52 protein-coding genes, 1 tRNA gene and 1 riboswitch (2 of these 54 running past the window's edge) are annotated in these 57671 nt (G+C 71.7%); of the genes, 49 read left to right on the top strand and 4 right to left on the bottom strand.

The window, feature by feature from the left end; all coding sequences use genetic code 11:
- The 8 genes in view from alaS to aroB are tightly spaced (at most 19 nt apart) and all read left to right on the top strand, a layout consistent with a single transcriptional unit that may run on beyond the window.
- Window positions 1–862, top strand: partial view of an alanine--tRNA ligase gene (gene alaS / locus DA085_RS03350; protein WP_109471503.1) — the 3' portion only. It extends 1805 nt beyond the left edge of the window; the window shows 862 of its 2667 coding nt (coding positions 1806–2667); its start codon lies beyond the left edge, outside the window; the stop codon is at window positions 860–862.
- Window positions 849–1559, top strand: coding sequence for a Holliday junction resolvase RuvX (ruvX, locus tag DA085_RS03345; protein ID WP_337189758.1), 711 nt, complete (start codon window positions 849–851; stop codon window positions 1557–1559). Before alaS ends, ruvX begins: the two co-directional genes overlap by 14 nt.
- Window positions 1556–2902 carry an endolytic transglycosylase MltG gene (gene mltG, locus DA085_RS03340; protein ID WP_109471502.1) on the top strand — a complete coding sequence of 449 codons (1347 nt, stop codon included), beginning with the start codon at window positions 1556–1558 and terminating at the stop codon, window positions 2900–2902. Before ruvX ends, mltG begins: the two co-directional genes overlap by 4 nt.
- A gap of 3 nt (window positions 2903–2905) precedes the next feature.
- Window positions 2906–3736 (top strand): shikimate dehydrogenase, encoded by an 831-nt coding sequence (locus tag DA085_RS03335; RefSeq protein ID WP_109471501.1) that lies wholly within the window; start codon window positions 2906–2908, stop codon window positions 3734–3736.
- The gene (locus tag DA085_RS03330; protein WP_109471500.1) at window positions 3733–4482 is read left to right on the top strand and encodes a prepilin peptidase; all 750 of its coding nucleotides are present in this window, start codon (window positions 3733–3735) and stop codon (window positions 4480–4482) included. Before DA085_RS03335 ends, DA085_RS03330 begins: the two co-directional genes overlap by 4 nt.
- A 19-nt stretch (window positions 4483–4501) precedes the next feature.
- Window positions 4502–5791 (top strand): chorismate synthase, encoded by a 1290-nt coding sequence (aroC, locus tag DA085_RS03325; protein WP_109471499.1) that lies wholly within the window; start codon window positions 4502–4504, stop codon window positions 5789–5791.
- Window positions 5788–6303 carry a shikimate kinase gene (locus tag DA085_RS03320; RefSeq protein WP_419866492.1) on the top strand — a complete coding sequence of 172 codons (516 nt, stop codon included), beginning with the start codon at window positions 5788–5790 and terminating at the stop codon, window positions 6301–6303. Before aroC ends, DA085_RS03320 begins: the two co-directional genes overlap by 4 nt.
- Complete coding sequence (gene aroB / locus DA085_RS03315) at window positions 6300–7406, top strand: 3-dehydroquinate synthase (protein ID WP_237565275.1); 1107 nt, start codon at window positions 6300–6302, stop codon at window positions 7404–7406. The genes DA085_RS03320 and aroB overlap by 4 nt, the downstream gene beginning before the upstream one ends.
- Before the next feature lie 179 nt (window positions 7407–7585).
- Here the strand turns inward: aroB and DA085_RS03310 are convergent, their stop codons facing one another.
- A complete protein-coding gene (locus DA085_RS03310; RefSeq protein ID WP_109471498.1) occupies window positions 7586–8809 on the bottom strand; it encodes a phosphotransferase in 1224 nt (407 codons plus the stop codon).
- Window positions 8806–10371, bottom strand: coding sequence for an FMN-binding glutamate synthase family protein (locus DA085_RS03305; RefSeq protein ID WP_109471540.1), 1566 nt, complete (start codon window positions 10369–10371; stop codon window positions 8806–8808). The genes DA085_RS03310 and DA085_RS03305 overlap by 4 nt, the downstream gene beginning before the upstream one ends.
- Window positions 10372–10401: 30 nt before the next feature.
- Between DA085_RS03305 and DA085_RS03300 the strand changes: the two genes are divergently transcribed.
- From DA085_RS03300 to DA085_RS03110, 39 genes are all read left to right on the top strand, one after another.
- Window positions 10402–10848, top strand: a complete 447-nt coding sequence (locus DA085_RS03300) for a type II 3-dehydroquinate dehydratase (RefSeq protein WP_109471497.1) — start codon at window positions 10402–10404, stop codon at window positions 10846–10848.
- Window positions 10849–10965: 117 nt separating this feature from the next.
- Window positions 10966–11529 (top strand): elongation factor P, encoded by a 564-nt coding sequence (gene efp / locus DA085_RS03295; RefSeq protein WP_109471496.1) that lies wholly within the window; start codon window positions 10966–10968, stop codon window positions 11527–11529.
- 4 nt (window positions 11530–11533) lie between these two features.
- Window positions 11534–11947, top strand: a complete 414-nt coding sequence (nusB, locus tag DA085_RS03290; protein WP_109471495.1) for a transcription antitermination factor NusB — start codon at window positions 11534–11536, stop codon at window positions 11945–11947.
- A 373-nt stretch (window positions 11948–12320) separates the two neighbouring features.
- A complete protein-coding gene (locus DA085_RS03285; RefSeq protein ID WP_109471494.1) occupies window positions 12321–13046 on the top strand; it encodes a MerR family transcriptional regulator in 726 nt (241 codons plus the stop codon).
- Window positions 13047–13250: 204 nt separating this feature from the next.
- Complete coding sequence (gene pyrR, locus DA085_RS03280) at window positions 13251–13844, top strand: bifunctional pyr operon transcriptional regulator/uracil phosphoribosyltransferase PyrR (protein ID WP_109471493.1); 594 nt, start codon at window positions 13251–13253, stop codon at window positions 13842–13844.
- Window positions 13841–14773: an aspartate carbamoyltransferase catalytic subunit gene (locus tag DA085_RS03275; protein ID WP_109471492.1), complete on the top strand. Its 933-nt coding sequence runs from the start codon at window positions 13841–13843 to the stop codon at window positions 14771–14773. Before pyrR ends, DA085_RS03275 begins: the two co-directional genes overlap by 4 nt.
- Complete coding sequence (locus DA085_RS03270) at window positions 14770–16122, top strand: dihydroorotase (protein ID WP_109471491.1); 1353 nt, start codon at window positions 14770–14772, stop codon at window positions 16120–16122. Before DA085_RS03275 ends, DA085_RS03270 begins: the two co-directional genes overlap by 4 nt.
- Window positions 16119–17261, top strand: a complete 1143-nt coding sequence (gene carA, locus DA085_RS03265) for a glutamine-hydrolyzing carbamoyl-phosphate synthase small subunit (protein WP_109471490.1) — start codon at window positions 16119–16121, stop codon at window positions 17259–17261. Before DA085_RS03270 ends, carA begins: the two co-directional genes overlap by 4 nt.
- A complete protein-coding gene (carB, locus tag DA085_RS03260) occupies window positions 17254–20595 on the top strand; it encodes a carbamoyl-phosphate synthase large subunit (protein WP_109471489.1) in 3342 nt (1113 codons plus the stop codon). The genes carA and carB overlap by 8 nt, the downstream gene beginning before the upstream one ends.
- Window positions 20596–20625: 30 nt before the next feature.
- Entirely contained in the window at window positions 20626–21411 is a 786-nt protein-coding gene (locus DA085_RS03255; RefSeq protein ID WP_109471488.1) for an iron-sulfur cluster-binding protein, read from the top strand.
- A 77-nt stretch (window positions 21412–21488) separates the two neighbouring features.
- Window positions 21489–22421 carry a hypothetical protein gene (locus DA085_RS03250; protein ID WP_109471487.1) on the top strand — a complete coding sequence of 311 codons (933 nt, stop codon included), beginning with the start codon at window positions 21489–21491 and terminating at the stop codon, window positions 22419–22421.
- Complete coding sequence (pyrF, locus tag DA085_RS03245; RefSeq protein ID WP_109471486.1) at window positions 22411–23310, top strand: orotidine-5'-phosphate decarboxylase; 900 nt, start codon at window positions 22411–22413, stop codon at window positions 23308–23310. Before DA085_RS03250 ends, pyrF begins: the two co-directional genes overlap by 11 nt.
- Window positions 23311–23486: 176 nt before the next feature.
- On the top strand, window positions 23487–23804 hold the full coding sequence (mihF, locus tag DA085_RS03240) for an integration host factor, actinobacterial type (RefSeq protein WP_109471485.1): 318 nt from the start codon (window positions 23487–23489) through the stop codon (window positions 23802–23804).
- Between the two features lie 7 nt (window positions 23805–23811).
- Entirely contained in the window at window positions 23812–24501 is a 690-nt protein-coding gene (gene gmk, locus DA085_RS03235) for a guanylate kinase (RefSeq protein ID WP_109471484.1), read from the top strand.
- 1 nt (window position 24502) lies between these two features.
- On the top strand, window positions 24503–24766 hold the full coding sequence (rpoZ, locus tag DA085_RS03230; protein WP_109471483.1) for a DNA-directed RNA polymerase subunit omega: 264 nt from the start codon (window positions 24503–24505) through the stop codon (window positions 24764–24766).
- A gap of 59 nt (window positions 24767–24825) precedes the next feature.
- Entirely contained in the window at window positions 24826–26154 is a 1329-nt protein-coding gene (locus tag DA085_RS03225) for a bifunctional phosphopantothenoylcysteine decarboxylase/phosphopantothenate synthase (protein WP_109471482.1), read from the top strand.
- 45 nt (window positions 26155–26199) lie between these two features.
- Window positions 26200–27414 (top strand): methionine adenosyltransferase, encoded by a 1215-nt coding sequence (gene metK, locus DA085_RS03220; RefSeq protein WP_109471481.1) that lies wholly within the window; start codon window positions 26200–26202, stop codon window positions 27412–27414.
- Window positions 27415–27428: 14 nt separating this feature from the next.
- Complete coding sequence (locus tag DA085_RS20860) at window positions 27429–29591, top strand: primosomal protein N' family DNA-binding protein (protein WP_154402081.1); 2163 nt, start codon at window positions 27429–27431, stop codon at window positions 29589–29591.
- A gap of 291 nt (window positions 29592–29882) precedes the next feature.
- Window positions 29883–31775 carry an ABC transporter substrate-binding protein gene (locus DA085_RS03210; RefSeq protein WP_237565274.1) on the top strand — a complete coding sequence of 631 codons (1893 nt, stop codon included), beginning with the start codon at window positions 29883–29885 and terminating at the stop codon, window positions 31773–31775.
- Window positions 31776–31971: 196 nt separating this feature from the next.
- Window positions 31972–33489: an ABC transporter permease gene (locus tag DA085_RS03205; RefSeq protein WP_109471479.1), complete on the top strand. Its 1518-nt coding sequence runs from the start codon at window positions 31972–31974 to the stop codon at window positions 33487–33489.
- Window positions 33490–33543: 54 nt separating this feature from the next.
- Entirely contained in the window at window positions 33544–34587 is a 1044-nt protein-coding gene (locus DA085_RS03200; protein WP_109471478.1) for an ABC transporter permease, read from the top strand.
- The gene (locus DA085_RS03195; RefSeq protein ID WP_109471477.1) at window positions 34587–36353 is read left to right on the top strand and encodes an ABC transporter ATP-binding protein; all 1767 of its coding nucleotides are present in this window, start codon (window positions 34587–34589) and stop codon (window positions 36351–36353) included. Before DA085_RS03200 ends, DA085_RS03195 begins: the two co-directional genes overlap by 1 nt.
- Before the next feature lie 20 nt (window positions 36354–36373).
- Window positions 36374–37324, top strand: coding sequence for a methionyl-tRNA formyltransferase (gene fmt, locus DA085_RS03190; RefSeq protein WP_109471476.1), 951 nt, complete (start codon window positions 36374–36376; stop codon window positions 37322–37324).
- Window positions 37317–38915: an RsmB/NOP family class I SAM-dependent RNA methyltransferase gene (locus DA085_RS03185; protein ID WP_109471475.1), complete on the top strand. Its 1599-nt coding sequence runs from the start codon at window positions 37317–37319 to the stop codon at window positions 38913–38915. Before fmt ends, DA085_RS03185 begins: the two co-directional genes overlap by 8 nt.
- Before the next feature lie 41 nt (window positions 38916–38956).
- The gene (gene rpe / locus DA085_RS03180; RefSeq protein WP_109471474.1) at window positions 38957–39616 is read left to right on the top strand and encodes a ribulose-phosphate 3-epimerase; all 660 of its coding nucleotides are present in this window, start codon (window positions 38957–38959) and stop codon (window positions 39614–39616) included.
- Window positions 39617–39685: 69 nt separating this feature from the next.
- Window positions 39686–39814: riboswitch (FMN riboswitch) on the top strand.
- 150 nt (window positions 39815–39964) lie between these two features.
- On the top strand, window positions 39965–40672 hold the full coding sequence (locus DA085_RS03175; protein ID WP_109471473.1) for a nicotinamide mononucleotide transporter family protein: 708 nt from the start codon (window positions 39965–39967) through the stop codon (window positions 40670–40672).
- 53 nt (window positions 40673–40725) lie between these two features.
- Window positions 40726–41157: a PH domain-containing protein gene (locus DA085_RS21485; RefSeq protein WP_237565273.1), complete on the top strand. Its 432-nt coding sequence runs from the start codon at window positions 40726–40728 to the stop codon at window positions 41155–41157.
- Between the two features lie 120 nt (window positions 41158–41277).
- Window positions 41278–43173, top strand: a complete 1896-nt coding sequence (locus DA085_RS03165; protein WP_237565272.1) for an ABC transporter ATP-binding protein — start codon at window positions 41278–41280, stop codon at window positions 43171–43173.
- Entirely contained in the window at window positions 43170–45008 is a 1839-nt protein-coding gene (locus tag DA085_RS03160; protein ID WP_109471472.1) for an ABC transporter ATP-binding protein, read from the top strand. The genes DA085_RS03165 and DA085_RS03160 overlap by 4 nt, the downstream gene beginning before the upstream one ends.
- 96 nt (window positions 45009–45104) lie before the next feature.
- Window positions 45105–45668 carry a Trp biosynthesis-associated membrane protein gene (locus DA085_RS03155; RefSeq protein WP_109471471.1) on the top strand — a complete coding sequence of 188 codons (564 nt, stop codon included), beginning with the start codon at window positions 45105–45107 and terminating at the stop codon, window positions 45666–45668.
- A gap of 46 nt (window positions 45669–45714) precedes the next feature.
- Window positions 45715–45921: an HGxxPAAW family protein gene (locus DA085_RS03150; protein ID WP_109471470.1), complete on the top strand. Its 207-nt coding sequence runs from the start codon at window positions 45715–45717 to the stop codon at window positions 45919–45921.
- A gap of 108 nt (window positions 45922–46029) precedes the next feature.
- Complete coding sequence (gene trpC, locus DA085_RS03145; protein ID WP_109471469.1) at window positions 46030–46845, top strand: indole-3-glycerol phosphate synthase TrpC; 816 nt, start codon at window positions 46030–46032, stop codon at window positions 46843–46845.
- Window positions 46842–48113, top strand: coding sequence for a tryptophan synthase subunit beta (gene trpB / locus DA085_RS03140; protein WP_109471468.1), 1272 nt, complete (start codon window positions 46842–46844; stop codon window positions 48111–48113). Before trpC ends, trpB begins: the two co-directional genes overlap by 4 nt.
- Window positions 48110–48907: a tryptophan synthase subunit alpha gene (gene trpA, locus DA085_RS03135; protein WP_109471467.1), complete on the top strand. Its 798-nt coding sequence runs from the start codon at window positions 48110–48112 to the stop codon at window positions 48905–48907. The genes trpB and trpA overlap by 4 nt, the downstream gene beginning before the upstream one ends.
- Before the next feature lie 50 nt (window positions 48908–48957).
- Window positions 48958–49494, top strand: a complete 537-nt coding sequence (locus tag DA085_RS03130) for a MauE/DoxX family redox-associated membrane protein (RefSeq protein WP_109471466.1) — start codon at window positions 48958–48960, stop codon at window positions 49492–49494.
- The gene (locus tag DA085_RS03125; protein ID WP_109471465.1) at window positions 49494–50234 is read left to right on the top strand and encodes a DsbA family protein; all 741 of its coding nucleotides are present in this window, start codon (window positions 49494–49496) and stop codon (window positions 50232–50234) included. The genes DA085_RS03130 and DA085_RS03125 overlap by 1 nt, the downstream gene beginning before the upstream one ends.
- A 156-nt stretch (window positions 50235–50390) precedes the next feature.
- Complete coding sequence (gene pyk / locus DA085_RS03120; RefSeq protein ID WP_109471464.1) at window positions 50391–51848, top strand: pyruvate kinase; 1458 nt, start codon at window positions 50391–50393, stop codon at window positions 51846–51848.
- A 391-nt stretch (window positions 51849–52239) separates the two neighbouring features.
- Window positions 52240–52325 (top strand) — tRNA-Leu (locus DA085_RS03115).
- Window positions 52326–52520: 195 nt separating this feature from the next.
- Entirely contained in the window at window positions 52521–53084 is a 564-nt protein-coding gene (locus DA085_RS03110) for an ANTAR domain-containing response regulator (RefSeq protein WP_237565288.1), read from the top strand.
- Window positions 53085–53250: 166 nt separating this feature from the next.
- Here DA085_RS03110 and DA085_RS03105 read toward each other — a convergent pair whose 3' ends face one another.
- Both DA085_RS03105 and DA085_RS03100 read right to left on the bottom strand, forming a co-directional pair.
- Entirely contained in the window at window positions 53251–54072 is an 822-nt protein-coding gene (locus DA085_RS03105) for a DUF554 domain-containing protein (protein WP_109471462.1), read from the bottom strand.
- A 71-nt stretch (window positions 54073–54143) separates the two neighbouring features.
- On the bottom strand, window positions 54144–54557 hold the full coding sequence (locus DA085_RS03100) for a PaaI family thioesterase (RefSeq protein ID WP_109471461.1): 414 nt from the start codon (window positions 54555–54557) through the stop codon (window positions 54144–54146).
- Window positions 54558–54576: 19 nt separating this feature from the next.
- Between DA085_RS03100 and polA the strand changes: the two genes are divergently transcribed.
- Both polA and DA085_RS03090 read left to right on the top strand, forming a co-directional pair.
- Complete coding sequence (gene polA, locus DA085_RS03095; RefSeq protein WP_109471460.1) at window positions 54577–57249, top strand: DNA polymerase I; 2673 nt, start codon at window positions 54577–54579, stop codon at window positions 57247–57249.
- Between the two features lie 102 nt (window positions 57250–57351).
- Window positions 57352–57671 carry the beginning of a branched-chain amino acid ABC transporter permease gene (locus DA085_RS03090; protein WP_237565271.1) on the top strand. It continues 1060 nt past the right edge of the window, so only the first 320 of its 1380 coding nucleotides appear in the window; its start codon is at window positions 57352–57354; its stop codon lies beyond the right edge, outside the window.

Here is a 57671-nt window from a genome sequence, read left to right as displayed (position 1 = left end):
GCGCCTCGACTTCGCCTGGAACTCCTCGCTCTCGCCGGAGACGCGCTCGGAGATCGAGGAGGTCGCCAACCTGGCGCTGCGCCAGGACCTGCCGGTGGCCGCGGCCTACATGACGCTGCCGGAGGCGCGGGCCGCCGGTGCGCTGGCACTGTTCGGCGAGACCTACGACGAGCAGGTGCGGGTCGTCGAGATCGGCGGGCCGTGGTCCCGCGAGCTCTGTGGCGGCACGCACGTGCGCCACTCCAGCCAGATCGGTGCCCTCACCCTGACCGGTGAGTCCTCGGTCGGCTCCGGCTCACGGCGGATCGAGGCGCTGGTGGGCATGGACGCCCTGCGCTTCCTCGGCCGTGAGCGTGCCCTGGTCAGCGAGCTCTCCGGGCTCGTCGGCGTGCGTCCCGAGCAGCTGACCGACCGGATCGCCCAGGTGCTGGCGCGCCTGAAGGAGGCGGAGAAGGAGATCGCGACCATGCGGCAGGCGGCCGTGATGTCGGACGCGGCCGGGCTGGTCGCCTCCGCCAAGGACGTCAACGGCATCACCTGGCTGGGCCACGACGCCGGTGTCGGCGTGTCCGGAGACGACCTGCGCCGGCTGGTGACCGACCTGCGGGCGCGCCTCGGCGAGGAGCGCCCCGCGGTGGTGGCCGCCGCGTCCGCGGTCAACGACCGTCCGGTCATCGTCATCGCCACGAACGAGGCGGCGCGGGGCCGTGGTCTCAAGGCCGGGCAGCTGGTCAAGGTCGCCGCGCAGACCCTCGGCGGTGGCGGTGGGGGCAAGGACGACCTGGCCCAGGGTGGGGGACAGGACGCGTCTCGGATCGCGGAGGCCCTCACCCAGATCGAGCAGGCCCTTGGTAGCGCCTGAGACGTCGTTCTCCGCGGACCCCGGGCGGGACTCCTCCGGGGACGCGGGGCGTGACTCCACCCCGCGCGGGCTCCTGGGTGACGGTGCCGCCCGCCGGGCGGGGGAGACCGGCCCCGAGGGTCCGCGGCGCGACTCCTCTGCGGACGCGCCGCAGGACCCGCCCGCGGCCCCGTCGGTGCCGCCCGTTCGACCCGGCGTGCGCCTCGGTGTGGACGTCGGTGACGCCCGGGTCGGCCTGGCGGCGAGCGACCCTGCGGGGATCCTGGCCACGCCCGTGGCGACGCTGCGGCGCGACCGCGCGGGGCTGAGTGACCTCGACGAGATCGTCACCGAGGCTCGCGAGCGTGAGGTCCTGGAGGTCGTCGTCGGCCTGCCACGCACGCTGGCCGGCACGGAAGGTGTGGCCGCACAAGCGATCCGGGACTACGCTTCTGCGTTGCACCGTCGCCTCGGCGGTATCCCGGTGCGACTGGTCGATGAAAGGCTGTCCACGGTGGACGCGCACCGCGCCCTGCACGCCAGCGGTGTGCCAGGGCGACAGCACCGGGCGCGTGTCGACCAGGCTGCAGCGGTCGTCATACTGCAGGCTGCACTAGACAGCGAACGAAACACCGGACGCCCCGCCGGTGAGACACTCGGGGGCCGCAAGCCCAGGGCGAGGCGGTCTCGGACGAAGAGCGAAGGAACCCAACCATGAGCCGACCCCAGGCGGACGATTGGGCTGGTGAGGACAAGCAGGGCGAGGTGCACGCCGAGGACCTGCTCGGCGAGCCCGGCCCCGGCGAGGTGCGTTCCGACGCCGCTCACGACGAGGTGGACCCCGCCGAGTATGACGTGGCACGGGGTGACACCTACCACCACGACGAGCGCTACCCGGAGGACGAGCACGACGCCTCCCTGGCCGACCACGTGCTGTCCGAGGGCGTCCACGACGAGCACGACGAGAGCTACCGCCCGCGCCGCGCGGTGCGGCACCACAACCCGCTGCTGCGGATCGGCGCGATCGTCGTGGCGGCGGCGGTCGTCCTCGTCGGCGGGATCGTCGGCTTCAACGCCGTCCGGGGCATGATCCCGGACCTGTCCTTCGGCAGCTCGGCCCCGGAGGACTTCGAGGGCACCGGCACCGGTGAGGTGACGGTCGAGATCCCGCAGGGTGCGGCCGGCGGGCAGATCGGCCAGATCCTCTTCGACGCCGGTGTCGTGGCGTCCGCGGAGGCGTTCGCGAACACGGCCGCCGCCGACCCGCGGTCCACCGGCATCCAGCCGGGCACCTACCTCCTGGCCAAGGAGATGAGCGCGGCCGCGGCGCTGGACCGGCTGGTCGACCCGGCGTCCCGACAGGTCGCGGGCGTCACGATCCGCGAGGGACTGTGGAAGGCCGAGGTGTTCGCGACACTCGCCGACGCCACCGGCAACGAGGTGGCGGACTACGAGGCCGTCGAGCCCGAGTCCCTGGACCTGCCCGAGGCCGCCAACGGCGAGCTGGAGGGCTTCCTGTTCCCCGACACCTACGAGTTCAGCCCGAACGCGACACCCGCGGAGCAGCTGCAGGCCATGATCGACCTCGGGACGCGGCGCTACGAGGAGCTCGGCCTGGCCGAGGAGGAGATGCGCGAGACCATCATCAAGGCGAGCATCGTGCAGGCCGAGGGGTTGTTCGCCGAGGACCTGCCCAAGATCGCCCGGGTCGTGGAGAACCGCCTCCAGGAGGGCTCGGAGACCGACGGCCGCCTGCAGATGGACTCCACGATCCACTACATCCACCAGGAGCGCGGGCGCGCCGGCACCACCGAGGAGCAGCGCGCCGACGAGAGTCCCTACAACACCTACCTGCACGGTGGCCTGCCGCCGGGTCCGATCAACAGCCCCGGCGCCGCAGCGATCGAGGCCGCGATGAACCCGGCCGAGGGCGACTGGGAGTACTTCGTCACGGTCAACCCCGACACGGGTGAGACGGTCTTCACCGAGACCTACGAGGAGCACCAGCAGTACGAGGCCGAGTTCCAGCAGTGGTGCCGTGACAACCCGGATCGCTGCTGACCGATGACCTGGCGCGCTGGCGTGGTCGGCTCCCCGATCACGCACTCGATGTCACCGGTCCTGCACCGGGCCGCCTACGACGCCCTGGGACTGGAGGGGTGGTCCTTCCACCGGGACCAGGTCGCGGCCGGTGAGCTCGCGGCATACGTGGAACGGCTGCCCGGAGACTGGGTCGGTCTGGCCGTCACCATGCCGCTGAAGGAGGAGGCGCTAGCGCTCGGGGCGGAGGTGGGCGAGGAGGCCCGGCTCGTCGGTGGCGCCAACACCCTCCTGCGCACGGACGGGGGCTGGCGGGCCGAGAACACCGATGTCTACGGGCTGGAGCAGGCCCTGCGCGGGGCCGGGCTCGGCAACGCGTCCGCGGCCGCCGTCGTGGGGTCGGGTGCCACGGCCCGCTCGACGCTCCTCACGCTGAGCCGGTTCGGCGTGCGTGAGGTGACGCTGCTGGTGCGCGACCAGGTCCGTCCGGGTGCGCTCGACCTCGCCGAACGGCTCGGCATGGCGGCCAGGACCTGTCGGTATGCCGAGGGGCCGGGCCGGTGGGGCACACCCGAGGTCGTCGTCAGCACGGTGCCGTCGGGCGCCACTCCCGACGTGGCGGGGTGGGTGCTGCCGTCCGGTGCGGTGGTGTGTGATGTGGTGTATGCCGGGTGGCCCACCCCGTGGGCGACCGACTGGGAGAGCCAGGGGGTGAGCGTGACCAGGGGTGATGCGATGCTGCTGCACCAGGCTGTGCGCCAGGTGCGGCTGATGACCGGGCTCGAGGCGCCGGTCGAGGCGATGGCCGCTGCCCTGCGTGCCGCCCTGGCCGCGGCGGGGGAGTCCCGCCAGTGACCGTCGAGGTGGTGCCCTGGCTCCTGGCCGGGGCGGGGGTGCTGGTCGGTCTGCCGGTGGCCCGCTGGCTGCGCTGGGTGACCTATCGCAAGCCGGACGAGGAGGAGCTGCCGATCCCGGGGTCACGCTGGTGGGTCGTGCCGTCGCTGGCGATCGCCTGGGGGGTGCTGGCGTGGCGCGTGCTGCTGACGGGGCCGGCCCAGTCCGGTGGTGACGACCCGGGCGTCGACTCGCCGTACGCCTGGGCGGTCCGCGGCATCGTGCTCCTGACGCTGCTGGTCGTCGCCCTGTCCTGCGTCTGTCTGGCGGCGATGGACTTCGACGTGCACCGCCTGCCGGACCGGCTGATGTGGCCCTCGATGGGGACCCTGCTCACCGGCCTGCTGGTCGCCGGCCTCATCGGCGCCGAGTGGGGCGCGATGGGGCGTGTCGTCCTGGCCGGGCTCGCGTGCGGCCTGGCCTACCTCGCGCTCGCGCTGCTCTCGCTCGCGCGGGGGTCCCTGGCGGTCGGGCTGGGCGACGTCAAGCTCGCGGCGCTGCTCGGGATGGGCCTGGGCTGGTTCGGTTGGCAGACCGTGCTCGTCGGGATGTACGCGGGCTTCCTGGTCGGTGGGCTCTTCGCGGTGTTCCTCCTGGTGACGCGCCGCGTCGGCCGCACCGGCGATCTGGCCTACGGCCCGCCGATGATGGTCGGGGCGATGCTCGGGGTGCTGACCGCGCCGGGCGCGTTGTCGGCGCTCTTCTGAGGCGTGACAAGATGCCGCCATGCTGCGCTGGTTGACTGCAGGTGAGTCGCACGGTCCCGCTCTCACCGCGATTCTCGAGGGACTCCCCGCCGGGGTGCGGGTCGAGAGGGCTGCGGTGGAGGGGGCGCTGGCCCGGCGCAGGCTGGGCTACGGCCGGGGCGCGCGGATGTCGTTCGAGGCCGACCAGCTGTCCTTCCAGGGCGGGATGCGGCACGGCCTGACGCTGGGGAGCCCCGTCGCGCTGCAGATCGGCAACTCCGAGTGGGCCAAGTGGACCGCCGTCATGAACCCCGAGCCGGTGGACCGCAGCGACCTCGAGCGCGCCAGCGACGTCGGCGCCCCCCAGGAGATCGCCCGCAACAAGGCGCTCACCCGGCCCCGACCGGGTCACGCCGACCTGGTGGGGATGCAGAAGTACGGCTTTGAGGAGGCGCGTCCGGTGCTGGAGCGGGCCAGCGCCCGCGAGACCGCCGCACGTGTGGCGCTCGGTGCGGTGGCCGCCGCCTTCCTCGAGCAGGCCGTCGGTATCCGACTGGTCAGCCACACCGTCGCGATCGGCTCGGTGCCGGGCGTCCACAGCGACCGGGACGCCCCGGAGGCCGTGAGCCTGCCACGCCCCGAGGACGTGGACCGTCTCGACGCCGACCCGGTCCGCACGCTCGACGCGGACCTGTCGGCGGCCATGGTGGCCGAGATCGACGCCGCCAAGAAGGACGGCGACACCTTGGGCGGCGTCGTCGAGGTGCTGGCGTGGGGGGTCCCGCCGGGGCTCGGGTCCTACACGCACTGGGACCGCAGGCTGGACGCCCGCCTCGCGGGTGCCCTCATGGGGATCCAGGCGATCAAGGGGGTCGAGGTCGGTGAGGGGTTCCGCACCGCGGCCCGTCGCGGCAGCCAGGCCCATGACGAGATCGTCCGGGACAAGGCCGGGGCGGTGCACCGCCAGACCCTGCGCTCGGGCGGCACCGAGGGGGGCATGAGCACCGGTGAGGTGCTGCGGGTGCGCGCCGCGATGAAGCCGATCAGCACCGTGCCGCGCGCCTTGCAGACCATCGACGTGGCGACGGGGGAGCCGGCCACCGCCATCCACCAGCGCTCGGACGTGTGCGCCGTGCCCGCGGCAGGTGTCGTTGCCGAGGCGATGGTGGCCCTCGTCCTGGCCGAGGCCGTCCTGGAGAAGTTCGGCGGGGACTCGGTCACCGAGGTGAGCCGCAACGTCAGGTCCTACCTCGCCGCGATCCCCAGGCTGATGGGCGGCACCGCCTCCGAGGTCGACGAGCCGGCCACGGGCGAGGGGACCGACGCGTGACCGTGGAGCACCCGCGCGCCGTGCTGATCGGCCCTCCCGGCGCCGGCAAGTCGACCGTCGGGGCCCTGCTCGCCCAGCGCTGGGGCACCGCGTTCCGCGACACGGACGCCCTCATCGAGGAGGCACAGGGCCGGTCGATCTCCGACATCTTCCTCGATGACGGGGAGGCCGCTTTCCGCGTGATCGAGCGCGAGACGGTGCTCCGGGCACTGCAGCACGGTGGCGGCGTGCTCGCCCTCGGCGGCGGTGCCGTGCTGGACGCCGCCGTGCAGGAGGCACTGGCCGGACAGCGGGTCGCCTTCCTCGACGTCGGGATCGCCGACGCCGCCGGGCGAGTCGGTTTCGACGGGTCCCGGCCGTTGCTCGCCGTCAACCCGCGCGCCTCCTGGAACCGGCTCATGCAGGCCCGGCGCCCGGTCTACGAGGCGGTGAGCACGGTCCGCGTGGACACGGCGGGCCGCACACCGGCGGAGGTCGTCGACAGCCTCGTCCAGGCCCTGGACCAGTTGTGACAGCCGCCGACGAACGGTCAGGGGGAGCCTCCGGCATACGGACCATCTCGGTCGGTGGGCGCTATGCCGTGCACATCGGCCCCGACGCCCTGGCGCGGCTGGGTGAGCACGTCGGCGGTGGACGACGGGTGATGGTCATCCACCAGCCCGGACGGGCCGCTCTCGTCGACGAGGTGGTGGAGCGGGTCCGGGCCGCCGGCGGTGCACCCTTCACGCACGAGGTGCCGGACGCCGAGGCGGCCAAGGACGTCAGCGTGCTCGCCGGAGCCTGGGGCGCCCTGGGACAGGCGGGATTCACCAGGGACGACCTGGTTGTCGGCGTCGGTGGTGGCGCCGCGACCGACCTCGCGGGTTTTGTGGCCGCCAGCTGGCTGCGTGGCGTCGACGTGGTCCAGCTGCCCACCTCGCTGCTCGGCGTCGTGGACGCGGCGGTCGGCGGCAAGACCGGCATCAACACCGCCGAGGGCAAGAACCTGGTTGGCGCCTTCCACGAGCCGCGGGCGGTGCTGTGCGACCCGGCCTGGATGGCGTCGATGTCCCGACCCGACCTGGTCTCCGGCCTGGCCGAGGTCATCAAGTGCGGCTTCATCGCCGACCCGGTCATCCTCGACCTCATCGAGGCCGACCCCGCTGCCGCCTGCGACCCGGCCGCGCCGGTCCTGGGCGAGCTGATCGCCCGGGCCGTCGAGGTCAAGGCGGACGTGGTGGAGAACGACCTCACGGAGGCCGGGATCCGCGAGATCCTCAACTATGGGCACACCTTCGCCCACGCGATCGAGCAGGTCGAGGACTACCGGTGGCGCCACGGTGACGCGGTCGCGGTCGGCATGGTCTTCGCCGCGGAGCTGGCCGTACGGTCCGGTGTGCTGGACCCGGCCGTCCTGGAACGGCACCGGTCCGTCCTGGGCTCCGTCGGACTGCCGACCAGCTATGCCGGCAGCGACTGGGAGGCGCTGCGCAGCGCCATGGCGCGGGACAAGAAGGCCCGCGGGACGACGCTGCGCTTCATCGTGCTCTCGGGAGTGGGCTCGACCCAGCGACTGGACGGTCCCGACGAGCGGCTGCTCACCGAGGCCTTTGCGGCGGTCACGACCGCGGGGTGACGCGGGGGACGGCCGGCGGATGTCGCGAGGGACGGGCGTCGAGTGACGCGGGGGACGGGCGTCGAGTGACGCGGGGGACGGGCGTCGGGTGACGCGGGGGACGGGCGTCGGGTGACGCGGGGGACGGCCGTCGAGTGACGCGGGGGAGGGCCCCGGAGGCGGTCCACGGGCAGTGCTCGTCAGACGGCTCGGGCCGACTCCACCCAGTGCTCCGCCAGGGCGAGCCGCCTGGACGTCTCCACCGGCCACCCCTGCTGCTGCACCCGGAACGGACCGGCCGCCAGTCCGATGATGCGGGCCGCCGCGCGCAGCCGCACGTCGCGCGGGTCCAGGACGGCCTCCCACCTCTCCTGCAGCGCGGTGGCGTAGGCGGCGACCCGGTCCGGCTGCGAGGACATCGTGTGCCACACCGCGAGGTGGCCGAGCATGGTGCCGGGGTCGTCGCCGGGACGGGCCACGCCCAGGGTGTCGACGTCCAGGATCCCGCTGACCCGGCCGTCGGCCACCAGCAGCTGGGCCTCGTGGTAGTCGCCGTGGGCCGGCACCCGCTCGGTGACGTCGTCCGGGCCGATCTCCTCGGCGAGGCGGGAGATCCGGTCGGACTCCATCGGCAGCAGACGGCGCAGCAGCTCGGCCATCCGCGGCACCGCCTCCACCGCGGAGTGGACCGTCGCCGTGCGCGCGAGGCGGGGCAGCGTCCCCGGGAGCCCGGCGATGACCTCCGGGTGCGGGAGGCGACCACCGGGGTCCTCGAGGACGTCACGCAGCGTGGCCCCGGTCATACTGCGCATCACCAGCAGACCGAGGTCCCGGTTGATCCCCAGCGGTTCGGGCACGGGGAGCCGGCCGTCCAGGTCCAGGTGACGCTGGTGGAGCGCCTGCAGCCGTCGCGGCTTGACGAGCTTGAGATAGAGGCGGTGGCCCCGGCCGGTGACCTCGATGACGGCGCGTCGGCTCGGACGGTAGGCCCGCAGACGCGTGCTCGGGTCGGTGATCTCGCCGCCCAGCCCGGCGACGACGGAGGCCGCCACCTCGGGCTGCAACACGGTCGGCAGGGCCGGCAGGAAGGGGTCGTGCGGCACCCGCCACACAGCGACGGTCTCCTCGCCGTCCCCCACCGTGACGGCACCCTCGGGGGCGTCCAGCGTGGTGCCGACGTAGGTAGCCCGACCGGCCAGCGGCCCACCCTCGATGATGCTGTCCCAGGAGACCGTCGCGCTGCGCCCCGGCCACCAGGTCACCTGGCTGACCCTGACCGCGGTGACGGTGCCTCCGGACGCCCCCGCCACCGCGGCCAGGGGACCGGGGACCTGGTCGGTGAGCAGGTCGGGCAGGACCGGGAGCGCCTCGTCGGTGAGCGAGGCGGTCCACTGCCGGTCGGTCAGCGGGCCGGCGGCGGTCATCGGGCCGTCGCCGACCGCGGCGCGCTGCCGCCCCGGGAGGCCGGGGCCATGAGCTGCTCCAGCTCGGCCCGTTGCTGCGCGGTGGGCAGCCCCCAGCCGGGCTGGTAGCCCACCACCTCGCGCAGCGGGGTGGCGCTGCGGGTGCCCAACAGGATCTCGACATCGTCGGTGCCCAGCAGGGCCGGGTGCGCCACCCCGCACGCCTCGGCGAGCTTGAGCATCTCGCGGCGCCACGCGCGCAGGTAGTTCGCGGCCCGCTCGGACTTGAGCGGCACGTCGATGCCGCGCGTGAGCCAGGGGTTCTGGGTGGCGACCCCGGTGGGGCAGTGGTCGTCGTGGCACCGCTGTGCCTGGATGCACCCGATGGAGATCATCGCCTCCCGCGCGACGTAGACCAGGTCCGCGCCCAGCGCGAAGGCCACCGCGGCGTTGTCCGGCAACCCGAGCTTGCCCGCCCCGATGAAGACCACCTGCTCGCTGAGGCCCCGTTCGGCGAAGATCCGGAACACCCGCGGGAAACCCAGCCGGAAGGGGAGCGCCACGGAGTCGACGAAGCTCAGTGGGGCGGCCCCGGTCCCGCCCTCGCCACCGTCGATGGTGATGAAGTCCACGCCACGGTCGGTCGTGGCCATCTGGTCGGCCAGCTCCTCCCAGAAGGTCAGGTCCCCGACCGCCGACTTGATGCCGACCGGCAGGCCGGTCTCCTCCGCGATCAGCTCGATCCAGTCCAGCATGCTGTCCACGCTGTCGAACTCGGCGTGGCGCGACGGGCTGGCGCAGTCCCGCTCCTTGCTGATGCCCCGGATCTGGGCGATCTCGTCGCTGATCTTGGCGCGGGGCAGCATGCCGCCCAGGCCGGGCTTGGCACCCTGGCTCAGCTTGACCTCGATCGCCCGCACCGGCGCCGAGGCCACGAGGGCCTTGAGGCGCTCGAGGCTGAACGCCCCGTCCTCGTCCCGGCAGCCGAAGTAGGCCGTGCCGATCTGGAAGATCAGGTCGGCACCGTGCCGGTGGTGGTCGGAGATGCCTCCCTCCCCGGTGTTCTGGAGGGCACCTGCCGCGGCACACCCCCGGTTCATCGCCTCCACGGCCGGCGCCGACAACGACCCGAAGCTCATGGCCGAGACGTTGATCACCGACTGCGGACGGAAGGCACCGCGCCGGCCACGGGCCGCACCGAGCACCTTCGCGCAGGGGACGACGTCGTGCTCGCCGGAGTGCGCCAGGGTGCTGGGGGAGACCGGCGCGAACGTGCGGTGCTTGAGCACCGCGTAGCCCTCGTCCTGCTCGACGTTGTTGTCGGTGCCGAACCCGAAGTACGGGTTCTCCAGCTTGGAGCTGGCATAGATGAAGCGCCGCTGGTCCCGGCTGAAGGGCCGCTCCTCGTCGTTGTCGGTGACGATGTACTGCCGCAGCTCCGGCCCCACCTTCTCCAGGAGGTACCTGGCGCGTCCGAGAACCGGGAAGGTGCGCAGGATGGCGTGCTTGCGCTGCAGCAGGTCGTGCGTCGCCACGGCGGCCAGGCCGGCCGCTGAGATTCCGAGGGCCTTGGTCCAACTCATGGCGGCCACTCTGCCGCATACGATGGCAGCGTGTCCCACCACGTCCTCGTCCTCAGCGGTCCCAACCTGGCTGCCCTGGGCAGCCGCGAGCCGGAGATCTACGGCACCCTCACGCTCGACGACCTCCAGGGGCAGGTGGTCGACGAGGCCGCCGCCCTCGGGCTGGAGGCGACCTGCCGGCAGACCGACGACGAGGGGGAGCTGGTGGGGTGGCTGCACGAGGCCGCCGCGGCCGGCTGGGACGTGGTGCTCAACCCTGCGGCCTTCACCCACTACTCGTATGCGGTGGGGGACGCGTGCGCGCACCTGGTCGGCATGGGCTCCCGGCTGGTCGAGGTGCACCTGTCCAACCCGGCCGCCCGCGAGACCTTCCGGCACACCTCCGTGGTGGCGCGCTCGGCCACCGGGACGATCGCCGGCTTCGGGGCTGGTTCCTACCTGCTCGCGCTCCGGGCGCTCGCCGCGCAGGACCGCTGACGTCGCCGTCGTATTACCGCACACCGGTCCCCACCCGTTAAACTGATCGACGATCCCGAGCCCTCTGATGGTGCCGTTGTGCGCCGGGGCGGCACACGACATACGAAAGAGGCGCCTGTGGCAACCACGAACGACCTGAAGAACGGCATGGTCCTGTCCATGGACAACGGGCTGTGGCAGGTGCTGGAGTTCCAGCACGTCAAGCCCGGCAAGGGCCCGGCGTTCGTGCGCACCAAGCTCAAGAACGTCACCTCCAACAAGATCATCGACAAGACGTTCAACGCCGGCACCAAGGTCGAGACCGCCACCGTGGACCGCTCCGACATGGAGTACCTCTACAACGACGGCACCGACTACATCTTCATGGACAGCAAGACCTACGAGCAGGTGCCGGTGTCCGCCGAGATCATGGGCAGCGCCAAGGACTACCTGCTGGAGAACGGTCAGGCCATGATCGCCCAGCACGAGGGCACCGTCCTCTATGTCGAGCTCCCTCCGAGCGTCGTCCTGGAGATCACGCACACCGACCCCGGCCTGCAGGGCGACCGCTCGACGGGCGGGACCAAGCCGGCCACGCTGGAGACCGGCGCCGAGATCCAGGTGCCGCTGTTCCTCGAGTCCGGCACCAAGGTCAAGGTGGACACCCGCGACGGGTCCTACCTCGGCCGCGTGAACGACTGACTCGGTGGCCGCACGCACCAGGGCCCGCAAGCGCGCCCTCGAGCTGCTCTTCGAGGCCGAGGCCAGGGACATCAACGTCGGCGACCTGCTGGCCGAGCGCGTCGCCGCGCCGACGACGCAGCACCCGCTCCCGGAGTACACCGTGACCCTCGTCGAGGGCGTCCTGGCGCACTGGGGGGAGATCAACGAGGTCCTGGAGACCTACAGCCACGGCTGGCAGCTGGACCGGATGCCCTCGGTCGACCGTGCCGCACTCCGCGTCGCGATGTGGGAGATCGTCTGGAACGACGAGGTCCCTGACCCCGTCGCGATCTCCGAGGCCGTCGAGCTGGTCCAGGGCATGTCGACCGACGAGTCCCCGAAGTTCGTCAACGGGCTGCTGGCCCGCGTGTCGGACGTCAAGGCCACCCTGGCCTGACGCCCGCCCGAGCCGCTCATGGCGCCCTCCTGCAGGGCGAGGACCCGCGCGACGGGCTCCGGCCACGACTCCCGCCTCGGATCATGGAGCTCCAGGGCTGCCTGCCCCCGTGGCCGGCCACACCAGCGCACCTGGGTGTCCAGCACTGCCCGGACAGCGTCCGTGCCGACCATCCCCTCGCGCACCGGTGAGAGGAGGGAGACCCGAGCACTCCGCATACGGCCTGCGTCGGGTCTGCGGCACACGTTGCGCCCCGCCAGGTCCAGACGAGACCACAGCGCGGAGAATTCGATTTGACATTGACGTATACGTCAACCTGCACACTGGTCTGGTGCCGCGGCGACGCGGCGTGACACAGCAGAGGAGGTGACAGGTGAAGTGGTCGATCCAGAAGCTCGCCAGGGCCGCTGGGACAACGAGTAGGACGCTGCGCTACTACGGAGAGCGCGGGCTGCTCACGCCCACGGGCAGCGGTGCGAACGGGATGCGGCTCTATGACGAGTCCGCGCTCGGCACCCTGCTGCGGATCCGGATCCTGCGTGACTACGGCGTCGGGCTGGAGGCCATCGAGGATGTTCTCCGGCGGGACGTCGACACCGTGTCAGCGCTCAAGGAGCACGCCGTGCAGATGCGGCACCACCGCCGTGAGCTCACCCGACGCATCGCGTCGCTCGAGCGCACGATCAGCAAGATGGAAGGAGGTGAACAACTCATGGCAGACGAGGTTTTCGAGGAGTTTGACCACACGCAGCACCGCGAGGAGGTCGAACAGCGCTGGGGCACAAAGGCGTATGCCGACAGCGACCGTTGGTGGCGCTCCCTCTCCGACGCGGAGAAGAAGAGCTTCCAGCAGGAGCAGAAGGACATCGCCACCGCCTACGGAGAGCTGGCCGAGAGCGGGGCGGCCCCGGACTCGACCGAGGCGCAGGCCGTGACGGCGCGTCACGTGGCCTGGTTGTCCGGGCCGACCACGGTCTCACCGGAGTACCTGAGAGGACTCGGGGAGATGTACGTCGCAGACCCGCGGTTCGGGGCCAACTACCCCGGTTACGTGGAGTTCGTCCGGGACGCGATGGCGGTCTACGCCGAACGCATGTGAGTCCGGTGACCGGCGGTCGGGGCTGCAGACCCGGCCGTCCGGCACGAGCCCGCGCGCTCGTTGACACGATGGCGGTGCGCTCGGTCGGGATGGGGCCGCTGCCACCACCCCTGCGAAGAGTCACCTGGTGGGGATATAGGGTAGGGCCGACCAAACACACACGTCCTTTAATCACCGTCCTGTGAGGCGGGGAAGGAGTGGGCCATGTGCCCTGCCCGTGACCAGGCCCCTCAGAGGGCCACCGACGAGACCGGTGGACGGGTGGTGCTGGCCCAGGCCGAGATCGCCCGTGCGCTGCGCCGCATCGCCCACGAGATCCTCGAGGGCAACAAGGGGTCCGAGGGGCTCGTCCTCATGGGGATCCCGACCCGCGGCGTGCCGCTGGCCCGGCGACTGTCCGAGGCACTCCACGACGTCGAGGGCGTCGACATCCCGGTGGGGACCCTCGACATCACGATGTACCGCGACGACCTGCGCTCCCAGCCCGTCCGGGCCATGGAACGCAGTGAGGTGCCCGACGGCGGCGTCGACGGCAAGGTCGTGGTCCTCGTGGACGACGTGCTCTACTCCGGCCGCACCGTGCGGGCCGCCCTCGACAGCCTCGCCGACCTGGGCCGCCCCCGTGCCGTCCGGCTCGCCGTGCTGGTCGACCGCGGGCACCGCGAGCTGCCGATCCGTGCCGACTACGTCGGCAAGAACCTGCCGACCGCCCACGCCGAGCGGGTCTCGGTGCGGCTGGCGGAGTCCGACGGCGCGGACGAGGTCGTCATCTCGACTCCCGGGGGTGAGGGCCGGTGAAGCACCTGCTCTCGATCGCCGACCTGTCACGCGAGGAGATCCTGGAGATCCTCGACACCGCGGTCAGCATGCACGAGGTGCAGCACCGCGACGTCAAGAAGCTCCCGACCCTGCGCGGCCGCACCATCATCAACTTCTTCTTCGAGGACTCCACCCGCACCCGCAGCAGCTTCGAGATCGCCGGCAAGTGGCTGTCCGCCGACACGATCAACCTCACCGGCAAGGGCACCTCGGTCTCCAAGGGCGAGTCGCTGCGCGACACGGTGAAGACCATCGACGCGATGGGCGTCGACATGATGATCGTTCGTCACATGGCCTCCGGCGCGCCCGCCCAGATCGCGCAGTGGACGAGGTGCTCCATCGTCAACGCGGGTGACGGGACGCACGAGCACCCCAGCCAGGCCCTGCTCGACGCCTACACGATGCGGCAGCGCCTCGGTGACCTCGAGGGCAGGCACGTCGCGCTCGTCGGCGACCTGACCCACTCCCGGGTCTTCCGCTCCAACGTCCTGTGCCTGACCACCCTCGGCGCGAAGGTCACCCTCGTCGCCCCCGCGACGCTGATGCCGGCGGGCATCGGCCCCTGGGCAGCGCGTGAGGGCCTGGAGATCTCGCACGACCTGGACGCCGTCCTGCCCACCGTGGACGCGGTCATGATGCTGCGGGTCCAGCGTGAGCGGATGTCCGGTGGCTACTTCCCGACTGCAAGGGAGTATGCCGTCACGTACGGACTCACCAAGGACCGGTTGGGGCTCCTCCCGGACCACGCGGTGATCTGTCACCCCGGACCGATGAACCGTGGCCTGGAGATCTCCGGGGACGCGGCCGACGCCGCCCAGTCCCTGGTCCTGGACCAGGTCTCCGCCGGGGTGGCGGTCCGCATGTCGATCCTCTACCACCTGCTGTCCGGCGAAGGGAGCGCCGCATGAGCGCCGAGAACCGACCCACCACCGAGTCACACCATGCTGGCTCCCCACTACTGATCACCGGGGCCGACCTGGCCGGCGCCGGGACCGGCGACCTGCTGGTGGTCGACGGGCGGATCGTCGCGGCGGGCGCCGACGCCGCGGACGAGGCACCCAGCGGTGCCCAGCGCTACCACGCGGAGGGCCTGGTCGCCCTGCCGGGACTGGTGGACCTGCACACCCACCTGCGTGAGCCGGGGCGCGAGGACGCCGAGACGATCGAGACCGGCTCCCAGGCCGCGGCGGCCGGTGGCTACACCGCAGTCCTGGCCATGGCCAACACCACCCCGGTGACCGACACCGCGGAGGCCGCCGAGCGGATCGTCGACCTCGGACAGCGCGCCGGCTACGTCGACGTCCACCCGGTCGGTGCGGTCTCCAAGGGACTCGCCGGTGAGGAGCTGGCCGAGCTGGGTCTGATGGCCCGGTCCCGTGCCCGCGTCCGCGTCTTCTCCGACGACGGTCGCTGCGTGCACGACGCCCGCCTGATGCGCCGCGCCCTGGAGTACATCCGCTCCTTCGACGGGGTGATCTCCCAGCACTCCCAGGACCCGACGCTGGCCGGCGCCACCGCGTGCTGCCACGAGGGTGAGCTGTCGGGGCGCCTCGGCCTGCCCGGCTGGCCAGGAGTCGCCGAGGAGTCCATCGTGGCGCGGGACGTCATGCTGGCCCGGCACACCGGCTCCCGGGTGCACGTCGCCCACGTCTCGACCGCCGGCAGCGTGGAGGTGCTGCGCTGGGCGAAGGCCCAGGGCATCGACGTCACCGCCGAGGTGACGCCACACCACCTGCTCCTCACGACCGACCTGCTCAGCGGCTACGACCCGGTTTTCAAGGTCAACCCGCCCCTCCGGCCGCAGGAGGACGTGGAGGCGCTGCGTGAGGCCCTGGCCGACGGCACGATCGACATCGTCGCCACGGACCACGCGCCGCACGTCCGGCAGGACAAGGAACACGCCTTTGTCGATGCCGCCTTCGGCATGCTCGGGCTGGAGACCGCACTGTCGGTCGTCAGCACCGTCATGGTCACCGAGGGGCGGATGAGCTGGGCCGATGTGGCCCGCACCATGTCAACCGACCCGGCGCGCATCGCGCGCCTCACCGACCAGGGACAGGGACTCACTGTGGGCGCACCCGCCAACCTCACCCTCGTCGACCCCGACCGCACGGTCGTCGTCGACGCCGCCAACTCGAGGTCACTCTCGCGCAACAACCCGTGGCACGGGCGCCAGCTGACCGGCGGCATCCACCTGACCATGCTCCGCGGACGCGTCACGGCGCGCGAGGGCCTCGTGTGGGGAGCGGACCAGTGAGCAGCGGCACGCACGCCGTGCTCGTGCTGGAGGACGGCCGCGTCTTCGAGGGCGACTCCTACGGCGCCGTCGGCGAGACCGTCGGGGAGGCTGTCTTCTGCACCGGCATGACCGGCTACCAGGAGACGCTCACCGATCCGAGCTACCACCGTCAGGTGGTCGTGATGACCGCGCCGCACATCGGCAACACGGGCGTCAACGCCCACGACATGGAGAGCGCGCGGATCTGGGCGGCCGGCTTCGTCGTCCGTGACCCCGCGATCCGCCCGTCCAACTGGCGCTCGCAGGGAGACCTGCAGACGTCGCTGGCAGAGCACGGGGTCGTCGGCATCTCCGGCATCGACACCAGGGCCCTGACCCGGCACATCCGGGACCGTGGCGCCATGCGGGCCGGCATCTTCTCCGGGCCGCTCGCGCTCGAGCCGGTCCAGGCACTGCTGGCCAGGGTGCACGCCGCACCCCACATGACCGGGGCGGCGCTGGCCGCCGAGGTGAGCACCACCGAGGAGTATGTCGTGGAGCCGGTCGGTGAGCACCTGCTCACCGTCGCGGCGCTGGACCTGGGGATCAAGGGGACCACCCCGGCCCTGATGGCCGAGCGCGGCATCCGGGTGCACGTGCTCCCGGCGAGCACCGGTTTCGACCGGGTGCGCGAGCTGGCCCCGGACGGTGTCTTCTTCTCCAACGGCCCCGGTGACCCGGCGACCGCCGACAGCGAGATCGACCTGCTGCGCAGCGTGCTGGACGCGCGGATCCCGTTCTTCGGCATCTGCTTCGGCAACCAGCTGCTCGGGCGCGCGCTCGGCCTGGACACCTACAAGCTGCCCTTCGGCCACCGCGGGATGAACCAGCCCGTGCTGGACCGGGCGACCGGCAAGGTCGCCGTCACCAGCCACAACCACGGCTTCGCCATCGCCTGGCCCGGCGGGGACACCACCCAACCGGTCGACACGGCATACGGGCCGGTGCGGGTCTCCCACGTGGCGCTGAACGACGACGTCGTCGAGGGAGTCACCTGCTCGGACCTCCCGGCGTTCTCGGTGCAGTACCACCCGGAGGCTGCGGCCGGCCCGCACGACGCGGCCGACCTGTTCGACAGATTCGTGGGAATGATGCGAGAGGGACGCGAGAATGCCTAGGAACCCCGAGATCACGAGCGTCCTGGTGATCGGCTCGGGACCGATCGTCATCGGTCAGGCGGCCGAGTTCGACTACTCCGGCACGCAGGCCTGCCGCGTGCTGCGCGAGGAGGGCGTGCGGGTCATCCTGGTCAACTCCAACCCGGCGACCATCATGACCGACCCCGAGGTCGCCGACGCGACCTACGTCGAGCCGATCACCCCCGAGGTGGTCGAGACGATCATCGCCAAGGAGCGGCCCGACGCCGTGCTGGCCACCCTCGGTGGTCAGACGGCGCTCAACACCGCGATCGCCCTGCACGAGTCCGGGGTGCTGGAGCGCTACAACTGCCCGCTGATCGGCGCCAACGTCCGCGCGATCCAGCTCGGTGAGGACCGGCAGCAGTTCAAGGAGGTGGTCACCCGGTGCGGCGCCGAGAGCGCCCGCTCGGTCATCTGCCACACGATGGAGGAGGTCATGGCCGCCGCCGACGACCTCGGCTACCCGGTGGTCGTCCGGCCGTCCTTCACGATGGGCGGTCTCGGGTCCGGGTTCGGCTACGACGAGGAGTCGCTGCGCCTGATCGCCGGCGCGGGACTCCAGGACAGCCCGACCACCGAGGTGCTCCTGGAGGAGTCGATCATCGGCTGGAAGGAGTACGAGCTGGAGATCATGCGCGACCAGGCCGACAACGTCGTGGTCGTCTGCTCCATCGAGAACCTCGACCCGATGGGGGTCCACACCGGCGACTCGATCACTGTGGCCCCCGCGATGACCCTCACAGACCGCGAGTTCCAGCGGCTGCGCGACATCGCCATCGCGGTCATCCGCGAGGTCGGCGTCGACACCGGCGGGTGCAACATCCAGTTCGCGGTCAACCCCGTGGACGGCCGGATCATCGTCATCGAGATGAACCCCCGGGTGTCCCGGTCCTCCGCGCTGGCCTCGAAGGCCACCGGGTTCCCGATCGCCAAGATCGCGGCCCGGATGGCACTGGGCTACACCCTGGACGAGGTCCCCAACGACATCACCCGGGAGACGCCGGCGTCGTTCGAGCCGAGCCTGGACTACGTGGTGGTCAAGGTGCCGCGGTTCGCCTTCGAGAAGTTCCCCGCGGCCGACCCCACGCTGACGACCACGATGAAGTCGGTCGGTGAGGCCATGTCGATCGGCCGCAACTTCACCGAGGCGCTGCAGAAGGCGCTGCGCTCCGTCGAGCGCAAGGACTCGTCCTTCCACTGGCGGCCCGAGGAGGTGCCGACGGCCGCGATGGCCCAGTCACTGCTGGCCGAGGCGGCGACACCGACCGACGGCCGGCTCGTCCTCGTGCAGCAGGCCCTGCGCGGGGGTGCCACGGTCGAGGAGGCACACGAGGCCACCGGCATCGACCCGTGGTTCCTGGACCAGATCGTGCTCATCAACCAGATCGCCGAGGAGCTGGCGCAGGCCGGCGCCGGGCCCGCGGGCCGGGCGACCCCCCACCTGCTGCGGCGGGCCAAGCGGCACGGCTTCTCCGACGCCCAGATCGCCCAGATCGTCGGGCAGCCGGAGGCGGTGGTGCGCGGCGTCCGCCAGGCCCTGGGGGTGCGGCCCGTCTACAAGACCGTCGACACCTGCGCCGGCGAGTTCGTGGCCACCACGCCCTACCACTACTCCAGCTACGACTCGGAGACGGAGGTGGCCCCGCGCGAGAACCCGGCGGTCATCATCCTCGGGTCGGGGCCCAACCGCATCGGTCAGGGCATCGAGTTCGACTACTCCTGCGTGCACGCCTCCCTGGTGCTGCGGGAGCGTGGCTTCGACACGGTCATGGTCAACTGCAACCCGGAGACCGTCTCGACCGACTACGACACCTCCAGCCGGCTCTACTTCGAGCCGCTGACCCTCGAGGACGTCCTGGAGGTCGTCCACGCCGAGCGGGAGGCCGGCCCCGTCGCCGGTGTCATCGTGCAGCTGGGCGGACAGACACCGCTGGGTCTGGCTGCCGCGCTGAAGGCCGAGGGCGTGCCCATCGTCGGCACGTCACCGGAGGCGATCGACCTGGCCGAGGACCGCGGTGCCTTCGGCCGCGTGCTGCACGAGACAGGGCTGGTCGCACCCCGGCACGGCACCGCCTACTCCGCGGACGAGGCCCTGGAGGTGGCCCACGAGATCGGCTACCCGGTCCTGGTCCGTCCGTCCTACGTCCTGGGTGGACGGGGTATGGAGATCGTCTACGACGACGCGTCGCTGACCACCTACGTCACCCGGGCCACCACCGCCGCACCGGAGCACCCGGTGCTGGTCGACCGGTTCCTCGACGAGGCCATCGAGATCGACGTCGACGCCCTCTACGACGGTCGCGACCTCTACCTCGGCGGCATCATGGAGCACATCGAGGAGGCCGGGATCCACTCCGGCGACTCGGCGTGCGTCCTGCCCCCGATCACCCTGGGACGCGAGGAGATGACCAGGGTGCGCGAGGCCACCCACAAGCTCGCCGAGGCGATCGGCGTGCGCGGGCTCCTCAACGTGCAGTTCGCGCTGGCGCAGGACGTGCTGTACGTCCTCGAGGCCAACCCGCGCGCCAGCCGGACCGTGCCGTTCGTGGCCAAGGCCACCGGTGTCCAGCTGGCCCGTGCAGCCGCTCTGGTGATGCTGGGGTCGACCATCCAGGACCTGCGGGAGGAGGGCATCCTGCCGCGCCACCGCGACGGCGGCAACCTGCCCGACCACGCACCGGTCTCGGTCAAGGAGGCGATCCTGCCCTTCCGCCGGTTCCGGACCCAGACCGGTCAGGCGGTCGACTCCATCCTCGGCCCGGAGATGCGCTCCACCGGCGAGGTGATGGGCATCGCCGCCGACTACGGCACGGCGTTCGCCAAGAGCCAGCTGCGGGCCGGGTCGTCCCTGCCCCAGTCGGGGACCGTGTTCGTGTCGGTGTCCAACCGGGACAAGCGCTCGATGATCTTCCCGGTCAAGCGGCTGACCGACCTGGGGTTCACCGTGGTCGCCACCTCCGGCACGGCAGACGTGCTGCGGCGCAACGGGATCCCCGCCACCGTGGTGCGCAAGCACAGCCAGGGCCGCGGCCCCGACGGGGAGCCGACCATCGTGGAGATGATCGCCGCCGGGCAGATCGACATGGTCATCAACACCCCCTCCGGGCAGGACGCCCGGGCCGACGGCTACGCCATCCGCGCGGCGACGACCGGGCTGGACCGGCCGATCATCACGACCGTCCAGCAGCTGGGCGCCGCCGTCCTCGGCATCGAGGCGGCCGGAGTCGGACCGATGGGCGTGGCGTCACTGCAGGAGCACGCCGCCCAGCTCGACCTGTTCGGCCAGCCTCCCGTAGAGGCACCGTCGGCATGAGTCCAGCGTGAGCTCCACGGAGCGCCCGGGGTGAGTACGACGCAGCTGCGCCGGCGGGAGGGTGAGGTCGTCGCCAACCGTCCGCTCGGCGCCTACCGGCAGCTGTCGGTGGTGCTGCCTGCCCTCGGCGTGCCGGCGCGGCCGGGACAGTTCGTGGTGGCTCCGCCGGCGCGGGCGGACCAGGTCCTGCCGCGCACCTGGTGGGTCTCCGGAGAGCACACCGAGGCCGGGTTCGGCAGCACGCTCGAGCTGGTCGTCCCGGACACGGGCGTGCTCCCGGCGGCGGGGGAGGGCCTGGCCCTCACCGGCCCCGTCGGCCGAGGCTTCGGCCTGCCGACCACCCCGGTCACGGCCGTCGTTGCCGCGCACGGGGTGGCCGGCGCGGCCGGTCGCTGGCTGGGTGAGCGGCTGCGCACAGCGGGCTGCACCGTGCACCTCGTCTCGGTCGCGGACGACCCCGAGCAGCACGTGGACCTGGTCCGCGCGCGCCGGGGCGCGGACGGCGTCCACCTCACGGACCTGCGGGGGAGCGAGGACACGGTTGCCGCACTGGCGGGTTCCACGGGTGCCTCCGTGCTGTATGCCGTGGGGCCGGTCGACCTGTCCGCCACGGTGGCCCGGGTGGCCGCGGCGCTCGCTGTGGTGTCGCAGGTGACGGGTCTGGAGGCCGGCGCCAGCGGGCTGTGCGGCTACGGGCTCTGCGGAACGTGCGACCTGCCCCTGGTGACGGGCCGGCGCCGTGGCACCCGGGTCCGGCCGTGCGTCGACGGGCCCGTGCTGCGTGGTGACCTGGTGGACTGGGCGGGCCACCCGTGACGGGCGACGACCGTGTCACCTTCTGGCAGGAGGCCCGATGAGCTGGCAGGGGGCCCGATGAGCTGGCAGGGGGCCCGATGAGCACGTGGGTGCCACGCGTCACGCCGGCCGCGGGCTGCGCAGGCAGTGGCCGTGAGCTCGCCCGGTTCGGCGACCTCGCCGTCCTGGACGCCGTCCTGCTCGGACCGGTCGGGCTGCCCGGTGGCGCCGCCCCACGGTCGACCCTCGCCCCGTCGCCCTCCGGGCTGGTGCACCGCCAGGCTCCTGTCCTGCCGGTCGACCACGTGGTGGATGACCTGCTGCCGTGGTTCCGCGCCCGTGGTCTGCGCGTGGTCTGTGCCGTGCGCGGGAGCACGGTGGGGGCCGTCTCCGACACGCTCCAACGGCTCAGACGCTCCCTGGACTTCGCCACCGTCGTCGGCGTGGAGATCGATCTGGCAGCCGGGCGCGAGGAGACCAGACCGGCCATCGGGGGCCTGACGAGCGCCGACCCGGTGGGGTCCTGGTCCGCGGACCCGCAGGCGTGCCTGAAGCTGCTCGCCGCGGCCCGCGAGCGGCTCCCGCGGGACCTCCTGCTGCAGGCCAAGCTGGGCGGGGAGTGCCCCCAGCCCGTCGCCGCCGCCCGCGCCGCCGTCGGTGGTGGCGCCCGTGCCCTCGTGCTGAGCGGCGCGGTGCCCGCCCTGACGGCGGACCAGTTCCTCGTCGGCCCGGCCGTCGCACCAGTCACCCTGGGCCTGGTGACCACCCTGCGGGCCGCCATCGCCGCCGGACGGGTCCCCGACGTGCCGCTCGTGGCGGTCGGCGGACTGCACGACCGGGCCGGGGCACTGGCCGCCCACAGTGCCGGAGCGGCCGGCATCCAGGTGGGGTCCGGCATACTCAGCGATCCCGAGACCCTGTGGCGCGTCCACGACGCCCTGGCCGATGCGCCGCCACCCACCCGCGACGCCACCGCTCATCGCACCGGCGCAACGACACCCGACGAGGCAGGAGACCACGATGGACACTGACCCGGCCCGGCCCACCACGAGGACCACGGGGGAGTCGGCAGACCCGACCGGGCGTCCCCGGTTCGGACCCCGCCTGCTCGCCGCGATGGAGACCCACGGACCGCTGTGCGTGGGCATCGACCCGCATCCGGAGCTGCTCGGGCAGTGGGGGCTGCCCGACAGTCCCGACGGGCTGGCCCGGTTCAGCGACGCGGTGCTGGAGGCCGTCGCGGGACGCGTGGCGGCCGTCAAGCCGCAGTCCGCCTTCTTCGAGCGGCACGGGTCGGCGGGTGTCGCGGTCCTGGAGAGGCTCCTGGCCGACCTGCGCTCCAGCGGCACCCTCAGCGTGCTCGACGCCAAGCGGGGCGACATCGGCTCCACGATGCGGGCCTACGCCGAGGCCTACCTGGAGGACCGCTCTCCGCTGGCAGCGGACGCTCTCACCGTGACGCCGTACCTCGGTCCGGGCGCCCTGACCCCGGCGGTCGACCTGGCGCGGGAGACCGGTCGCGGCCTGTTCGTGCTGGTGCTCACCTCGAACCCGGAGGCAGCGGCCATCCAGCACGTGGGGCAGCCGTCCGTGGCGCGGGCGGTCGTCGACGAGCTGGTGCGGCTCAACGCCGGCCTCGAGCCGGTCGGGGACGTGGGTCTGGTCGTCGGGGCGACCGTCGGCGACACGCCGCAACGCCTCGGCATCGACCTGGCGGCCGCAGGCGGGATCGTGCTCGCTCCGGGGGTGGGGGCCCAGGGCGCGACCCCCGACGACCTGGCCCGGACCTTCGCCGGGTTGGAGCGGCGCGTCCTGGTGCCGGTGAGTCGGGGTATCCTCTCCGCCGGACCCGTCCCGGCGCGGATCCGGGAGTCAGCGGCTACGTTGACCTCGGAGCTGACCTCGAGGTTGTGGAGCTGACCCGGGGTTGGCAGGCTGTACCCATGCCGTGAGGTTCGCGGGGAGGCACGGAGGGCGCCGGACGGCGACCACCCTCCCTGCGACGGCGACACGGGCACAGGGCAGGATGACGACAGCGCACCGCGGCGCAGTCGTCAGGTAAGACGACACTGACGAAGACCGACAAAGGAGCAACCGTGGCACTTCCCCAGCTGACACCTGAGCAGCGAGCCGAGGCCCTCGCCAAGGCAGCGGTCGCGCGCCGTGAGCGCGCCGCGGTCAAGAACCGCCTGAAGAACGCCCAGGGCTCACTGTCCGATGTCCTTGCCGAGGGCAAGGAGAGCGACATCGTGGGCAAGATGAAGGTGTCGGCGCTGCTGGAGTCGATGCCCGGGGTGGGCCGGGTGCGCGCCCGCCAGATCATGGAGACCGTCGGCATCTCCGAGAGCCGCCGGGTGCGTGGTCTGGGTGCCAACCAGACCCGGGACCTGCTCGAGTACTTCAACCAGGGTTGATCGGCCCTTGACACGCGCCCCGGAGGGCACGGGGCACCCGGACGACAGCACGGGGCACCCGGCCACTGCGCCACGCCTCGTCGTCCTGGCCGGACCCACAGCGGTCGGCAAGGGGACCGTCGCCGCCTATGTGCGGCGCCACCACCCCTCGGTCTGGCTGTCGGTTTCGATGACGACCCGGCAGCCACGGCCGGGCGAGGTCGACGGCGTGCACTACCACTTCGTCGACGACCAGGAGTTCGAGCGCCTGCGGGAGGCGGGGGAGTTCCTCGAGTGGGCCGTGGTCCACGGCCGCGCAAAGTACGGCACACCGCGCGGCCCGGTCGAGCGGACCCTGGCCCAGGGCCGACCGGCGCTCTTGGAGATCGACCTCGCCGGTGCCCGCCAGGTGCGCGAGGTCATGCCGGATGCGTTCTTCGTGTTCCTGGCACCGCCCTCGTGGGACGATCTCGTGGACCGGCTCATCGGCCGGGGGACCGAGAGCAGGGCCGAGCAGGAGATCCGGCTGGCGACCGCCCGCACCGAGCTGGCCGCCGCCCCCGAGTTCGACGTGCAGATCGTGAACGACGACGTTTCGCGCGCAGGCGAGGAACTCGTATCATTGATGTTTGATCCCCGCAGCCCCGACACCGACGAGGCGTCCGACCCGGATGCCACCGGACCGGGGCCGCGCACCGAGACGACGAGGACACCCTGACGTGATTGGCACAATCGCCCACCCGGACGGCATCACCAACCCGCCCATCGACGACCTGCTGCAGCGGGCGGACTCCAAGTACGCGCTGGTGATCTACTCCGCCAAGCGCGCCCGCCAGATCAACGCCTACTACTCCCAGCTCTCCGAGGGACTGCTGGAGTATGTCGGGCCGCTGGTCGAGTCCGAGATGACCGACAAGCCCCTGTCGATCGCCCTGCACGAGATCAACCAGGGCAAGCTGCACACCAGCAGCCCGGAGAGCTGAGCCCAGACCGAGCCCGAGCCTGACCGCCGCCCGCACCTGCCGCAGGGGAGACGATCCGCATGAGAGTCGTGTTGGGGGTGAGCGGCGGCATCGCGGCCTACAAGGCGGCCCTGCTGCTGCGCCTGCTCACCGAGGCCGGTCACGAGGTGACCGTCGTCCCGACCGCGGCCGCGCTGCGGTTCGTCGGTGAGCCGACGTGGGCAGCGCTCTCCGGACGCCCGGTGGCCACCGACGTCTGGACCTCGGTCCACGACGTGCCGCACGTGCGGCTGGGGCAGGAGGCCGACCTGGTGGTGGTCGCGCCCGCCACAGCCGACCTGCTCGCGCGCGCGGCCCACGGGCAGGCCGACGACCTGCTCACCAACACTCTGCTCACCGCACGGTGCCCGGTGCTGATGGCACCCGCGATGCACACAGAGATGTGGTCGCACCCCGCCACCCGGGCCAACGTCGCCCTCCTGAGAGAGCGGGGCGTGAGTGTCCTCGAACCGGCCTCCGGTCGGCTCACCGGTGCTGACACCGGCCCCGGGCGGTTGCCCGAGCCCGAGGAGATCCTCGACGCGGCCCTGTCCCTGGTCGCCGGTGAGGACCGCTCGTCCGCGGTGGACACCGCAGCACGGCCCGACGGGCTCGAGGACGGCGGGGTCTCCCCGGCGGAGGCCGCCGCGGCACAAGGCAGCCTGCTGGGCCGCCACGTCGTCGTGAGCGCCGGCGGGACACGGGAACCGCTGGACCCGGTCCGTTTCCTGGGCAACCGGTCGTCCGGCAAGCAGGGCTACGCCCTGGCGGAGGTGGCCGCCGCCCGCGGGGCACGAGTCACCCTGGTCTCGGCCAACGCCGCCCTTCCCGCGCCACCGGGGGTCGACGTGGTCGGTGTGGAGACCGCCCTCGAGCTGCAGGAGGCCGTGCGGGCTGCCGTGCCCGGGGCCGATGTCGTGGTGATGGCCGCAGCCGTGGCGGACTTCCGCCCGCGCGACTACCAGGGCAGCAAGATCAAGAAGACCCACGGGCCGGGTCAGGAGGCGTCCGCCCCGACCATCGAGCTGGTGCGCAACCCGGACATCCTGGCCGGTCTCGTCGCCGAGCGCGGCGACGACCCTGCGCCGCTCATCGTCGGGTTCGCCGCGGAGACGGGGGACGACACCGGCGACGTCCTGACCCACGCGCGGGCCAAGCTGGAGCGCAAGGGCTGCGACCTCCTCGTGGCCAACGAGGTCGGGCGTGATGTGACCTTCGGCAAGGACGACACCCTGGTGCACCTGCTGCGCCCGGGCACGGACGAGACGCGCACCGTCGGGCCCGCCACCAAGGTGGCCGTGGCCGGGGCGGTCTGGGACGAGGTCGGGCAGCTGCTGAGCGCCCGGCCCCACGTCGGCGCCGGCCGATAGACTGCGCCGAGTTCCGCCCCAGCCCAGCCCCGAGGAGACAGTTACGTGGCACGTCTATTCACCTCCGAGTCCGTCACCGAGGGCCACCCGGACAAGATCTGTGACCAGATCAGTGACGGCATCCTCGACGAGTTGCTGCGCCAGGACGCCGAGTCCCGGGTGGCCGTCGAGACACTGGTGACGACCGGCCTCGTGCACGTGGCCGGGGAGGTGCGCACCTCGGGCTACGCGGACATCCCGAGCATCGTGCGGGAGACGATCCTCGGGATCGGCTACGACAACTCGCACAAGGGTTTCGACGGCCGCACCTGCGGTGTGGAGGTCTCCATCGGCGGGCAGTCCGTGGACATCGCCGCCGGTGTCGACACCGCCTACGAGCAGCGTGAGAACGCCTCGGCCGACGCCTACGACATGCTGGGCGCCGGTGACCAGGGCCTGATGTTCGGCTATGCCTGCAACGACACCCCGGAGCTCATGCCCCTGCCGATCTGGCTGGCACACCGGCTGGCCGAGCAGCTCACCCTGGTCCGCAAGACCGACGAGCTGGACTACCTGCGGCCCGACGGCAAGACCCAGGTCACCATCGAGTACGACGGCGACCGCGCGGTCCGGCTCGACACCGTCGTGCTGTCCACCCAGCACGCCGAGGGCATCGGCCTGCGCGACCAGCTGGAGCCGGACATCCGGTCCCGGGTGATCGAGCCGGTCCTGCAGCGCGCCCGCGACAACGGTCTCCAGCTGGACACCCGCAACCACCGGCTCCTGGTCAACCCGACCGGCAAGTTCGTGATCGGCGGCCCGATGGGCGACGCCGGCCTGACCGGGCGCAAGATCATCGTGGACACCTACGGCGGCATGGCGCGGCACGGTGGTGGGGCCTTCTCGGGCAAGGACCCGTCCAAGGTCGACCGGTCCGCGGCCTACGCGATGCGCTGGGTCGCCAAGAACGTCGTCGCCGCCGGGCTGGCCGGGCGCTGCGAGATCCAGGTCGCCTACGCCATCGGTGCCGCCACCCCGGTCGGTCTCTACGTCGAGACGTTCGGCACGGAGACCCAGCCGGTCGAGCGCATCCAGGACGCGATCACCAAGGTCTTCGACCTGCGCCCGGCGGCGATCGTGGAGGAGCTGGACCTGTTGCGTCCGATCTACCAGGCGACCGCCGCCTACGGCCACTTCGGTCGGACGGTGGCGGAGGGCGTCGACCGCCCGTTCACCTGGGAGGAGACCAACCGGATCGAGGACCTCCAGGCAGCCGTCTGAGCGTGGCCCCGGCCGTGCCAGAGGACAGGGAGGAGCAGCCGACCCTCGCGGGGCTCACCGTGCCGGTGGCGACGCCACCCCGGCAGTCGGGTGCACCCGAGCGGGATCGTGCGACGGTCGACCCGGTCGCCGAGGTGGTTGTCGACAGTCACCTGGCGCATCTCGACCGGCCCTTCGAGTATGCCGTCCCGGCCGACCTCGACACGGTCGCCCGAGCGGGGGTCCGGGTCCGGGTCCGGTTCGCCGGCCGTGCGGTGGACGGCTTCCTGCTCGCCCGCAAGGCGGAGGCGGAGCACCCCGGTCGTCTCGCGCCGCTGCTCAAGGTCGTCTCGGACGAGGTGGTCCTCACACCGCACCTGGCGCAGCTGTGTCGCGGGGTCGCGGACCACTACGGCGGGACGATGGCGGCCGTCCTCCGACTGGCCATCCCGCCCCGTCACGCCCGGGCCGAGAAGGCCCTGTCGGTTGCCGCAGCTCCGGGTAGCGCGGCCCCGAGCGCCTCGACCCGCCGCACGACGGCTACCTCACCGACATGCGCGGCCAGCCCGAGGGCGGACGCGCCGTCGGTGGCGGTCACAGGACCCGGTGCGCCAGAGGCCTGGGGGCCGTATCCGGCCGGGGCGGCGCTGCTCCGGCGGCTCGCTGCCGGCGACTCCCCGGCTGCGGCGTGGACCGCAGTGCCGGATGCAGGGGCGCCGAGCGGATGGCCCGCTGCGCTGGCGTGCGCGGTCGCCGCAGTGCACGCGTCCGGTCGCGGCAGTGTCGTCGTCCTCCCGGACCACCGTGACATCGACAGGGCGGCCGCGGCCCTCGACCTGGCCCTCGGCCCCGACAGCTATGTCCGTCTCACCGCCGACCTCGGTCCGGAGCAGCGTTACACCGCGTGGCTCCGGGCGCTCCGGGGGCACGCCCGGGTGGTCCTCGGCTCGCGTTCGGCCGCCTTCGCACCGGTGCACGACCTGGGCCTGGTCGCCTGGTGGGACGACGGCGACGACAACCTGCAGGAGCCGCGGGCTCCCTACCCGCACGTGCGCGAGATCCTGCGCCGCCGCGCAGAGCTGTGTGGTGCCGGGCTCCTCGTGGGCGGTTACGCGCGGACCCCGCAGGTCCAGCAGTGGATCGACCACGACCGCCTCCCGGTGGTGCGCGCGTCCTCCACGGAGCTCGCCGCCCGCACCCCGCGCGTCGTCGTGGCGGGCGAGGGGCACCAGGGAGCCCGGGACGCCGCAGCCTCGGCCGCACGCCTGCCCAGCGTCGCCTGGCGGGCCGTCAAGGACGGGCTGCTGACCGGGCCGGTGCTCGTGCAGGTGCCGCGGCGCGGCTATCTCGTCGCGCTGAGCTGCGACCACTGCCGGACGCCGGTGCGGTGTGCCACCTGCGCAGGGCCGCTCCAGGTGCGGTCAGGTAACGCGGTGCCCACCTGCGGATGGTGCGGCCGGGCCGACGGTGGTCAGCCCTGTCGGGAGTGCGGGAGCACCCAGCGACGGTCGCGCATCGTGGGGGAGGAGCGCACGGCCGAGGAGATCGGGCGTGCCTTCCCCGGGGCCCGGGTCATCGTGTCCAGGGCGGGGCAGGTGCTCGGCTCGGTGCCGGACCAGCCGGCCGTGGTGGTGGCGACACCCGGTGCGGAGCCGGTGGCCACGGGCGGCTACGCCGCCGCGCTGTTGCTGGACGGCTGGGCACTGCTCGACCGTGGCGGCCTGGACTCCGGTGTGGAGGCGCTGCGGCGGTGGACCGCTGCCGCAGCCCTGACCATCCCGGGTGCCCCGGTGGTCCTGGCCGGGGTTCCTCCGCACGCCGGCCTGCCGGCCGTGGAGGCGCTCGTGCGCTGGGACGCCGCCTGGCTCGCTGCCCGCGAGCTGCAGGACCGCGAGGCCCTCGGACTACCACCGGTCCGCAGGACCGCGACGGTCACCGGGGAGGCACAGGCCGTCACGGAGGCCGCCGACGACCTGACGGCGGCTGCGGAGGAGGCAGGGGTCGAGGTGCTCGGGCCGCTGCCCGTCGCGGCGGCCCGGGGCGAGGGCACCCTGCTCCGGCTGGTGGTCCGGGAGCAGCTGCCCCGCGCGTCGGCGACGCTGCCACGGCTCCTGCGGGACCTGCGGGCGGCACGCAGCCTGCGCAAGCAGGCCGGGGAGCTGATCGTGCGACTCGACCCCCCGGACCTGGACCTGTGACGGGTCCCCCGACCCGTGGTGCGGTCGGCACGGACAGGATGTGGCGAGCGTCCCCTCCGGGGACGGGTTCTGGTCCCTGACGGGGGGTGGACCGGGGTTGAGTATCAACTCGGTAACGATCGGGTCACCAAGCGGCGACATGTGTTGGTAAACCCCCGGTGGAGTGCATACCTTGGCTCTCGCATACCCCCCGGCGCGTTGCAGGCCGTCGGGTCCCGGCCATGGGGGCCGGCACCTGCCTGCGGATGTGTCCGCTCAATAGGAGGAACATTGAAGATCAGGCGCACAACCATGGCGATTGTGGCCGCGGGAGCCCTGGTGCTGTCCGCTTGCACGTCCGGCACCAGCGAGGATGACCCGACCAACGAGGACGGCCAGGGCACCGAGGCTGAGGGCGACGGCGAGGGCACCGCTGCCCCCGGTGATGATGACGCGGAGACCACCTCTGAGGGTGGCGAAGCGGGCGGCGAGGGTCAGACCTCCAAGCCCGACCTGGGTGACATCACCACCAAGGACGACAACATCTTCTACTCGGTCGGCGCGGACGAGTGGGCCGGTCTGAACGCGAACACCACGGAGACCAACTCGGTCTACAACCAGGTCGTCTCCGGGCGACTGGGCTCGAGCTTCTGGTACTACGGCACCGACGGCACCATCTACCCCGACACCGACTTCGGCACCTACAAGGTCACCAGCGAGGACCCGCTGACCGTCGAGTACACCATCTCGGACGAGGCTGTCTGGGAGGACGGCACGCCGATCACGTACAACGACTTCCTGTTCGACTGGGCCGCCAACAACCCGCCGAGCATCTTCGGTGAGCCGCCGGCCGAGGACGACCCTGCCGCTGAGGACTTCGTCCCGGCGTTCAACAACGTCGCCTCCGACTGGGGCATCTACGTCCCCGAGGGCCCGCAGGGCGAGCTCGACGGCAAGACCTTCACCATCGAGTACCCCGAGCCCTACCCGGACTACACCCTCATGGTCGGCGGTGCGCTCCCGGCGCACGTCGCGGCCGAGCAGAGCGGCATGACCCCGGAGGAGCTCGTCACGGCGATCCAGGAGGGCGATGCCGAGGCGATCATGCCGGCGGCCGAGTTCTGGAACACCGGCTGGCTGTCCCCGGACAAGACCCTGCCGGACCCGATGATCGCCCAGTCCAGCGGTCCCTACACCATCGACGCCGCCAAGGGCGCCGAGTGGAGCCAGGGCGAGTACATCACCCTCGGCCCCAACGACAAGTACTGGGGCCCGCCGCCCGCCACGTCGAACCTGACGTTCCGCTTCGCGGCCCCCGAGACGCACGTCCAGGCCCTGAGCAACGGTGACCTCAACATCATCGAGCCGCAGGCCACCGTGGACACCGTCCAGCAGATCGAGGCCCTGGGTGACTCCGTCACCATGGAGACCGGCGAGTCGATGACGTTCGAGCACCTCGACTTCAACTTCGCCGAGGGCAGCCCGTGGCACGAGGACAACGGTGGCCTGGCCGCCCGCGAGGCGTTCGCCCTGTGTGTCCCGCGTCAGCAGATCGTCGACAACCTGATCAAGCCGATCACCGAGGACGCGGTGGTGATGAACTCCCGTGAGGTCTTCCCCTTCCAGGAGGGCTACGAGGAGCACGTCGCCGCGATCTACGACGGGCGCTACGACCAGGTCGACCTCGAGGCCGCCAAGGCGAAGTTCGAGGAGTCCGGCCTGGAGGAGGGCACCGAGATCCGCATCGGCTACGGCGCGGGCAACCAGCGTCGCGTCAACGAGGTCGCGCTGATCAAGGCCTCCTGTGACCAGGTCGGCTTCAACATCGTCGACGCCAGCGCCCCGGGTCTGGGTGACGTCCTGTCCTCCGGTGACTGGGAGATCGCGCTGTTCGCCTGGGCCGGTTCCGGCACGGTGACCGGGTCCGCGTTCTGGTACGAGAGCGACGGCGCCGGCAACTACGGTGGCTGGGTCAACGAGGCTGCTGACGCGGCCTGGGAGACCATCTCCACGACCCTCGACGAGGAGGTGCAGAAGGAGCAGCTGGCCATCGTCGAGACCGAGGCATGGAACACCCTGCACAGCATCCCGGTGTTCGCGCACCCGGGTGTCATCGCCTACGACTCGACCCTGGACAACGTGATCCACAACTCGAGCCAGACCGGTGTGGCCTGGAACGCGGAGCAGTGGGTCCGCACCGAGTGATCTGCTGATCGCGGGCCGGGCACACCGGCCATAGCCGCATCACACCGCTGTCGCCAGCAAACCGGTGGGGCGGGACCCAGGTCCCGCCCCACCGGTCCGTCCGGCGCCGGTCTGGCAGCGTGACACGTCCCGCCCGGAGCGTTACGCTCACAGCACCCGAGGCGACGGCACCGTCCAGTTCTTGAAGGGAATTCCCGTGCTCCGTTTCATCCTGCGCAGGTTGGGGATCTCAGCCCTGATCCTCGTGCTCGGATCTGTCTTCCTGTTCTTCATCACCGTCTTCTCCGGTGACCCGTTGGAGGACCTCCGGGAGAGTCGCGACCGCAACCGCGAGCAGCTCATGGAAGCGCGCATTCGCAACATGAACCTGAACGATCCGTGGTACGTCCGCTACTGGACGTGGGCCGTCGGGGTCGGCAAGTGCATCACCCTCAACTGCGACCTGGGCACCGACTCGCGCGGCTCCGACATCAACACCGCGCTGGTGAACGCCGCCGGGAGCACGCTGCGTCTGGTGACCCTCGCGACGGTGCTGGCCATCATCATCGGCATCACCATGGGCATCCTGGCCGCCATCCGCCAGTACTCCGGGTTCGACTACATCGTCACCTTCGCCGCCTTCCTCTTCTTCTCCCTCCCGGTCTTCTGGGTGGCCGTCCTGCTCAAGGAGTACGGCGCCATCCGGTTCAACAACTGGATCGCTGATCCCTCGGTCTCCCTGACAGCGGCGATCATCATCGGACTGCTGTTCGGGCTGGTGCTCGCCTCCCTCCTCGGCGGTGACCTGCGGCGCAAGCTGCTGACCTTTGCCGTGGCCGGGCTCGTCGCCTTCGGTGCGATCACGTACTTCGACATGGTCAGCTGGTGGCGCCAGCCCGCCCTCGGCCTGGGCCTCATCATCCTCGTGGCACTCGGGGCCGGGGTCCTGCTGACCTACCTGACCGTGGGACGGACCAACCGCAAGATCTTCTACGCCGCGCTCACCACCATCGTCGCGGGCGTCATCGGCACCTTCGTGTTCGGCGGCTGGATCACCGAACCGACCTACCCGCTGCTGCTGCTGATGTTCGCCATCAGCATCGTGTCCGCGATCGTCATCGGCTGGTTCTGGGGCGGCTGGGACAAGCGCATCGCGATCTGGGTCTCGATCGGGACGGCCGTCGCCTTCGGTCTGGCCACCATCCTCGACCAGCTGCTCCGCAACTGGGGGCCGTTCCTCGAGCGCAAGCCCCGCCCGATCTCCACGATCGGCTCCGGCTCGCCCAACTTCGAGGGACCGTTCTGGACGGGCGTGTGGGACTGGGGGGTGCAGCTCATCCTCCCCACGGTCGTGCTGACCGTGATCTCCCTGGCCAGCTACAGCCGCTACACCCGCGCGTCGATGCTGGAGACGATCCGACAGGACTACGTGCGGACCGCCCGCTCCAAGGGCCTCTCGGAGCGCGTCGTGATCACCAAGCACGCGCTGCGCAACGCGCTCATCCCGATCACCACGATCGTGGCCTTCGACTTCGCGGGCCTGATCGGTGGCGCGGTCGTGACCGAGACAGTGTTCGGCTGGAAAGGCATGGGGGCGCTCTTCCAGGAAGGACTGACCCGGGTCGATCCGGGGCCGGTCATGGCGTTCTACCTGGTGACCGGCACGGCCGCGGTCCTGATGAACATGATCGCGGACATCGCCTACGCCTTCCTCGACCCGCGGATCCGGACATGAGCTGGTGGATGACCGTATGCAGCCGATCCACCTCGACTCCACCCGGAGGACGCCATGAGTGACAACGACAAGCCCGAGCTCCCCGGGAGCGGCCGGGAGCACCTCTCCCCGATCCCGGAGCAGCACGACCCCGGTGCACCCCAGCACCGCGAGTTCGTCACCACCGACGAGCTGTCGGTGGAGAAGCAGATCGACCTGTCGCAGAAGTCCTACTCCCAGGGCGAGCTGATCCGGCGTCGCTTCTTCCGGCACAAGGGGGCCATGATCTCCCTCGCGTTCCTGCTGTTCATCACCATCATGGCGATCACCTCGATCGGCTGGGGCCCGATCCCGGGATGGTGGCCCAAGAACTACTGGGAGGCATCGTTCGTCGAGAACGGCGGGCGGCCGAGCCTCGGGTTCTTCCCACCGGCCTGGGGTGAGCAGCCGTTCGGTCAGGAGGACGCGGGCAAGGACTACTTCGCCCTCACCATGCGCGGGACGCAGCGGTCACTGACGATCGCGTTCACCGTGGGCATCCTGACCACGATCCTCGGCACCGCCATCGGTGCCATCGCCGGCTACTTCCGCGGGTGGGTCGAGTCCGTCCTGATGCGGGTCACAGACCTGTTCATCGTCATCCCGCTGCTGGTGCTGGCCGCGGTGCTGGGGCAGCGCAGCGGTGGAGGCATCTGGCCGCTGGCGATCATGCTCAGCCTGGTGTCCTGGACCGGACTGGCCCGGCTGGTGCGCGGTGAGGTCCTCTCCCTGCGTGAGCGTGAGTTCGTCACGGCAGCAGAAGCCGTCGGGACCTCACCCTGGCGGATCATCTTCAAGCACATCCTGCCCAACACCATGGGCACCATCATCGTGAGCGCGACGCTGACGATCGCCTCGGTCATCCTGCTGGAGAGCGCGCTGAGCTTCCTGGGCTTCGGTGTGCGTCCCCCCGACACCTCGCTGGGTCTGCTCATCTCGACCTACCAGAACAGCTTCACGGTGCGGCCGTGGCTCTTCTGGTGGCCGGGCCTGATCATCCTGGGTATCGCGCTGTCCGTGAACTTCCTCGGTGACGGCCTCCGTGACGCCTTCGACCCCCGCCAGAGCAGGAGTGAGTGATGACCGTGACCACTGACAAGACCTCAGGTGCCGTGCTCGACTTCTCCGATGTCGACGTCCGGTTCACGACCGAGTTCGGCTCGGTCCACGCCGTCAAGGGCGTCTCGCTGCACGTCAACCCCGGCGAGGTCGTCGCCCTGGTCGGTGAGTCCGGCTCCGGCAAGTCCGTCACGTCGATGACCGCGATGCGGCTGCTGCCCAGCAACGCCCGGGTGGGTGGCGAGATCACCGTCAACGGGCGCGGCATCCGGACCCTCTCCGAGGGCGCGATGCGGCGGCTGCGCGGCAACGACATCGCGATGGTGTTCCAGGAGCCGATGACCGCGCTCAACCCCGTGCTCACCATCGGCACCCAGCTGACCGAGGCCCTCGAGCTGCACGGCATCGCCTCGGGCAAGCGCGCCGTGGACCGGGCGATCGAGCTGCTCGACATGGTCGGGATCCCCGAGCCCGCGCGGCGCATCAAGCAGTATCCCCACGAGCTCTCCGGTGGCCAGCGACAGCGTGTCGTGATCGCGATCGCGATCAGCTGCGACCCCAAGGTCATCATCGCGGACGAGCCGACGACCGCGCTGGACGTCACCGTCCAGGCGGACATCCTCGACCTGCTCCGCTCGCTCAAGGAGAAGCTCAACACCGGCATCCTGCTCATCACGCACAACATGGGTGTGGTGGCGGACATGGCCGACCGGGTGGCCGTGATGTTCAAGGGGGACCTCGTCGAGACGGGCACGGCCGACGAGGTGCTGCTCAACCCGCAGCACGAGTACACCAAGATGCTGCTCTCCTCGGTGCCCCGCCTCGGGGCCGGCCGGGCGCAGATGGGCGTCAACATCAGCGAGGACACGATCGACCGGGACGCCGAGCTGGCGATCGACCTGGAGAACCTCGTCATCGAGTACCACCGACTCGGTAAGCCACCGTTCCGGGCCGTGGACGACGTGAGCTTCCAGGTGCGTCAGGGTGAGATCGTCGGTCTGGTCGGCGAGTCCGGCTCGGGCAAGTCGACCATCGGGCGGTGCGCCCTGGGCCTGATCCCGGCGGCAGGCGGGTCGTTCCGGCTGCTCGGGCAGGACATCACCGGGATGAAGCGCAGGCAGCTCAAGGCGATCCGGCGGCGGATCGGCGTGATCTTCCAGGACCCGGCCGCCTCCCTGAACCCGAGGCTGCCGATCGGCGAGTGCATCAGCGAGCCGATGGTCGTGCACAAGGTGGGCAACCGCAAGGAGCAGGAGCAGAAGGTCTACGAGCTGCTGGATGCCGTGGAGCTGCCCCGTGAGGTCTACAACCGCTACCCGCACGAGGTCTCGGGTGGCCAGCGCCAGCGGATCTCCATCGCCCGGGCGCTGACCCTGGACCCCGAGCTGCTGGTGGCTGACGAGCCCACGTCGGCCCTGGACGTGTCGGTGCAGGCCAAGGTGCTCAACATCTTCAGCGACCTCCAGGCGCGCTACAAGTTCGCCTGTCTGTTCATCAGCCATGACCTGGCGGTCATCGACCTGCTGGCCCACCAGGTGGTCGTGCTCCAGAACGGCAAGGTCGTGGAGGCAGGTCCGCGCGAGCAGGTGCTCGCCAACCCGCAGGAGGAGTACACCCAGCGGCTGCTCGCGGCCGCGCCCGTCCCGCACCCCGGCGAGCAGCGCGAGCGCCGTGAGCAGCGCCACGCGCTCCTGCGCGAGCTGGGTGACGAGGTCTCGGAGATCCGGGCGAGCGGCGGTGAGTTCCACCGCACGTTTGTCCAGACGGAGGAGCCCAAGGACCTCTGACCGAAGGAACGGGTAGTCAGGTGCGGCTGGTCTTTGCAGGAACTCCCGAGCCGGCGGCGGTCTCGCTGCGGGCTCTGCTCGCCTCTCGCCACGAGGTCGTCGCCGTGGTGACGCGTCCCGACGCGCGGGCCGGCCGTGGCCGGGGGCTGGTGCAGTCCCCGGTGCGGCAGCTCGCCGAGGAGGCGGGGATCGAGGTGCTCACGCCCGGGTCGGCCCGCGACCCGGGCTTCCGGGCACGCCTGGTCGAGCTGGCGCCTGACGCCTGCCCGGTCGTGGCCTATGGCGCGCTCATCCCGCGGGAGGTGCTGTCGGTCCCGCGTCTCGGGTGGGTCAACCTGCACTTCTCGCTGCTGCCCGCCTGGCGGGGCGCTGCCCCGGTGCAGCGCGCCCTGATGGCCGGTGACGAGATGACGGGCGCGAGCACCTTCCTGCTCGAGGAGGGTCTGGACACCGGGCCCGTCCTGGGCACGCTGACCGAGCCGATCCATCCCGGTGACACCTCGGGTGACCTGCTCGAGCGGCTCGCCGAGGCCGGCGCGGGGCTCCTCGTGGCCACGCTCGACGGGCTGGAGGAGGGTGCCCTGACGCCCGTGGCGCAGCCGGAGGAGGGGGTCTCCCACGCTCCGAAGCTGACGGTCGAGGAGGCCCGGATCGACTGGTCCCGTCCCGCGTATGCCGTGGACCGCCAGATCCGTGGGTGCACCCCCGCACCCGGCGCGTGGACCACGTTCCGCGGCGAGCGGCTCAAGGTGCAGCCACTGGCGCGGGAGCAGGCGGGCGAGGCGGAGGCGGCCGCGCCCCCGGCCCTGGCGCCGGGAGAGCTGCGGGTCGGGCGGCGCGCCGTGCTGGTCGGGACGGGGAGCAGCCCGGTGCAGCTGGGCACCGTGCAGCCCCACGGCAAGAAGGCCATGCCCGCCGCCGACTGGGCGCGCGGGGTCCGGATCGAGACAGCGGAGGTCCTCGGTGGCTGAGCACGACGGCCCAGAGCGCGGGGGTCAGGACGGTGGGCGCAGGAGCGGTGGAGACGGGCGCCGCGGCAGCAGCCCCCACGGAGGTGGTGGCCGGACACCAGGTGGCCGCGGCGGCAGGAGCGGTGACCACCGACGCAGCGGTCCCCGGAAGCGCTCGGCGCAGGCACCGGCACAGCGGGCGCGTCGGGGTGACCCCGCGCGGGACGCCGCGTTCGAGGTCATGCGGGCCGTGGCCGATGGTGGCTATGCGAACCTCCTGCTGCCCAGAGTGCTCCGGGCGGCCCGGTTGCACGGGCGGGACGCCGGCTTCGCGACCGAGCTGACCTACGGCACCCTGCGGATGCAGGGCCTCTACGACGCGGTGGTGGACTCCGCGGTCGACCCGCCCGGACGAGCCATCGACCCGGCCGTCCGGGACATCCTGCGGCTGGGGGCCCACCAGCTCCTCGCGATGCGGGTGCCGGACCACGCCGCGGTCAGCGCGACCGTGGCCCTCGCCCGGCAGCACGTCGGTGCGGGGGCGGGAGGCTTCGTCAACGCGGTCCTGCGCCGGGTCTCCGAGCGCTCCCGCGACGAGTGGCTGGACCGGGTGGCAGGCCAGACCACGGACACCGTGGAGCGGCTCGCGGTCGTGCACTCCCACCCCGCGTGGGTCATCCGGGCCCTGCGGGCGGCCCTCATCGGCCACGGCGCCAGCACCGCCGACTCCGTGGACGGCGACCTCGCCGACCTGCTCACCGCCCACAACACGCCCGCCCCGCCGACCCTCGTGGCCCGTCCGGGTCTGGGGGCCGAGGTGGAGCTGGAGGAGGCCGGGGCGGTGCCCGACGACACGGCGCCGACCGCCTGGACGATGCCGGGTGGCGACCCCGGTGACCTCGCCGCGGTGCGCGCCGGGCGGGCGGCCGTCCAGGACGCGGGCTCCCAGCTGCTGGCCCTCGCCCTCGCCGCGGCTCCGGTGGACCACCCCACGCGGTCGGACGCGGAGGAGGAGTGGCTCGACCTCTGCGCCGGTCCGGGCGGCAAGGCGGGCCTGCTCGCCGCCCTCGCCGCGCAGCGCGGGGCGAGGCTGCGTGCCAACGAGCTCCAGCCACACCGCGCCGACCTGGTCCGCAACACCCTGGCGGCCATCCGGCATACCCATCCCGGGGTGGTCGAGGTGACCGTCGGGGACGGCCGCGAGGTGGGTGAGACCGATCCCGAGCACTTTGACCGCGTCCTGGTCGACGCGCCGTGCACCGGTCTGGGAGCGCTCCGTCGCCGGCCCGAGGCACGCTGGCGACGGACCCCGCGCGACCTGGCAGAGCTCGGGCCGTTGCAACGGGACCTGCTGGCCGCGGCGATCGGTGCGACCCGACCCGGGGGAGTGGTGCTCTACTCGACGTGCTCCCCGCACCTGGCGGAGACCGAGTTCGTGGTCAAGGACGTGCTCAAGGCGTTCCCGGGCGTGGAGGCCGAGGACGTCCGTCCGCTGCTGCGGGACCGCGCCGGGGAGCCGCTCGCCCGCACTGGTCCCGGACCGTGGGCCCAGCTGTGGCCGCACGTGCACGGGACGGACGCGATGTTCCTCGCGCTGCTCCGGGTCGGCTGACCACACACCGGGCCGGGTGACCGCGCCGGTAGGCTGCTCGCGTGCTTCAGATCAGCCCCAGCATCCTGTCCGCGGACTTCGCCAACCTCGAGTCGGAGCTGGCCCGCATCTCCGACGCCGACTGGGCCCACGTCGACGTCATGGACGGACACTTCGTGCCCAACCTCACGATCGGCCTGCCGGTGGTCGAGGCGCTCCGGGCGGTCAGCCCCGTCCCACTCGACTGCCACCTCATGATCGAGGACCCGGACCGCTGGGCACCGCAGTACGCCGAGGCGGGCGGCTCGTCGGTGACCTTCCACATCGAGGCGGCGAAGGACCCGGTGGCGACGGCGAGAGCGATCCGCGCAGCCGGGGCACGGGCCGCGTTCGCCCTGAAGCCCGGAACGCCGTTCGCGCCGTATGCCGACCTGCTGGCGGAGGTCGACATGGTGCTGGTGATGACCGTCGAACCCGGCTTCGGCGGGCAGTCCTTCATGACCGACCAGATGCCGAAGGTCCAGCAGGTGCGGGAGGCGGTGCGCCGGCACGGCGGTGAGATCTGGATCCAGGTCGACGGCGGGGTGTCCGAGCGCACGATCGGGCAGTGCGTCGAGGCGGGGGCCGACGTCTTCGTGGCGGGCTCGGCCGTGTTCGGCGCGGACGACGCCGGTCAGCAGGTCGCCACCCTCCGGGCGCTGGCGCAGCAGCACGCCCACTGACCTCGGCCCCCTTGCCCGACCCCGGGGGCCGGAGGAGACCGCGGTCCTGTGGCAGAATAGGCGCGATTGAACGTGCTCCGGGGTCGGTGTAATTCCGAACCGGCGGTGATAGTCCGCGACCCGGCCGCAGCCAGCGGCCGGCTGACCTGGTGAAACTCCGGGACCGACGGTGAAAGTCCGGATGGGAGGCAGCACGCGAGGCACCCGGCACCTGTCGGCGGGCCCGGTCACCGGCCATCCCGGCCGGAGCCGCCCCACCCGACCCGCCCACGGTCTCGACGAACTCCTCCACTGCACCCCGTCACGAATGGCTGACGGGGCCCTCCCGTCCTGACCCGAAGGACAGCAGTGGACATCTGGAACGACCTCTTCGGCGCGACGCTCACCGTCGCGGGCCACGACATCCTCTGGCGCGAGGTGATCGGCAACGGCTTCGGGCTGCTCTCGGCGTTCGCCGGGCTGCGCCGGCGCGTGTGGGCGTGGCCGGTCGGCATCCTCGGCAACGTGCTCCTGTTCACCGTCTTCATGGGCGTCTGGTTCTCCACCCCCCAGGAGCACAGCCTGCTCGGTCAGGCCTCCCGGCAGGTCTTCTTCATCATCACCTCGGTCTACGGGTGGTGGCGGTGGAACCAGTCCCGCAGGACCCGGGCAGCCGGCGAGCCGGCCATCACCCCGCGCTGGGCGAGCGCCCGCGAGCGCGTGGTCTACCTGTTGGCGGCGATCGTCGGCATCGTCGCGGTCCAGTGGGTCTTCGTCCAGGTCGGTGTCGGGTGGGAGGCCCCGCGCTGGTACTACTGGACCGACGCCTGGATCTTCGTCGGGTCCATCCTGGCCACCTACGCGATGGCCCGCGGCTGGACCGACTTCTGGCTGGTGTGGATCGCGGTCGACCTTGTCGGGGTGCCGCTGCTGTGGCACGGCGGCTACTACCCGTCGGCGGTCATGTTCCTGGTCTACGGCGCCCTCGTCATCTGGGGGTTCTTCGTCTGGATGCGCGCCGCCCGTGAGGAGCGCCCCGAGCCGGTGGCCGCGCCGGTGCCGAGCCGTTCCGTCTAGGGGCGGTCGACGGGTCGTCCGGCCGGGTCGGCTGGTGGCCTAGGCTTGGCCAGGTGAGCGACAGGGACCCGTATGCCGTGTTCCGGCCCCGGCGCGGCGCTCTCGTCGCGCGGTTGTCGGCGCTGGCGGTGCTCGCGGTGTTCGGTGGGCTGGCCCTCGTGGCACCGGGTGGCTGGGGTCTGCCCGACCGGGTCCTCACCGGTCTGTTCGCCGTGCTCGTGGCCGCCGGTCTCTGGCGGTTCGGCATGGTGCGCGCCGTCCCCACGGCCGCGGGGCTCAGGGTGGTCAACCTCGTCTACGGGCGCGAGCTGGAGTGGGCCGAGATCCTGCGCGTCAACACCTTCACGGGGGGCAGCCCCTGGGTGGTGCTCGAGCTCTCGGACACCGACGACCTGGCGGTCATGGGCATCCAGCGCGCCGACGGCGAGTTCGGCCGGCGCGAGGCCGCCCGACTGGCGGCACTCGTGCAGCACCACAGCACCTGACAGCCGGGTGGCCGACCGAAAACCGATTCGGAACCACCAACCAGTCGTGCGATGATGGCGGGTGCGCCGCCGGGTGGGTCCGTTCGGCGCACCTCCCGCCTGCCGAAGGAGCCGTCCGACGTGACCTCTGCGACCCGACCGGTCGAACGCCCCCGCCCCTCGCCGGCGATCCTGCGACAGGGGTTGCGTGTCATCTGGACGGGCATCCGCCAGCAGAAGAAGATCTTCTCGATCGCCGTGGTCGGTTCCGCGCTCTGGGCCCTCGCGACCGTCGCCACGGCCTGGGCGATCGGCTACGTCGTCGAGACCGAGGTGACGCCCGCGGTGCAGAGCGGGGAGGTCACCAGCGGCGGGCTCTGGATGATCTTCCTCGTGCTGTTCGCGGTCCTCCTGGTCAACATGACCGGTGTGGTGGTGCGGCGGGTCGCCGCATCGATCGCCGGCTTCAACCTGCAAGCGCTGTACCGGCGACGGGTCACCCGCCAGTACCTCCGCCTCCCGCTGAGCTGGCACCACGCCCACCCCTCGGGACAGCTGCTCTCCAACGCGCACGCCGACATCGAGGCGGCCTGGCAGATCTTCAACCCACTGCCCATGGCGATCGGTGTCATCGTCATGCTGCTCATCGGCGGCACCCAGATGGTCCTCGTGGACCCGTTCCTGGCCCTCATCGGCTTCCTGGTCTTCCCCGGCCTGTTCGCGGCCAACATGGTCTTCCAACGGTTCATGTCCCCGCGCATCACCAAGGCGCAGCAGCTGCGGGCCGAGGTCGCGGAGGTGGCGCACGAGTCGTTCGAGGCCGGGATGCTGGTCAAGGCGATGGGGCGCGAGCAGGAGGAGACGGACCGGTTCGGCGCGGTCACGAACGACCTGCGCGACTCCCTCATCCAGGTGGGGCGCACCCGCGGCGTCTTCGAGCCGGTGATCGAGGCGATCCCGGTGCTGGGGACCCTGGCCGTGCTCGCCGTCGGCACCGCCCGGGTCGCCTCCGGTGACCTGACGGCCGCTGACGTCGTCGAGATCGCCTACCTCTTCTCGATCCTCGCCTTCCCGGTCCGCGCCCTCGGTTGGGTGCTGGCCGAGATCCCGCGGTCGCTGGTCGGCTACCGGCGCGTCGACTCGGTGCTGCAGGCACGCGGGTCGATGGACTACGGCGAGGGCCGGCTGCCCCGTGACGGGGCGGCCCGCGCCCGCGCAGAGCAGGTCTCATATGCCTACGCCGAGCCGGCCGAGCGCGCGGTCCTGGGCGCCGACCACCCCGCCGAGCCGGTCACGGCGCCGGTGGGACCGCAGCGGGCGATGGCCATCCGCGACGTCACCCTGGAGGTGCCTGCGGGTCGCACGATCGCCCTCGTCGGCCCGACGGGGTCCGGCAAGTCGACGCTGACCAGCCTGGTGCTGCGGCTCATGGACCCCGACTCGGGCACGGTGACCATGGACGAGATCGACCTGCGCAGCGTCCGCAAGGGCGAGGTCCCCGAGGTGGGGACGCTGGTCGCCCAGCAGACCTTCATGTTCGACGACCCGGTCCGCGACAACGTCACCCTGGGTGAGGACCTGCCGGACGAGGTGGTGTGGGAGGCACTGCGCACCGCCCGTGCCGACGGCTTCGTCAGCGCTATGCCGGGCGCGCTCGACTCGGTCATCGGGGAGCGGGGTGGCAATCTCTCCGGTGGTCAGCGTCAGCGGATCGCCCTGGCGCGCGCCATCGTCCGCAGGCCGCGGCTGCTGGTGCTGGACGACGCGACCAGCGCCGTGGACCCGGCGATCGAGCAGGCGATCCTCGGTGGCCTGCGCGAGACCAGCGACGGCATGACCGTGCTGGTCGTCGCCTACCGGATGGCGACCATCCAGCTGGCCGACCACATCGTCTACCTCGAGCAGGGGCGGGTGGTCGACCAGGGCACCCACGAGGAGCTGGCTGCGCGCTGCCAGGGGTACGGCGACCTGGTCAACGCCTACGCCAGGGAGGCCGCGGAACGTGCCGCGGTCGCGGCCGACGAGGAGAAGTCATGACCACGACGACCCGCCCGGCCCCCGACGACGAGCACGAGGAGGAGCGCACAGCGGACAGCAGCGAGATCGGCGGCAGTCACGACCTGAGCACCTGGGCCACCCTCAGACGCGGCCTGGAGCTCTCACCCGAGCTGGTCCGGGGCCTGTGGATCACGGTCCTGCTCGCGCTCTTCGCGACCATCGGCAAGGTCCTCACCCCCTTCGTGGTGCAGCAGGCCACGGACAACGGCATCCTGGCCGAGGGCGGTCCGGACGTCGACTTCGTGGTGACGGCCGTCCTCATCGCCGCCGGCGCCATCGTGTTCACCGGCTTCGCGCAGTATGTCGTGAACGTGCGGCTGTTCCGCGCGGCCGAGTCCGGGCTGGCCACCCTGCGGCTCACCGCGTTCCGACACATCCACGACCTCTCGGTCCTCACCCAGAGCACGGAGCGCCGCGGCGCCCTGGTCGCCCGGGTGACCAACGACGTCGACACGATCTCGATGTTCGTCCAGTTCGGCGGGATCATGCTGCTGGTCTCCACCGCGCAGATGCTGGTGGCCACGATCCTCATGGTCGTCTACAGCCCGGTCCTGGCCGGTGTGGTGTATGTCTGTGTCATCCCCCTGGTCGTCCTGATCAGCAGGTTCCAGCCCATGCTCGGCCGCGCCTACGGCGCCGTCCGGGTGCGCGTCGGGGAGCTGCTCGGGGCGGTCTCGGAGTCGATCGTCGGAGCCGTGACCATCCGCGCCTACGGGGTCGAGGGGCGGACCGAGGAGCGGGTGGACGCCGCGATCGAGAACCACCGCGTCGCCGCCGTCCGCGCGCAGATCCGCTCCGTCATCGCCTTCGTCTCCGGCCAGGCGTTCGGCGGTGTGACCACCGCCATCGTGCTGGTCGTCGGCACCGTGCTGGCCGCGGACGACCGGATGACCCTCGGTCAGCTGCTGGCCTTCCTCTTCCTCGTCAACCTGTTCACCCAGCCGGTGCAGCAGGCCACGGAGATCTTCAACGAGCTGCAGAACGCCGTCGCGGGCTGGCGCCGGGTGATCGGTGTCATCGACACGCCCGCCGACGTCTCGGACCCCGGCGCCGACGGGGTGCGGCTGCCGCGGGGGCCCATCACGGTCGAGTTCGAGGACGTCGCCTTCTCCTACCCCGGTGGGGACCGTGTGCTGAGGGACGTCAACCTCACCTTCGACCCGACCACGCGGATCGCGGTCGTGGGGGAGACGGGGTCGGGCAAGACCACGCTGGCCAAGCTGCTGACCCGGCTGATGGACCCGAGCGAGGGCCGCGTCCTGATCGACGGTGTCGACCTGCGGGACGTCGCCTTCGACTCGCTGCGCCGACGCATCGTCATGGTGCCGCAGGAGGGCTTCCTGTTCGACCAGTCCCTGATGGAGAACATCCGCTTCGGCCGACCGGAGGCCGCCGACGAGGACATCGAGCTCGCGATGACCGAGCTCGGCCTGGACGCGTGGCTCTCCGGGCTCCCGCTCGGACTGGCGACCCAGGTCGGACAGCGCGGTGAGTCGCTGTCGGCCGGGGAGCGCCAGCTCGTGGCGATCGCGCGGGCCTACCTGGCGGACCCGGACCTGCTGGTCCTGGACGAGGCCACCAGTGCGGTCGACCCCGCCACCGAGGTGCGGATCCAGCGGGCGCTGGAGGGGCTGACGCGGGGCCGGACCTCGGTGGCGATCGCGCACCGCCTGTCCACCGCCGAGGCCGCCGACGTCGTCGTGGTCGTCGACAAGGGCCACATCGTCGCTGTCGGACCGCACCACGAGCTGGTGGGTGCCGGGGGCGTCTACACGCGGATGCACGCCTCCTGGTCGGCCCAGCAGCACGCCTGAGCCCGGGCGGGGCATGATGGTCGTGATGAAGGCACACCTGGAGGAGAGCCCGCGCCCGGACGCGACGGTCGAGGAGCGGGGCATGAGGGAGCGGGCATGAGGCGGTGGTGGCTCTGGGCCGCTCTGGGGGCCGCCCTGCTGCTCGTCAGCTCGCAGCAGACGTGGGTGACCGGGACGGTGCAGGACCCGGTGCTGGGCGCCTCTGTCGTGGAGGCCAGCGGCACGCAGGCCGGCAGCACCCTCACCGCCGGTGCCCTGCTGGCAGGGGCCGCCCTGCTGGCGGGCCTCGTCGGCTCCCGCCCGGTCCGGCTGGCCGCGGGCATCTGCCTGGCGGGTGGCGCCGTCCTGGCCGGGCTGCCTGCCCTCCGCTCGCTGTCCTCCCCCCAGGCCGTCGCCCGAGCCGTCGCCGCTGATCGTCCCGGGGCGGCCGGCCAGTCCATCCGCATCGACGACGCTGCCGCGACGCTCGGCCCCTGGGTCGGCCTGCTCGCGGCCCTGTTGGTCCTGGCCGGCGCCGTGCTCTGTCTCCTGTGGTGGGTGCGCGCGCCGCGACCCGCCACCGGAGCGGAGCCGACAGGCGGCGCCCCACGGCGGTCGACGCGCCCGCGCGATCCGTGGGACGACCTGACACACGGGCAGGACCCGACCGTTGAGGACTAACTGGCACAATGGCCCCGAGCCCTACCGACCTGACACAGGAGTGAGCATGAACGAGCCCGGACACGGAAACAGCGTGGCGGCCTGGACCGGGGTGATCCTGCTGCTGCTTGCCACGACACTGTTGTCCGTCGGCGTGTTCTTCGCCTGGAGCTGGGCCACCTGGAGCGGCGTGGCCGTGGCCGTCATCGGCATCGGGGCATGGTGGGGACTGCACGCCGCCGGCTACGACGAGGAGCACTGGGAGAACCGCTGAGCCGGCGCCCCGGGTGTCTGTAGGGCCTCGTCACCGGCGCGACCGGTGGTGACCGACGCCACCCGCCCCTGCGGCGGACGCCCTGCTCAGCCCGGTTAGGCTGGTGCGGTGTCCACTGTCCTCGATCAGATCATCAGCGGTGTCCGTGAGGACCTGACCGCTCGGCGTGATGCCCTCCCGCTGGACCGGCTGCGGAAGTCGGCGGAAGCCACACCGCCGGCCCGTGACGCCCTCGCTGCGCTCAGCGCGCCCGGGGGAGTGCACCTGATCGCTGAGGTGAAGCGGGCCAGCCCGTCCAAGGGTGCCCTCGCCGACATCCCCGACCCCGCCGAGCTGGCGGTGGCGTATGCCGAGGGCGGGGCGAGTGCGATCAGTGTCCTGACCGAGCAGCGCAGGTTCGGTGGCAGCCTGGCCGACCTCGACGCGGTGCGGTCCGCGGTGGAGGTCCCCGTCCTGCGCAAGGACTTCGTGGTCGACCCCTACCAGGTCTGGGAGGCGCGGGCCCACGGCGCCGACCTGGTGCTCCTCATGGCCTCGGCCCTGGGGCAGCAGGACCTGGTGTCCCTGCTGGGCCTGGTGGAGGACCTGGGCATGCACGCCCTGCTCGAGGCTCACGACGAGGAGGAGCTGCAGCGCTGCCTGGAGGCCGGTGGCCGGATCATCGGGGTCAACGCACGCAACCTGAAGACCCTCGAGGTTGACCCGCAGACCGTCACGTGGCTGCTCCCCTCGGTGCCCGACCACGTCGTCGGTGTCGCCGAGTCCGGTGTCACCGGACCGGAGAGCGTGCGCGACTACGTCGCCGCCGGTGCCCGGGTCGTGCTCGTCGGGGAGGCGCTGGTGACCGGCGCGGACCCGCGGACCGCGGTCCGGGAACTCCTGGCGGCGGGTGGGCGTCGAGTGGATGTGGAGGCGACACCATGACCGAGCACCGTGAACAGCCCGAAGGGCTCGGACGCTTCGGCGACTTCGGTGGACGCTTCGTGCCAGAGGCGCTGATCGCGGCCCTGGACGAGCTGGACGCCGCCCGGACCGAGGCGTCGACCGACCCGACGTTCACCCAGGAGCTGGCCCGGCTGCACCGCGACTACACCGGCCGGCCGACGCCGTTGACCGAGGTGCCCCGGTTTGCCGAGCACGCCGGCGGGGCGCGGGTCTTCCTCAAGCGCGAGGACCTCACGCACACGGGGTCGCACAAGATCAACAACGTCCTCGGCCAGGCCCTGCTGACCGTGCGGATGGGCAAGCGGCGCGTGATCGCCGAGACCGGTGCCGGTCAGCACGGTGTGGCGACGGCGACCGCAGCGGCCCTGATGGGCCTGGACTGCACCGTCTACATGGGCGAGAAGGACACCCGCCGCCAGGCGCTCAACGTGGCGCGGATGCGGTTGCTCGGGGCAGAGGTGGTGCCGGTCAGTCACGGCAGCGCCACCCTCAAGGACGCCATCAACGAGGCGCTGCGGGACTGGGTGACCAACGTCGAGGACACCCACTACCTGCTCGGCACCGTCACCGGGCCCCACCCGTTCCCCACCATGGTGCGCGACTTCCACCGGGTCATCGGCGACGAGGCGCACGACCAGCTGCGCCAGGTCACCGGCGGGCTCCCGGACATCGTCTGCGCGTGTGTCGGCGGTGGTTCCAACGCGATGGGGATCTTCCAGCGGTTCCGCGAGGAGCCCTCGGTGCGCCTGGTCGGCTTCGAGGCCGGCGGCGAGGGCATCGAGAGCGGCCGTCACTCCGCCCGGTTCAGCACAGGCCAGCCCGGCGTCCTGCACGGCGCCGCAACCTACGTCCTCCAGGACGAGGACGGGCAGACGCTTGACTCGCACTCGGTCTCCGCCGGGCTCGACTACCCGTCCGTGGGGCCGGAGCACGCCTACCTGCGGGACACGGGCCGCGCCGAGTACCACCCGGTCAGCGACGACGAGGCGATGGAGGCCTTCGCGCTGCTGTCGCGGACCGAGGGTATCCTGCCGGCCATCGAGTCCGCACACGCCCTCGCCGGTGCCCTGCGGCTGGGCCGCGAGTCCGGTCCGGGCACGGTCATCCTGGTGAACCTGTCCGGTCGCGGCGACAAGGACGTCGAGACCGCCGCCTCCTGGTTCGGCCTGACGGGCGAGGACGCGGCGGCCGCTGACGAGCACCCGGCCAGCCAGACCCACCCACCCACCGAGGGGATTGAGTCGTGAGCGCTCTGGACCGTGTGTTCCGCACCTGCCGGGACGAGCAGCGGGCGGCGCTGGTCGCCTACCTGGCCGCCGGTTTCCCCGACAACGCCACGTCCCGGGAGGCCATGGCAGCGCTGGCCGCCTCCGGGGCCGACATCGTCGAGGTGGGCGTGCCCTACACGGACCCGTTGATGGACGGTCCGGTGATCCAGGACGCGGCCGACCGCGCACTGGCCGGCGGCTTCCGGGTGCGTGACCTCCTCGGCAACGTCGAGGCGGTGGCCTCCGCGGGGGCCGTGCCCGTGGTGATGAGCTACTGGAACCCGATCCTGCGTTACGGCCCGGACGCCTTCGCCCGGGATCTCGCCGCGGCCGGTGGTGCCGGGTTGATCACACCCGACCTGATCCCCGACGAGGCAGCTGCGTGGCGGGCCGCCGCAGAGGCGCGCGGCGTGGCTCCGATCTTCCTGGTGGCGCCGAGCTCCACGGACGCGCGCCTGGCGATGACCGCCGAGGCCACCCGCGGCTTCATCTACGCGGCCTCGACGATGGGCGTCACCGGCGCCCGGACGAGCGTCGGCGCCGGTGCGCGCGAGCTGGTCGAGCGGACGCGCGCCGTGAGCGACCTGCCGGTCTGCGTCGGGCTCGGCGTGTCCACACGGGAGCAGGCGGCCGAGGTGGCCTCCTTCGCGGACGGCGTCATCGTCGGGTCCGCGCTCGTGCGCGCCCTGGGGGAGGGGACCGCGGACGGCAGGGGCCTGGCGCCGCTGCAGGCACTCACGGCCGAGCTGGCCGAGGGGGTCCGCCAGCGATGACACGGTCGGGCCCGGAGCCCGGTGCCGGGCGACATGAGCACGGGGTTGCCATGACCAGGGGGCGCTGGGCCGATCTGCTGGGTCTGGTCTGCCGGCTCGCCCTCGGCGGGGTGCTCCTCGTGGCCGGGCTGCTCAAGGTCGGGGACCCCACCGGCTCCATCCAGTCGGTCGTGGCCTACCGACTGTTCGACTACCGGGTCTCCGAGATGATCGGGCTGATGCTCCCTGTGGTCGAGATCGCCCTGGGGCTGCTGCTGATCGTGGGGCTGCTGACCCGCTGGAGCGCGGCCGTGGGAGCGGTCCTGATGCTGGTCTTCATCGCGGGCATCGCCTCCGCCTGGGCGCGCGGCCTGTCGATCGACTGTGGCTGCTTCGGCACGGGGGGTCCGGTGGACCCCTCGGACACGGCCTACCTCACCGAGATCCTGCGCGACGCCGCCCTGTTCGCGGCGGGCGCGTGGCTGGTCGTCCGGCCACGCTCGCTGCTGGCCGTCGACACCGTCCTGTTCCGACGACCCCCCGCCGCCGGGTCGGCGGCCCCCGAGTCCCGGCATACCGCACCCTCCGTCCCGAAAGGCGCCTCCTGATGCCCCGTCCGCCCGCCCCTGTGCCACCACCGCCCCGGAGCGGTCCGCCCGTCGCCCTCATCGGCGGTGTCGTGGCCCTGGCGGTCGTCCTCGTCGCGGTCGTCGTCTACGTCGTGCTGCGACCGGACCCGGTCGGCACCGGCGACAACGCGTCGATCACGGGCAGCGGGAGCTCGCCCAGCGCCCTCCGGGACGCCGGTGGCATCCGCGTGGGTGACGCCGGCGACGACGTGCCCGCGGTGCACATCTACGAGGACTTCCAGTGCCCCTGGTGCGGGCTCCTGGAGGAGGTGTCCGGCGAGGCGTTCACCGAGGCGGCCCTCGCGGGCGACATCCAGCTGACCTACACCCTGATGTCCTTCCTGGACGGCAACCTCGGCAACGACTCCTCGCTACGGGCTGCCAACGCCGCGATGTGCGCGGACGAGCAGGGGGCTTTCGTCGACTACCACGCGACAGTGTTCGCCGGCCAGCCCCCGAACGAGGGCGACGGCTGGACGGACGAGCAGCTGACCGGCTTCGCGGAGGACGCCGGTGTCGAGGACATCGAGGCGTTCACGGCCTGCGTGGAGGCCGGCACGCACAACGACTACGTCACGGACATGCAGACCCGGTCCAACCAGGAGGGTGTCTCCGGCAGCCCGCGTGTCTTCATCGACGGCGAGGAGCTGAGCAACGAGCAGATGCAGGCGCTGATGAGCGACCCGACGGCGCTCACCGGCATCCTCGCCGGGCGCTGAGCCAGCCACGACGTCTGCGCTGGGCGGCCTGGCCCGTGGCATCCTCGCCAGGCGCTGACCGGCGTCCGGTGGTCGGGGAGCCCTGCGCACACGCCGGTTCGCGTGACGGCGAGGGGTGGCGCACCGGACGCGTGGTCAACGCCTAGGCTGGTGCCCATGCGCCGCGCCAAGATCGTCTGCACCCTGGGACCAGCCACCGAGAGCTACGAGGAGATCCGGGCGCTGGTCGGCGCCGGGATGGATGTCGCCCGGATGAACATGTCCCACGGCACCCACGAGGACCACGACCGTCGCTACCACCTGGTGCGTCAGGCAGGTGACGAGATGGAGCACGCGGTGGCGGTCCTGGCCGACCTGCAGGGCCCCAAGATCCGCACCGGCACCTTCGCCCACGGCCCGGTGGAGCTGGTCGCCGGCGAGACCTTCACCATCACCACCCGCGACGTCCCAGGTGACAAGGACGTCGTGGGCACCACCTACGACGGCCTGGCCGGTGACGTGCAGGTGGGCGACGAGCTGCTCATCGACGACGGCAAGATCCAGCTCACCGTCACCCAGGTCACCGATACCGACGTGGTGACCACCGTCGTCATCGGCGGCGAGGTCTCCAACCACAAGGGCATCAACCTGCCCGGCACGGCCGTGTCGGTGCCCGCCCTCAGCGAGAAGGACGCCGAGGACCTGCGCTGGGCCCTGCGGACCCGCGTGGACGTCATCGCCCTGTCGTTCGTCCGCAGCGGCAAGGACGTCGAGGACGTCCACCGCATCATGAACGAGGAGGGCGTCCGGCTCCCGGTGATCGCCAAGATCGAGAAGCCGCAGGCGGTCGAGAACCTCGTCGACATCATCGCCGCCTTCGACGGCATCATGGTGGCCCGCGGCGACCTCGGGGTCGAGCTCCCGCTCGAGGAGGTCCCGCTCGTCCAGAAGCGGGCCATCGAGATCGCGCGACGCAACGCCAAGCCGGTCATCGTGGCCACGCAGGTCCTGGAGTCGATGATCACCAACCCGCGACCCACCCGAGCCGAGGCCAGCGACTGTGCCAACGCCGTCCTCGACGGCGCCGACGCCATCATGCTCTCCGGCGAGACGAGCATCGGCGCCTGGCCGATCAAGGCGGTGGAGACGATGGCGACGATCATCGCGAACACCGAGGAACACGGCATGGAGCGGATCGTTCCGCTGGGCACCAAGCCGCGGACCACCGGTGGCGCCGTCACCAAGGCCGCGGCCGAGATCGCCGAGCTCCTCGACATCCGGTTCATGGTCACCTTCACCCAGACCGGTGACTCGGCCCGCAGGATGGCCCGGCTGCGCAGCACGACCCCCGTGCTGGCGTTCACGCCGGAGCCCGCGACCCGCTCCCAGCTGGCCCTCACCTGGGGGGTGGAGACGTTCCTCAGCCCCTTCGTGGAGCACACCGACGAGATGGTGCTGCAGGTGGACGAGCTGCTCCTCGACCAGAACCGCTGCAGTGAGGGCGAGCTCATCGTCATCGTGGCCGGCTCGCCGCCCGGGACGCCGGGGTCCACCAACGCCCTACGCCTGCACCGCGTGGGCGACGCGGTGCACGGTCGGGCCCCCGCCTATGCACGCCTGCTGAACCGGGACTGAGTCGCCCCGCGGCGTGCCGCCGACCGGAGGCGGGCGGCACCGTCCGGGGCCGGGCACGGTCCGGAGCCCATCACCCTACGGAGCCCGTCACCGTACGGAGCCCTCCCCCTATGGAGCCCGTCACCCTACGGAGCCGGGCACCATACGCACTGGCAGTTCGCGCAGGTTGCCTACCCGTGCCGGTGCGCAGACGTCGCTGACCTGCACCGATGCGGCGACCACCGCACACGGGTCTGCGAACTGCCAGCCGTTGTGGCGATCCGGGTGCCTGATCCGGGTGCCCACCGAAGGAGCCCTCGCCCGCCGGAGCGGCGTGCGCTTCACGTGACCACCGTGTCCGCCACCGGCCAGGTACGGGCCCGGTCGGCCGGTATGCTGTTCCGGTCGCCCTGCCGGGGTGGTGGAATGGCAGACACGGAGCACTCAAAATGCTCTGCTCGAAAGGGCGTGCGGGTTCGAGTCCCGCTCCCGGCACCAGATCGCCCGCGTTCCGTCGTGACGGGACGCGGTGCGGCCGGTCAGCCGCGACCCAGGGAGACGGGTTAGTCTGCCCTTGTGACAACGTCTGAGCGCCCCGTCCCGCGCCCGCCGAAGCAGTCGGATCCGGACCCGTCGACCCCCGAGCACGACGAGCAGGAGACCCAGGAATCTGCCGCGGCTGCCGCCGTCCGCATCCTGGTGGCCGAGGACGAGGCACTCATCCGCCTCGACCTCGCGGAGATGCTCGAGGAGGCCGGCTACGACGTCGTCGGGCAGGCCGCCGACGGCGAGCAGGCCATCGAGCTGGCACGCGAGCTCAGGCCGGACCTGGTCGTGATGGACGTCAAGATGCCTGGCATGGACGGCATCAGCGCTGCCGAGGTGCTGGGTCGTGACGGGATCGCGCCGGTCGTCATGCTCACCGCCTTCAGCGACCGCGCCCTGGTGGAGCGCGCCCGCGACGCGGGGGTGATGGCCTACGTCGTCAAGCCGTTCACCGCCAACGACGTGCTGCCGGCAATCGACATCGCACGGTCCCGGTGGCAGGAGCGCCAGGCCCTGGAGTCAGAGGTGGCCGACCTGGCCGAGCGCTTCGAGACGCGCAAGCGGCTGGACCGGGCCAAGGGTCTGCTGCAGCAGCAGCTCAAGCTGACCGAGGCGGAGTCGTTCCGGTGGATCCAGAAGGCGGCGATGGACCGTCGCCTGTCGATGCGTGAGGTGGCCGACGCGGTCATCTCCGGGATGCCCGCCAAGTAGCCCTTCGCTCCCGCGCTGCCCCCACCGGTGACGGGCGTCGAGCCCCCCTCGGCTCCCGCGCTGCCCCCTCCGCTGACGGGCGTCGAGCCCCCTCGGCCGGCGAGGGGCGCCGGACCGGCGGTCCCCCAGATGGGGCGCTACCCTCAGGTGAGGACGCCGACGACCCTCAGGTGAGGGCGCCGACCAGCCAGGTCAGCACGGGAGCTACGGCGAGGGCAGGCAGCAGGTCACCCACCGGCACGTCGCGGATCCGCAACAGGCGCAGGGCGATCCCGATCAGTAGCAGTCCGCCGACGACTGTGAGGGCCGCGATGTGGGCGTCGGGCACCAGCGACCCCAACAGGACCCCGACGAGGGTCAGCGCGCCCTGCACGACCGCGACCGACACCGCCGAGAAGGCGACACCGACGCCGAACGAGGACGCGAAGGCCAGGGCGGCGAACCCGTCCAGGACGGACTTCAGCGCGAGCTCGTCGATGCCCCGACCCAGGCCGTCGTTCAGTGAGCCGAGAATGGTCAGGGGCCCGACGCAGAACAACAGGGACGCGGTGAGCCAGCCCTCGATGAACCGCTCCCGCGCCGAGACGTGGTCGGGCGTCCACTGCCCACCGTCGACCGCGTCGTCGGGCTCCTCCGGAGGCGTGGCGAGGGCGGCCGGAGTGTGTCCGGCGACGGCCCGCTGGATGACCCCGGCCAGCGACTCCACCCGCTGCTCGACCCGCAGCACCGAGCCGATGATCCCACCGAGCAACATCGCTCCCAGGACGATCATCACGGGGGCGCCGGGTCCGACATACTCCTGCAGCGCGGGGGAGGAGACCTCGAGGAGGGACACGACGGCCATCAGCACCACGACCAGTCCGAGGCAGTCGGTGACCACCGACCGGGTGTGCTCGGAGAGGCGGTGCCCGAAGGCCATGCCGAGCACCGATCCCACCAGGATGGTCAGGATGTTGAGGGCGGTGCCGGCGCCGGGAAAGAGGTCCACGGACGGAGCGTATGCCGCCACACCGGTGAGTGGGCCGGCTGGGTTCGGTGCGGGTCGCCGAAGGGCCTGGTTCAGCTGCCGGGCGGCCGGTCCCGCACCTGGCAGGTGAGCCGGGCCGTCGCGACCCGCTGGCCCGCCTCGTCGGTGATGACGATCTCGTAGGCCGCGACGGACCGGCCCAGGCTCAGGGGTGTGGCGACGCCGGTGACGTGGCCCTCGCGCACGGCCCGGTGGTGGGTGATGTTGAGGTCGACGCCGACGGCGATGCGGCCGTCGCCCGCGTGGTGGGCTGAGCCGACCGAGCCGAGGGTCTCGGCCAGGACGGCCGAGGCGCCGCCGTGCAGCAGCCCGTAGGGCTGGGTGTTGCCCCGCACGGGCATCCGCCCCACGACGCGCTGGGGGGCGGCCTCGAGGATCTCGATCTCCATCCGGTCCAGGAGGGTGTCGACCGCCGGATCGGGTCGGAGTCGATCAGTGTCAGTCATGGGACCTAGGGTGTCATGCGTGAGTCGACTGCTGCTGCTGGACGGACATTCCCTTGCCTACCGTGCGTTCTTCGCGCTCCCGGTGGAGAACTTCTCGACCAGCACGGGGCAGCACACCAACGCGGTCTTCGGGTTCACCTCGATGCTCATCAACGTGATGCGCGACGAGGCCCCCACGCACGTCGCCGTCGCCTTCGACGTGTCCCGGCAGACCTTCCGGAGCGCTGACTACGCCGAGTACAAGGCAGGCAGGTCGGTGACGCCGTCGGAGTTCCAGGGGCAGATCCCGATCATTCGCGAGGTCCTGGACGCGTTGCGGATCCCCTACCTGGCGCTCGAGGGCTTCGAGGCCGACGACATCCTGGCGACGCTGACCACCCGTGCCCGCGAGGAGGGCATGGAGGTGCTCATCTGCTCCGGTGACCGCGATGCCTACCAGCTGGTCGGCGACAAGGTCACGGTGCTCTACCCCCGCAAGGGAGTCTCCGACCTCGTCCGAATGACGCCGGCCGCGGTCGTGGAGAAGTACGGCGTGGGCCCGGAGCTGTACTCCGACCTCGCGGCCCTCGTGGGCGAGTCCTCCGACAACCTGCCGGGAGTCCCCGGGGTCGGCCCGAAGACCGCCGCGAAGTGGATCACGCAGTACGGCGGTCTCTCCGGGATCATCGACAACGCCGACCAGATCACCGGCAAGGCCGGGCAGTCGCTGCGGGACAACCTCGACGGGGTCCTGCGCAACCGTCGCCTCAACCAGCTGGTCGGTGACCTCGAGCTGTCCCTCGACCTGCCGGACCTCGAGCGACGCGTCTGGGACCGCGAGGAGATCCACACCGTCTTCGACCGGCTCGAGTTCCGGGTGCTGCGTGACCGGCTCTTCGACTACCTCGACCCGGTGGAGGACGAGGCCGAGGAGGGCATCGAGGTCGAGGGTGCCCGGATCGACCCGGCGGAGCTGCCCGGATGGCTCGCGGAGCACGCTCCCGCCGGCACGCGCACGGGGGTGCACGTCACGGGCACCTGGGCCCGAGGCGCCGGTGACGCGACGAGCGTGACTCTCGCCACCGCCGAGGTCGCCGGCTACGTCACCCTCGGTGAGCTCGACGAGGCGGCGGAGACGGCACTCGCCACCTGGTTGGCCGACCCCGACGTCCCCAAGGTGCTGCACGACGCCAAGGGGCCGCTGCACGCCCTGGAGTCCCGCGGACTGCCACTGTCCGGCCTGGTGAGCGACACCGCCCTGGCCGCCTACCTCGTACGTCCGGACCAGCGCTCCTACGACCTGGCCGACCTGGTGCTGCGCTACCTCAAGCGCGAGCTGCGGGCCGAGGACCCGGCACCCGACCAGGGGCTGCTCGAGCTGGACCTGGGCGAGGACGACGCCGTCGTCCAGTCCGCTCTCGTGCACGCGCGGGCGGTGCTCGACCTGGCCGCGGTGCTCGACGGCGAGATCGCCGACGTGCAGGGCGCCGAGCTCCTGCGGGACATCGAGCTGCCCCTCGTCGGTGTCCTGGGCCGCATGGAGCAGGTGGGGATCGCCGTCGACCTGGCTGCCCTGGAGCGGCTGGAGGCCGAGTTCGGTGACGCGATGGCGCAGGCGCAGCAGCAGGCCTGGGACGCCATCGAGGACGACTCCGTCAACCTGGGGTCGCCCAAGCAGCTGCAGACCGTGCTCTTCGAGAAGCTCGCCCTGCCCAAGACCCGTCGCACCAAGACCGGCTACACCACCGACGCCGACGCCCTGGCGGGTCTCTACGCCCAGACCGAGCACCCGTTCCTGGAGGCACTGCTCCGGCACCGCGACAAGACACGGCTGCGCATCACCGCCGAGGGGCTCATCAAGTCCGTGGCCGACGACGGGCGCATCCACACGACCTACCAGCAGACGATCGCCGCGACGGGGCGGTTGAGCTCCACCGACCCCAACCTGCAGAACATCCCCATCCGGACCGAGGAGGGGCGGCGCATCCGGGAGGCGTTCGTGGTCGGGGCGGGCTATGACGAGCTGCTGTCCGCCGACTACAGCCAGATCGAGATGCGGATCATGGCGCACCTGTCCGGTGACGAGGGCCTGATCGAGGCGTTCCGCACCGGGGAGGACCTGCACCGGTTCGTCGGCTCCCGGGTGTTCGACGTCGATCCCTCCGACGTCACCGCCGAGATGCGCTCCAAGGTCAAGGCCATGAGCTATGGCCTGGCCTATGGACTGTCGGCCTTCGGGCTCTCCAAGCAGCTGGGTATCTCCACCGGTGAGGCCAGCGGCTTGATGGAGGAGTACTTCGCCCGGTTCGGTGGCGTCCGCGACTACCTGCGGGACGTCGTGGCAGAGGCGCGGGGCACGGGCTTCACCGAGACGATGCTGGGCCGGCGACGCTATCTGCCGGACCTCAACTCCGACAACCGGCAGCGACGTGAGATGGCGGAGCGGATGGCGCTCAACGCCCCGATCCAGGGCTCGGCCGCCGACATCATCAAGGTCGCGATGCTGCGGGTGGAGCAGGCTCTGCGCAACGAGGGGCTGGCCGCCCGGATGCTGCTGCAGGTCCACGACGAGCTGGTCCTGGAGGTGCCCTCGAGTGAGAGGGCTGTGGTCGAGGAGCTCGTGCGCCGGGAGATGGGCGCCGCGATCGAGCTGGCCGTTCCGCTCGACGTCAGCCTCGGTTGGGGACGCAGCTGGCACGACGCGGCACACTGAGGACGCCCCGAGAGGTCACACTTCGGACACGTCTGCCGTGACAGGGCACGTGGAAGGTCGGTGGTGTGGTTTACTCCCGATCAGCGATCCGAAGGAGGACCCGTGCGCGCCCGCGTTACATCCCTGTTCGCGGCGCTGCTCCTGACCGTGATGCTGGTTCCAGGTGCGGCCGCCGTGGGCGCCAGCCACAGTCCGTCGACAACGGCCGCCACGGTGGCCGTCCCGTCCCAGGGGGACAGCGCCGAGACCACGACCGAGCCCGAGGAGGCCGCGGAGTCACTGCGCGGCAGCATCCGCGGCCCGGACCGCCAGCCGATCCCTGGCCTGACCGTCACAGTCACCCAGGACGGCACCGAGGTCGGCACCGCCACCACCGACGACCGTGGTCAGTGGGAGGTGCCGCTGCCCGGACCGGGCACCTA

It is taken from the genome of Ornithinimicrobium cavernae, from assembly GCF_003121625.1.
GTDB lineage: Bacteria > Actinomycetota > Actinomycetes > Actinomycetales > Dermatophilaceae > Ornithinicoccus > Ornithinicoccus cavernae.
The sequence above is the reverse complement of the archived record's forward strand: the minus strand, read 5'-3'. Positions and strand labels throughout refer to the sequence as shown.

Bases quoted from the DNA above. Each gene is read 5' to 3' on its own strand.
- mltG (WP_109471502.1), top strand. From the start codon at position 1,556: ATGAGCCGACCCCAGGCGGACGATTGGGCTGGTGAGGACAAGCAGGGC.
- DA085_RS03335 (WP_109471501.1), top strand. From the start codon at position 2,906: ATGACCTGGCGCGCTGGCGTGGTCGGCTCCCCGATCACGCACTCGATG.
- aroC (WP_109471499.1), top strand. From the start codon at position 4,502: ATGCTGCGCTGGTTGACTGCAGGTGAGTCGCACGGTCCCGCTCTCACC.
- DA085_RS03310 (WP_109471498.1), bottom strand. From the start codon at position 8,809: ATGACCGCCGCCGGCCCGCTGACCGACCGGCAGTGGACCGCCTCGCTC.
- DA085_RS03305 (WP_109471540.1), bottom strand. From the start codon at position 10,371: ATGAGTTGGACCAAGGCCCTCGGAATCTCAGCGGCCGGCCTGGCCGCC.
- pyrR (WP_109471493.1), top strand. From the start codon at position 13,251: ATGTGCCCTGCCCGTGACCAGGCCCCTCAGAGGGCCACCGACGAGACC.
- DA085_RS03270 (WP_109471491.1), top strand. From the start codon at position 14,770: ATGAGCGCCGAGAACCGACCCACCACCGAGTCACACCATGCTGGCTCC.
- carB (WP_109471489.1), top strand. From the start codon at position 17,254: ATGCCTAGGAACCCCGAGATCACGAGCGTCCTGGTGATCGGCTCGGGA.
- DA085_RS03250 (WP_109471487.1), top strand. From the start codon at position 21,489: ATGAGCACGTGGGTGCCACGCGTCACGCCGGCCGCGGGCTGCGCAGGC.
- pyrF (WP_109471486.1), top strand. From the start codon at position 22,411: ATGGACACTGACCCGGCCCGGCCCACCACGAGGACCACGGGGGAGTCG.
- DA085_RS03225 (WP_109471482.1), top strand. From the start codon at position 24,826: ATGAGAGTCGTGTTGGGGGTGAGCGGCGGCATCGCGGCCTACAAGGCG.
- DA085_RS03210 (WP_237565274.1), top strand. From the start codon at position 29,883: ATGGCGATTGTGGCCGCGGGAGCCCTGGTGCTGTCCGCTTGCACGTCC.
- DA085_RS03200 (WP_109471478.1), top strand. From the start codon at position 33,544: ATGAGTGACAACGACAAGCCCGAGCTCCCCGGGAGCGGCCGGGAGCAC.
- DA085_RS03195 (WP_109471477.1), top strand. From the start codon at position 34,587: ATGACCGTGACCACTGACAAGACCTCAGGTGCCGTGCTCGACTTCTCC.
- DA085_RS03160 (WP_109471472.1), top strand. From the start codon at position 43,170: ATGACCACGACGACCCGCCCGGCCCCCGACGACGAGCACGAGGAGGAG.
- DA085_RS03155 (WP_109471471.1), top strand. From the start codon at position 45,105: ATGAGGCGGTGGTGGCTCTGGGCCGCTCTGGGGGCCGCCCTGCTGCTC.
- DA085_RS03150 (WP_109471470.1), top strand. From the start codon at position 45,715: ATGAACGAGCCCGGACACGGAAACAGCGTGGCGGCCTGGACCGGGGTG.
- trpB (WP_109471468.1), top strand. From the start codon at position 46,842: ATGACCGAGCACCGTGAACAGCCCGAAGGGCTCGGACGCTTCGGCGAC.
- DA085_RS03130 (WP_109471466.1), top strand. From the start codon at position 48,958: ATGACCAGGGGGCGCTGGGCCGATCTGCTGGGTCTGGTCTGCCGGCTC.
- DA085_RS03125 (WP_109471465.1), top strand. From the start codon at position 49,494: ATGCCCCGTCCGCCCGCCCCTGTGCCACCACCGCCCCGGAGCGGTCCG.
- pyk (WP_109471464.1), top strand. From the start codon at position 50,391: ATGCGCCGCGCCAAGATCGTCTGCACCCTGGGACCAGCCACCGAGAGC.
- DA085_RS03100 (WP_109471461.1), bottom strand. From the start codon at position 54,557: ATGACTGACACTGATCGACTCCGACCCGATCCGGCGGTCGACACCCTC.